Genomic DNA, 56983 nt, shown 5'->3' with positions numbered 1-56983 from the left:
CTCCTGCGACAGCTCGGTGTGGGCCTCGCCGTCCTCGGGCGCGTGCCGCTCGGCCTCGCCGCGCAGCCGTCCGAGCTGCTCGCTCGCGGTCGACATCCGGGTCTCCAGGAGCTGCACCAGTTCTTCGGCGCGGGCGGCCGCGGCCTGCCGGGACGGGCCGTCGGAGCCGTCGGGCGCCTGAAGGAGCTGTGCGGCGCGGGTGCGCACCTTGTTGCTGAGCCGGTCCAGCTCGGCGAGGGCCGCGCTCTCGTCGCCCTCGGCCCGCGCCTGCTCGGCGCGGAGGTCGGCGCCGACGCCGACCTTCTCGTACAGCTGTGACGCGGCCCGGTAGGCCTCGCGCAGGGCGGGCAGCGAGGGCCTGGCCGCGTCCGGCTGGTCCTCCGGTACGTCGTCGGGGGCGCCGGCGATCTCGGCGCGCTCGGCGCGCAGGGCGCGGGCCGTGCGGCGGGCGTCGTCGGCGGCGCGCTGGGTGGCGCGGCGGTCCTCGTCGGCGGCGCGGGCGCGCTCCAGGCAGACCTGGGCGCGGGCCTCCGACTCGGTGGCCTCGTCGGCGAGTTCGCGCAGCTTGACCTGCCAGCCGGCCCGTTCACGCAGTCGGAAGGCGAGTCCGGCGAGCGCGTCGGCGGCGCGTCGGGCGCGCTGGGCGGCGTCCTGACGTTCGTCCCGGACGAGCGCCGCCTCGGCAGCGGCCTCGTCGGCCTCGGCCCGCACGGTGCGTGCCTCGGCGAGCTCGGCCTCGGCCTCCTCGGCGAACGCACGGGCGTCCCGGGCCGCCGCGGCCAGCTCGACGAGCCGACCGGCGGGGCAGCCGGTGCGCCAGGACGCGAGCCGCGCGGCGAGCTCCCGGTCCTTGCCGAGCCGGGCCGCGAGGGTGCGGATCTCCTCGTCCCGCTCGGTCGCGCGGGTGCGCAGGGCCTGTCGTTCCTCGTCGGCGGCGTGCTCGTCGTGCATGGCCGGGTTCGGGGGGACGAGGAACACGCCGCTGTCGCCCGTGTCGGGGGCCGGGGTGGGGGCGAGCAGCGCGGCGGCCGTACCGACGGCGACGGTGGAGCGCGGCAGCAGCGCCGCTTCGCTGAGCACCTCACGGGCCCGGGCGTGGGTGTCGGGGTCGGTGATGATCACGCCGTCGACGAGCTCGGGCCGGGCGGCCAGTACGCGCGCGTGGTCGACGGGGTCGACGGCCTGGGCGAGGTAGCGCCAGCCGGGCAGCGCGGGGATGCCGTGCTCGCCGAGGTATTCGACGGTGGCGAGCACGTCCGGGCCGGGCGGCAGCAGTCCGCCGTCACCGAGGGCGCCGAGGATCCGGGCGTCGTCGGCCGCCGCGGTCCGCAGCTCGAAGAGCTGGCGCTCGGCGGAGGCGACGCCGCCGTCGAGCAGCTCGCGCAGTTCGTCGGCGTACTGGTCCAACTCCTCGGGGGTGAGGGTGCCTTCGGTGGCGGCCCAGGTGTCGCCGTCCTTGCCGTGACCGCCGGCGGCGGCCTGCCGCGCCGGGCGGGGGCCTCCCCGTCCGTCCTTGTCGGCTCCCCGGCCGGAGGCGTCCGCCGCGGTCCGGGGCACCGGCACCCCGGCGCGCCCCGTGCCACCGGCACCCGTCCCACCGGCACCCGGCAGGCCGAGCAGTTCCGTGAGCCGTTCCTCCCCGGCCAGCGCCTCCGCCGTACGCCGCTCACCGTCGTACGCACGCTCGGCCGCCGTCGCCGCGTCCGCCGCGCGGGCGGCCGTGAGCTCGGCGCGGGACTCGGCGGACGCCGCTTCCCGGGCGTGCTCCGAAGCCCGCCGCGAAGCCTCCCGGGCGGTGTCCCAGACCGCGACGGCCGTCTTCTCGGCGTCGCTGGCGGCGAGGGCGGCGCGGGCCGGGTCGGCGTCGGGGGCGCTGTCGTCGAGCCAGCCCGCGCGCACCGCCTCGGCCGTCTCCTGCTCGACCTCGCTCAGGCGCTGGCGCAGATGTCCGATCTCGCTGCGGGCGCGCTGTGCGGCGGTGGCCGCGGCGGTCGAGTCGGCGTGCGCGGTCTCGCCGACCTCCTGGAGTCCTGCGGACCGCTCCTCCTCCTCGTTGGCGAGTGCCTCGGCGCCTTCGGCGGCGCGGTGCAACGCCCGTACGAGGTCGACGGCGGCCTTGGCGCGGGCGGCGAGCGCGGGGGCGGCGTCCCGCTCGGCCTCCAGGATCGCGGCGGCCACGCGCGCGGAGCGGTCGGCGGCGGCGCGGTGCCGCAGCACGAGCTCGGCGGCCTGCCAGGAGGAGTGCAGGGTGCGCGCGTCGGCCAGCTCGCGCTTCTGGGCGGCCGCGGACTTCTCGGCCCCGGCGAGCGCCAGCGAGGCGTGCCGGTAGGCGATTTCGGCGGCGATGAGGGAGCCGCGCTCACGGGCGCCCTCGGCGTGGGTGACGGCGTACGCGGCGGCGGTCACGCGCTGTGCGAGCTCACCGGCGCGGACGCGCTCCCGTACGGCCCGGGCGGACAGCCGCCGGGCCAGCGTGCGGGTGCGGCGCTCGGCGCCCGCGTGGATGTCACGCGCGCGGGCCCGTGCCTCGGCGGCCTCGACGATCCGGCCGAGCAGATCCACCGAGCCGGCGGTGAAGTCCCGTTCGGCGATCAGCTCGGCGCGCCGCCCGAGTTTGTTGCCGAAGCCGCCGACCAGGTCGGCGAGCCCGTCGGTGTCCCGGGTGTCGGTGACGGCGCGCAGCAGCAGGTCGGTGAAGTCGGAGTCCTTCTTGACGGCGAAGAGACCGGCGGCCTCGCCCTCGTCGGCGTTCATCTCCCGCTGGTAGCGGAAGAGTTCGGGGTCGAGGCCGAGATCCGTCAGATGCTCGTTCCAGCGGTCGTGGATCTCCTCCCAGTGCACTTCGAGGTGCGGATAGGCCTTGCCGGCCTCGGTGAGGGCGTCCCGGAAGCCCTTCATGGTGCGCCGCCGCCCCTGGGCGCCGGACGCGCCCTCGACGGGCGCCCGGACGGCGGTCGCCTCGGCGACGGGCAGGTTGTCCAGGCTCAGCCCGGGGCCGGGCCGGAAGGAGTACCAGGCTTCGGCGAACTTCCGCGGGTCGTTGGAGACCTGCCGCCCCCGCCACTCGCTCGCCTTGCCGACCACGACGCACTCACCGGTCAGCGTGTGCTGCCACTCCAGCGCGACATGACCGCAGTCGTCGGCGAGCAGGAACTTGCGCAGCACTCCGGAGCTGGCGCCGCCCAGGGTGTTGCGGTGGCCCGGCAGCATCACCGAGAAGATCAGCTTGAGCAGCACCGACTTGCCGCCGCCGTTCTCCAGGAAGAGCACGCCCGCGGGCGCGGGCCGGCGCGGCGGCCCGACGGGCTCCTCCTCGAAGAACTCCGCCTGGGTGGGCGCGGGATCGGGCACGGGCTCGCCGACACCCCGCAGGTCCAGCACGATGTCGGCATAGCGCGCACCGGCAGGCCCGATGGAGTAGAGGCGGACCCGGGACAGCTCGTACATGGCGGCGGACTCTCGTAGTAAGTCTTCGGATACGTGCGGAAGGTCGGGAAGGTCAGGACTGGACTGGACTGGAGAGGAAGGTCGGGACAGGTCGGGCGAGGTCAGGAGTGGAACGGCAGCCCGGCGTCGGCCACCAGTTCCAGGTCGTCGGTGTGCTCGGCGGGCAGCAGCGTCGGGGTGCCGTCGGTCACCGGGACGACGCCCAGTTCGAGGAGCTCGGCCATCGCGGCGCTGCCCGCCATGTCACGCACCTGGAGCTGATAGCGGGCCGTCGTCCGGTACGTCCCTCCGGAGTCGTCCCCGGTCCGCTGCAGGAATCCGGAGTCGGTGAGGAACGCGACGGCCTTGCCGATGATGCCGGTGGTCGAACCGGCCAGTCTTCGCGCGTCCTTGGTGGCGCCGGTGGAGCTGCGTCGCGCCCAGATCCGCCAGGCCGCCTCCAGGCCGGGCGCCTCGGTCGCCGGATCGGTGTTCTCGCCCTGCTCCTCGGCGCGCTCCTCCAGACGACGACAGGCCTGTCGTACGAACGCGTCGACGCCGTTGACCGAGACGCGCCCGATGTATCCGTCGTCCGCGAGGTCCTCCGGGCGCGGGAAGGCCATCGCGGCGACGGCGAGGTGGGCGAGGCCGTGCAGAAAGCGGTCCACGGAGTCGGCCGAGGTGCGACGCGCGTAGTCGCCCATCCGCACGGCGAACACCGAGTCCTCGGCCGCGGTCACCGCCATCCCCGCGCGCGGGGACACCTCCAGGACGACCAGTCCGAGCCCGGCGGCCACAGCGTCGGCGAGCCGTGCGAACGGCGGGTCCTCCCGGTACCGGCGCAGCAGCTCCGCGTACTCCTGGTCCCGCGCCGGCTGCAGTTTGGGCTGCAGCCCGAAGGCGACGAGCCGCGCCGCGTCGGCGGCGTCGGCGGGCGTGACAGGTGCGTTCGCCGGCGCGGCGACGGCATCCGGCTCACTCCACTCGACGTGCTGCTCGGTCACGACTGGGGCTCCTTGTGCAGAGTTACGAGGCCGGGGGCGCCCCTGAACGGGGCGCGGGGCTGTGACATGTGCGGCTCCGCCGCGCGGGCGCGACCAGCCACGGCGGATCCGCAGGTCGCCGACAACCCGCAGCTCCCCGACGCTTCCAACGACATCACTTCCGATCCGCCGCCATCCCCGCCGCGTCCAGCAGGGCCATCCCCACGATGAGATCGGCCCCGCCGAACTCCGGGTCGTCCAGCTCCACCCCGTCGTCCACGGCGAACAGCAGCTTCTCCTCCCCCTGCCGATAGGCGGTACCGACCGGCGGGCTGGCCGCGTGAACGGCCAACAGGGCGACGAGGTAGGGCAGTTCGGGGTCCCGGCGGCGCGCTTCGGCAAGCAGCCCGGACAGCCGTCGCGGCGCGTCCGCCGGCAGATCCAGCAGTTCCATCGCGGAAGCGAGCTGCTCCTCGCTGAACCGGCTGTCGTCCGGAGTGGCGATGAGGTCGGGCTCGGGCATCTCCGCACCGAGGTGCTCCCGCTCCATGGGCGGCGTCAGCAGAAGGTCGACAAGGTCCCCCACCCGGACGGAGACCGGTGTCCGCAGCCCCGTCCCGCGGGCGAAGAACGCGTCCGTCACGCGCCGCGCCCGCGCGACGGGCAGCGGCAGCACGGGGGCGACGAGGTGTCCGTAGAGGTCGATCCCCGAGGTCGTCATGGGCGTGGCGAAGGCCTGCCGGTCCTGCTCGGCGCGGAAGAGGGGACCCGCTTCCAGGAGGCGTGACTGCAGTTGTGTATGCCGTCGGATGCAGTCCTTGACGATGTCGACGAGCTCGGCGGCGCGGCGCTTCTGTTCGGGGTCCTCGGACTCGTCGCGGGCCTTGCGGATGTTGGTGAGGATCGCGTTCTCGTGGCGATAGCGGTCGGCGACGTGGTCGAGCGCCTCGGCGATCATGTCGGGCACGGTCTGGAGCCAGTCGACGGCGCGCACATTGCGGCGGGTCGCGTCGAGCGCCCGGCGGAGCGTCTCGGAGTACTGGACGGTCCGGTAGCGGGCCTGCTCGGCGGCGAGCTGCGCGTCGGCGAGCCGGCCGCGGCTGATCAGCACCTCCAGCTTGACCTCGGCGGCGATCTGCGCGCTGGTGACGTCGGTGTCGAGGGCGCCGACGAGGACGTTGACCGCTTCGTCCGTCGTGCGGAGGTAGACGCTCCCGCCGTACCCGGGCACCTCCTCGATCAGCTTGAAGTCGTAGTCGCGGCGCACATAGGAGCCGTCGGGTGCGAAGGTGCCGTACACGGCCCGGAAACCTCGGTCGACACTGCCGACGTTGATCAGGTTCTCCAGGACCCATCTGGCCACGCGCTCGTGCTCGGCGACGGGTCGCTGCGGGGCCTGGGCGGCGATGCGCGGGATGAGCCGGGCCACTATCTGGTCGTGGTCGGCGCCCGTGTCGAAGTCCATGTTCAGTGTGACGAGGTCGATGGCGGCGAGGGCGACCTCGGCCATCCCGTAGACCGTGTACTCACCCGCGAGATTCGCCTTGCGCACATCGAGGTCGTGCAGCGGCGCGGTGCAGGCGAGCGCGCGCAGCCGCCGCGCCAGGCCCTCGTCGGCGGCCGGGCCCGAAGCGGGGCGCGGCCCCGCGCTGAGCTGGGGCGGAACGCTGTCCGTCGATGCAGGCGAAGTCACGGTGCACAGACTAGGTCCTCGGTCTGACAACGGTCGAAACGACGCAGAAGCGACCGCGGTCACACCGGCCCTCACCTGCGCCGCGAGCCGCGCCCACAGCCCGCGGGGGCCACGCGTACGACAGCGCCGGGGCCCCACCGGAGCCGCGAGGCCGACCGCCGCCGCGGCCCGCGAGAGGCACGCAGGGGCCGTACGTCGCGCCGGTCCCCGCCCGCTCAGTCGGTCCCCTGCGCCCCGTCGGCGACCCGTCGCCCGTACGCCTCCACGACCCCGGTGAGGGAGTCGTCGAGATAGACCGCCAGCAGGTGCTCGGCCTCGTCGCGCTCGCCCGCCCGGAGCGTCTGGAGGATCTCGTGATTGCGCGCGAGGTACGGCTCGTGCAGCCGCTGTGGATCGGCCACCACGTGGAAGGCGAGGCGCAGTTCGGCGAAGACGCTGCGCATCAGCTCGTCGGTGCGGGCGCTCCCGGCGAGCGCCACCAGCTCCCGGTGGAAGTGGATGTTGGCCGTACCCACTCCTTTCCAGTCACCTTCGCCCGCCGCCCGCTGCCCGTCGGCGACGGCCCGGGCGAGGTCGTCCACGGCGTACGGGGGCTCGCCGAGGCCGCGGACCACCGCGCACTCGACGAGGGTGCGGGTGCGGTAGATGTCCTCGACGTCCTCGATGGTCAGCACCCTTACGAAGACCCCGCGGTTGAGCTCGTGCACCAGGAGCCGTTCGTGCGTGAGCAGCCGGAACGCCTCGCGCAGCGTGTTGCGGGAGACGCCGAGCGCCCCGCCGATGCTGTCCTCGGACAGTCGGGTCCCGGGCGGGAAGTACCCCTCGGCGATACGGCTCCTGAGGATGTCCGAGACTCGCTCGGCGGTGCTGGTGCGGCCCAGCAGGGCGCGATCGTCGGCCAGTCCCGTCAGTTCTGCCATGCCCGGAATTCAATCGCAGAAATAAGAACGAAACAACACGGGTATTGAGGGATCGTTCAACGATCCTCTACCTTGTCGGTCAGGCGCCCACCGCTCCACCGCTCGACCGCACAGCCGCCACAGAACAAGGCATGGCACGGCACGGCACGGCACGGCACGGCACGACCGCACGGCACGGCTCAGTCCTCAAGCACCCTCCGTCCCTCACTGCGAGGTGCCCATGAGCACGACCCCCGGCACGACGCCCGGTACGCCCCCTCCCACCCAGGCCCTGACCGCCGGCATCCGGCCCGGCTCGGCCGAACCCACCGTCCAGGAAGGCCCGTTCACCTGGCTGCAGGCGCTCGGTCCGCGCGGCCGCCGGGCCTTCGCCGGCGCGTTCGGCGGCTATGCCCTGGACTCGTACGACTACTTCACGCTGCCGCTGAGCATGGTCGCGCTGGCGGCGTACTTCGGCCTGGACAGCGGCCAGACCGGGCTGTTCACCACAGTCACGCTGGTCGTCTCGGCGGTCGGCGGTGCGATCGCCGGAGTGGTCGCGGACCGGGTCGGACGCGTCAAGGCGCTGATGATCACCGTGGCCACCTACGCGGTGTTCACGGTGGCCTGCGGTTTCGCGCCCAACTACGAGACGCTGTTGGTCTTCCGCGCCCTTCAGGGCCTCGGTTTCGGCGGGGAGTGGGCGGTCGGCGCCATCCTCGTCGCGGAGTACGCGAGCGCCAGGCACCGGGGGCGCACGCTCGGCGCGATCCAGAGTTCCTGGGCCATCGGCTGGGGACTGGCGGTGATCGTCTACACACTGGTCTTCCAGTTCCTCGGCGACGACCTGGCCTGGCGTGTGATGTTCTGGACCGGCGCGCTGCCCGCGCTGCTCGTCGTCTGGGTACGCCGCCGGGTGCAGGACGCCCCGGAAGCCGCCGCGGTGCGCGAGAAAAGCGCCGGGAGAGGCTCGTTCACAGCGATCTTCAAGCCCGCCTCGGCCGACGGCCCCGGCCTGCTGCGCACCACGTTCTTCGCGGTCCTGCTCTCCACCGGTGTCCAGGGCGGCTACTACACGCTGGCGACCTGGGTGCCCACCTACCTGAAGACGGAGCGCGGCCTGTCCGTCGTCGGCACCGGCGGTTACCTCACGTTCCTGATCTCCGGAGCCTTCATCGGCTACCTCACCGGCGGCTATCTCACCGACAGGCTGGGCCGCAAACGGAACATCCTGCTCTTCGCGATCCTCTCGGCGGCCTGCATCCTCACCTACGCCAACATCCCGAGCGGCGCCGACACGCTTCTCCTGGTGCTCGGTTTCCCGCTCGGCTTCTGCATGTCGGCGATCTTCAGCGGCTTCGGCTCGTTCCTCAGCGAGCTGTACCCGTCGGCGGTGCGCGGCACGGGGCAGGGCTTCACGTACAACACGGGGCGGGCCGTGGGTGCCGCCTTCCCGACCACCGTCGGCTTCCTGGCCGACAGCTGGGGTGTGGGCGGCGCCCTGGTCTTCGGTGCGATCGGCTACGCCCTCGCCGCCCTGGCCCTGATCGGGCTCCCCGAGACCCGTGGGAAGGAACTCCTGTGAACCACACCGTCCAGGACCAGCCGTTGAGCCTCCTCCCGGACCAGCCGCCGCATCTCGCCCAGGACCGTCAGTTCCTCACCCAGGACCGCCCGTTGAACCCGCTCGGCGAGCACGCGCACGCGTGGACCCCCAAGAAGGCGCGCGCCCGGTTCCGTTCGGGCGTGTCGGGTCCGACGGCCGGCCTCGCCGCGGGGCACACCCAGGCCAACCTGATCTCGGTGCCCGCCGACTGGGCCTACGAGATGCTGCTGTTCTGCCAGCGCAATCCGCAGCCCTGCCCGGTCCTCGACGTCACCGACGCCGGCTCCTGGACCACCCCGCTCGCCGAGGGCGCGGACCTGCGCACCGATCTGCCGCGCTACCGGGTGTGGGAGCACGGCGAGCTGGTCGACGAGCCCACGGACGTGGTCGACCGCTGGCGCGACGACCTGGTGTCCTTCCTCATCGGCTGCAGCTTCACCTTCGAGTGGGCCCTGACCGAGGCGGGCGTCCCGATGCGCCACATCGAGCAGGGCCGCAATGTCTCCATGTACGTGACCGGACGCCCCTGCCGTCCGGCCGGGCGGCTGCACGGCCCCATGGTCGTGTCGATGCGCCCGATCCCGCCCGAGCACCTGGCCACGGCGATCAGGGAGAGCAGCCTCATGCCCGCCGTGCACGGCAGCCCGGTGCACTGCGGGGAACCCTCGGGCCTGGGGATCGGGAATCTCGCGCGCCCCGACTTCGGCGACGCCGTGGTGGCCGAGCCGGACGACATCCCGGTGTTCTGGGCCTGCGGGGTGACACCGCAGGCGGCCGTCATGGCGTCCCGCCCGCCCTTCGCGATCACCCACGCACCGGGCCAGATGTTCCTCACCGACGCCCGGGACGAGCAGTACCGCGTGGTGTGAGGCGGCCCGGAACCGCCTTCAGCGGCCTTGAACAGCACCAAGCGGCTTGCACGGCGCCAAGTGGCTTGCACAGCACCAAGCGGCTCGCGCAGCACCAAGTGGCTTTGCCCAGCGCCAGAAGGAGAGACTGCACGTCATGACCCCCATCGACCTCAACGCCGACCTCGGCGAGGGCTTCGGCCGCTGGCGGCTGACCGACGACGAACAGCTGCTGTCCGTCGTCACCAGCGCCAATGTGGCCTGCGGCTTCCACGCCGGGGACGCGACCACCATGCGGCGGGTGTGCGAGCTGGCCGCCGAGCGGGGTGTACGGATCGGCGCCCAGGTCTCCTACCGCGACCTGGCGGGTTTCGGGCGGCGCGCGATGGACGTGCCGCCCGACGAACTGGCGGCCGAAGTGGCCTACCAGATCGGCGCCCTGGAGGTCTTCGCGCGCGCGGCGGGCGCCTGTGTGTCGTACGTGAAGCCGCACGGCGCGCTCTACAACCGCGTCGTGCACGACGAGGAGCAGGCGGCGGCGGTCGTCGAGGGCGTGCTGCTGGCGGACGCCGCCCTGCCCGTCCTCGGTCTGCCGTCGTCCCGTCTCCTGAAGCTCGCGGAGCAGGCCGGACTGCCCACCGCCACCGAGGCGTTCGCGGACCGCGCCTACACCGACCAGGGCACCCTGGTGCCCCGCACCCAGGCGGGCGCGGTGATCACGGACGCCGAGGCGGTGGTCGAACGCTCGCTCGGCCTGGCCCACTTCGGAGTGGTCACGTCGCACTCCGGGGAGCGCGTCCCGGTCCGCGCCCGGTCCCTGTGCCTGCACGGGGACACCCCGGGCGCGGTGGACCTGGCCCGTCGGGTCCGCGCCCGTCTGGAGTCCTCGGGCGTCCGCGTGGAAGCGTTCGTATGAGGGCGCTTCCGGCCGCCGACGGCATGACGGCGTCTCCTGTCGGCGCCACCATGAGAGTGCTGCCCGTCGGCGACCGCGCCCTGCTCGTCGAGGTCTCCTCGGGAGAGGCGGCCCAGGCCCTGCACGCCGAACTGCTGCGCCGCCGCGCGGAGGGCTCCCTGTCCGTCCGGGAGATCGTCCCCGCGGCCCGCACGGTGCTCCTGGACGGCCTGGACGAACCCGGGCGACTGGCGGCACAACTCCCCACCTGGGAAGTCCCGCCGCCCGCCGCGCGAACGGAGGGGGCGATCGAGATCCCCGTACGGTACGACGGTCCCGACCTGACGGACGTCGCGGCGCTGTGGGGGGTGCCGGAGCACGAGGTGCCGAAGATCCACTCGGCGGCCGAATTCCGTGTCGCCTTCTGCGGGTTCGCGCCCGGCTTCGGCTACCTCACAGGGCTGCCGTCCCGCTACGACGTTCCGCGCCGGGCGACTCCGCGGACGGCTGTTCCGGAGGGTTCCGTGGCGCTCGCGGGCCCGTACACGGGCGTGTACCCGCGCTCGTCACCGGGCGGCTGGCAGCTGATCGGCACGACCGACGCGGTGCTGTGGGACCACGCGCGCGTGCCCGCCGCGCTGCTCGCCCCGGGGACGCGGGTCCGGTTCGTACCGGCGGGGTGCTCATGACCGACCGGGCCCTCGCCGTCGTCCGGGCCGGGGCTCTGACCACCGTGCAGGACCGTGGCCGCCCCGGCCACGCCCATCTCGGCGTTCCCCGCTCCGGCGCGCTGGACGCGCCCGCGGCGGCGCTGGCCAACCGCCTCGTCGGCAACCCCGTGGCGGCAGCCGTCCTGGAGACGACCCTCAACGGCTGTGGCCTGCGTCCGCGTTCGGTGATCACGGTGGCCGTCACGGGCGCGCCCTGCCCGGTCACGGTGGACGGCCGTCCGGCGCCCTGGGGAGCGCCCGTACGTGTCCCGGCCGGAGCCTTGCTGGACGTCGGCCCCGCGCACGCCGGAGTGCGCAGCTATGTGGCGGTGTCCGGCGGAGTGGCCGTGGACCCGGTCCTGGGCAGCCGCTCCACCGACCTCCTCTCGGGCCTGGGCCCGCCGCCCCTCGCGGACGGCACGGTGCTGCCCCTGGGGTGCCCCGACGGCGTCCACGCGCGCGTGGACGTGGTTCCGCACCCGGGGCCGCCCTCGGAGCTGGTCCTGCGCGTGACACCGGGCCCGCGCGACGACTGGTTCACGGACTCGGCCCTGCGCACCCTGGCGGCGAGCACCTACCGGGTGTCCTCCGCGAGCAACCGCATAGGGCTGCGTACGGAAGGGCCCTCACTGGAGAGGGCCGTTTCCGGCGAACTCCCCAGTGAGGGCATGGTGCTGGGCGCCGTTCAGGTGCCGCCCGACGGCAGACCGGTCGTCTTCCTCGCCGACCATCCGACCACCGGGGGGTACCCGGTGATCGCGGTGGCCCGCGCGGCCGACCTTCCCGCGGCCGCTCAGGCGGTCCCGGGCACGCCGGTCCGGTTCATGGTCGTACGCCGTCGTTGAACGAGCCCACTCCCCCGGGCGCCGTCATGCCGCGTCCGGCTGTTCCACCGCCGAGAGCGCGGCCAGCGCGGACGCCACGGCGTGCGAGGCACTGAGGTCGAGCCGGGCGCTGGTGCCGCGTGCCCGGTGGCGTACCTCGGCCGCGGCCAGGGTGAGCAGCTGCGGCAGCAGGTCGGTGCACCGCCGGGCCACCCACCCCGTGCCCGCGGTGGCCAGCCACCACAGGCCGGCCGACCGCGTGGGCGCGGGGAACTCGGGCTCGGCCGAGGGCGCCGCCCCGGTGGCGATGCCCTCCTGGGCGAGCAGCGCGTGGAAGCGCAGGGCGAGTTGCCGGTGCCCCCGCTCCCCCGGGTGCAGACGGTCCGCGCTCCACATCGCCCGGTCCGTCAGCCAGGCGCCCTCCGCCGCGTGCAGATGCACGGCTTCGTAGCGCTCGGACAGGGCGTGCACGACCGTGTTGACGGCCCGTTGCCGCCGGGCCAGCGGCCGGGCCAGCGCGCCCGGCAGCCCGAGCATCGCGCCGGGGTCCGGCAGACAGGCGGTCAGCAGGACGGCGTCCTGGCCGCGGAACGCCGCGTACACCTGGTCGAGCCGAGCGGCCACGGCATGGATGTCGAAGGTGCACCGCAGGGTGTCGTTCACCCCGATCACCACGGACACCACGTCCGGGCGCAGGGCCAGGGCCTCCGGTGTCTGCCGTTCCAGGACATCGCGGGTCTGGGCGCCGCTCACCGCCAGGTTGGTGAACTCCACGAACCCGTCGAGGCCGTCGGAGGGACCGTCGGACAGCCCCTTGGACAGCCCCCTGAACACCCCGTCGGACAGCCCGTCCGCGAGCAGCGCGGCCCAGCCCCGCCAGGCCTCGCCGACCGGGTCGCCCACGCCCTCGGTGAGCGAGTCCCCGAGGGCCACGAACCGGAGGGGTCTCATCCGACGCCCTCCTGGAGGCGGGGCCGGGTCTCGACCACCGCGTCGTGCGCGGCGAGGAAGGCCTCCACGGCGGTGTCCCAGCCGAAACACTCCGCACGCGCGCGTGCCGCTTCCCTGCGTGCGGTCTCGGGGCGCCCCAGGAGCAGCCGCACCGCGTCCGCGAAGGAGTCCCCGCTGTCCGCGGCCGTGGCCCCGGCGGCCCCGACCACTTCCGGAAGGGCCGAAATCGCGCTGGCCACCACGGGCGTGCCGCAGGCCATCGCCTCCAGGGCGGCCAGCCCGAACGTCTCCGCGGGCCCCGGTGCCAGGCACACGTCGGCGGAGGCCTGCAGCGCGCCGAGCAGGCCGCGGTCGGCGACATGCCCGAGGAAGGTCACCGGCAGCCTCCGTTCCCGGGCCCGCTGTTCGAGGCGGGCCCGCAGCGGCCCGTCCCCGGCGACGACGAGCACGGCCCGCACGCCACGCCGCAGGAGCGCCTCCAGGGCGTCCAGCGCCGTACCGGGCCGCTTCTCGACGGACAGCCGGGAGCACATCACGAGCAGCACCTGGTCCCCGCGCGCGTACCGGTCGCGTACCCCGGAATCGCGCAGCCCGGGGTGCCGGCCGACCAGATCGACGCCCAGCGGTGCCCGTACGACATTGCGGGCCCCGATGCGCACGAACTCCCGCTCCGCGAACTCCGTGGTGCACACGACCCGTGCGTAGGTGTGTGCCGTGCGGATGTTGAGGGCGTCGGAGGCCCTGCGGGCCATTCCCTCGGGCAGCCCCCAGGTCCGCAGCACACCGTCGGCGGTCTCGTGGGAGACCATGACCGCGGGCACCCGGGCCCGCCGTGCCCACACCCCGGTCCAGCGCAGGGTGGTCCGGTCGGAGACCTCCAGCCGGTCGGGCGCGAGGGACTCCAGGACGCGGGCCACGCGCCGCTTGTCCGTCAGGACCCGGTAGCCGCCGGTCCCGGGCAGCAGCGGCCCGGGCAGCGTGATCACCCGGCCCTGCTCGGTCTCGCGGTCGCTCGCGCGCTCGCCGGGGACGATGAGCACCGGCTCGTGCCCGGCGCTCCGGTAGCCGGCGCCGAGCTCCCGCAGCGCGGTGCGCAGGCCACCGGAGGCGGGGGCCACGAAGTTGGCAAGCCGTACGATGCGCAGGCTCATGCCGCCACCACCGTCCGCGCGGAGAGCACGTCGGCGTAGTGGTCGATGAGCTGGTCGCCGACGGCCGCCCAGGTGCGGCCCTCGACGGTGGCCCGCGCGGCGGCCCCGTAGGAGGCCCGCAGCGCCGGATCGGCCGCCAGCGTCCACACCGCGTCGCGTACGGCGGCTCCGTCGCGCGGCGGCACCAGCAGCCCCGTACGGCCGTGTGCCACCAGGTCCAGCGGTCCGCCCGCGGCGGGCGCCACGACCGGCACACCGCTGGCCATGGCCTCCTGCACGGTCTGACAGAAGGTCTCGAAGGGGCCGGTGTGCGCGAAGATGTCCAAGGAAGCGAAGATCCGGGCGAGTTCGTCGCCGGTGCGACGGCCGAGGAAGACGGCGCCGGGAAGCGCCTCGCGCAGGGTCGTCTCGCTGGGCCCGTCGCCCACGATCACGACCCGTACGCCGTCCAGGCCGCAGGCTCCGGCGAGCAGTTCGACCTGCTTCTCGGGGGCGAGCCGGCCGACGTAGCCGACGATCAGCTCGCCGTTCGGCGCCAGTTCGCGCCGGAGGGCCTCGTCCCGGTGTTCGGGGCGGAAACGGACGGTGTCCACGCCACGCGGCCACAGCCGCACCCGGGGCACACCGTGTGCCTCCAGGTCCTGCAGGGCCGCACTGGACGGGGCCAGCGTCCGGTCTGCGGCGGCGTGGACGGAACGTATGCGCCGCCAGGCCGTGCCTTCGCCGGCACCCACGTACGTACGGGCATATCCGGCGAGGTCGGTCTGGTAGACGGCGACGGCGGGGACGCCGAGCCGGGCGGCGGCCGCCATGCCGCGGACGCCGAGGATGAAGGGACTGGCCAGGTGGACGATGTCGGCGCGGTGTTCGGTGATCGCCGCGGCGACACGTCGGCTGGGGAGGGCGACGCGGACCTGGGGGTAGCCGGGGAGCGGTAGGGAGGGGACACGGACGACAGGGCACGGCGCGAGGGCGTCGGGCCCGTGCCCGGCGGCGGTTGCCGGGGCGACGACGAGGGGAGCGTGACCGCGATCGACGAGGTGCCGGGCGGTCTGGAGCGCGCAGTGGGCCACGCCGTTCACATCGGGGGGAAAGGATTCGGTCACGATGACGACACGCATACCCGTGTTGTCGCCGCGCTGGACGTGGCCGCGTCAACGTGGATCTTTCCTGCCGGGAAACGCCCCATGAGCGTTGTACTGCACGCTTTTCCAGGTCAGCCCGCGGCCATGCCTTACTGACCCCCGAGTCACTTCATGTTCATACAGCGGGTGCGTCGGGCCCTATGCGGCTGCGTACGGCTGTCTGGACCTCCGCCTCCTCGGCCGGATCCGCCGCCAGCCGGCGCAGCTGATCGACGACCCGCGCGTCACCGGTTTCGGCGTGCCGTGCGGCCACCTCACGGGTCGACTCCTCGCAGTCCCACAGGCACTCGACGGCGAAGCCGGCGGGGAAGGAGGGGTCGGTGGCGGCGAGGGCCCGGGCGGCTCGACCGCGCAAATGGGACGAGGCGGTTTCGCGGTAGACATGACGCAGCACGGGGGCGGCGCAGACGATGCCGAGCCGCCCGGCTCCGTCGACGAGGGTCCACAGCGTGGGCGCGTCGGGGCCCTCGCCGCGTACGGCTTCGCGCAGCGCGCCCAGGACCAGTTCGCTGTCCTTGGTGCCGCCCCGGCAGGCGAGCATCCGTCCCGCGGCGGCGCCGAGGGCGTCGGGCCGGTGCGCCCAGCCACGCGCCCGGTCGACGGCGGCGACACTGCGCATCCGTTCGAAGGCGTCGACGGCGGCGTCCATGACCGCCGTGGTGCCGTCGGTCACCGCCGCCTCGATCAGGCCGAGGGCGTCGGGATCATTGCTGTCGGCGAGATAGCGCAAGGCGGTACAGCGGGCTCCGTCACCGCCGCCCCGGGCCGCCTCGACGATCTCCGGCCGGTCCTCGGGGCCCGCGACGGCCGTGAGACAGCGCGCGGCCGGCACATGGAGTGCGGCTCCCCGGTCGAGGCCCTGCTGGGCCCACTCGAACACGGCCCGCACGCTCCATCCCGGACGGGGTCCGGTGGGGCGCAGTTGCCGCTGCCATCGGTCGAAGGAGCCCTGTTCCTGGGCGGCACGCACGCGCGTGCCGATGGACGGGCGGGGATCGTCGGCCCACAGCCGCCAGGGCCGGGGTTCGAAGGCGTCCCGTACGTGGGCGGCGAGGGCGGCCTCGCCCTCCGGGTCTGCCGGGAAACGGGCGAGCACGGGTGCGGCGAGGGCGCGCAGGCCCGCGTCGTCGTCGCGCAGGGCCAGCTCGTCCAGCGCCCAGGCCCAGTTGGTGCCCGAGGCGGCATAGCCGCGCAGCAGTTCCAGGGCGTCCCGCCGGCCGTACGAGGCGAGGTGGCCGAGGACCGCGAGGGCGAGCCCCGTGCGTGACTCGCAGTCGTCGAGGACGTCCTCGGCGTCGAAGAGGTGCCGCTCGATCTCGTCGAGCTCGCCGCTCAGATCGAGGTAGAGACGGGCGTAGTACAGAGAGCGGTTCTCCACCTGCCAGTCGTGGCGGGGGTCCCTCAGCACACAGTGGTTCAGTGCCGCGAGCGCTTCGGCGCGCGGTGCGGTGAGCGCGTGCAGCGTGCCGTCGCCGCGGCCCCTCTGGAGCAGGCCGAGCAGCGTACCGCTGGGCGCTATGACCGGATCGAACATGGGAAACAGCCTCACATCAAGCGTCGACGCAACCGGGATCCTGCATTACCTGGCCGCGTGACAACACGTCGGAGCGCCCGCCGTTTCTTGCTTGCTGTAGACCATCTTCCTCTGCCTCTCGTCGGTGGCCCATGCGGGCCGCATCACGGCCCGCGCGGTGCGGCAACACCTGCCCAGCCATCGCGTCCGTGAATCACGACGTCATGATGACTCGGCAGTTCTTCTTGCCGCGACCGTATTTCCGGCGGCCCCGTACCGCCTCCCCCGTTTTTCGTGTTCTGGCTGGTCAGCGTGTTCGGATCAGTGTGCGCCAAACAATTCGAGCAGTTCCGTCTTGCCGAACATACGCGCGGTGTCCACGGCCGAGGGAGTGCCCGCGGCCGGGTCGGCGCCGCCGTCCAGGAGCGCTCGGATGACCGCCTCCTCGCCCTTGAAGACGGCCCCGGCGAGCGGGGTCTGGCCTCGGTCGTTGATGCGGTCGGCCTCGGCGCCGCGCTCCAGCAGGGCGCGTACCGCCTCGGCGTGACCGTGGTACGCGGCGAGCATCACGAGCGAGTCGCCGCGGTCGTTGGTGAGGTTGGCCGGAACGCCCGCGTCGACGTATGCCACGAGCGCCTCGGTCTCGCCTCGGCGCGCCAGATCGAAGATCTTGGTCGCCAGCTCCACGACTTCGGGGTCGGGGGCTTCACTCATCGGCCGGACCACCTCTCACAAGAACAAGGACGACGACAACGACGTCACGGGGGACTGCGGGAGCGTACGACAGCCGGTGGGCCGTCATGCGCAGGCCCGAACGACGGCTGGATGCGCGGCCGTACGGGTGAATCGTCAGCGTACTGGCTCCGGCGGCACATGACCGGCGCCCGCCGAGGCAAAGATCACCCCGGGCCGCACAAGAGGCAACAGGAGGCGACAGACCTGCTCAGGCGGCCCGGCCGGCTCCACCGATCGAGTGAAATCCACCAAATTTCACCCACTTGCACCTTTTATCGTATGGATACATCCTGTGATCCTGGAACAACTCATGGTGACCGTCCCCACGAACCAGGAGAACTCAAATGATTCTGTCCATGTCAGGTGTGGTCCTGCTCGGCGTCGTCGTCTTTCTCTTCTTCCGCAAGGACGGCCTCAAGGCGTCGCACTGCCTGGTGTCGACCTTGTTCGGCTTCTACCTGGCCAGCACGGCCATCGCCCCGAGCATCAAGGCAGGCGGCGAGAGCCTGGCGAGCCTCCTCGGCGGCATCAAGTTCTGACCCCGCCCCTCCCGTCCGTACGCACCTTCAGGAGACAGCAGTGGCCCGGCGCCCTCTCCCCCGCATCCTCAGCACCGGCACCGCGCAGATCGCCCGAGGCCGGGAGCTGGCCCGGACGGCGGCCGACAGCGCCACCGACGTTCTCCACCCACTGATCACGGTCACCCGTGGACTGCGTCGGCTGGCAGGTGCCGGATGGCGCAAGTGGGCCGACACCCCCAAGGACGGGCGCGGGCCGCTGCTGTTCCTTGTGGCCTCGGTGATCCTGGTCGTGGCACTGGTGCCGTACGGACCGCTGCTCGCCGCCATCACCCTGATGGCGGCGGCAGGGTGGACGGGCCGTGGCCACGCCTCGTCGGAGCCCGCCGGCCCCGACGAGGCGCAGATCCAGCGCCTCCAGTCGCTCTACGAGGCCCTCGTCCCCTACTTCTCGGCGGCCGAGGACCCGGAACCCCTCTACGCCCACGGGGGCGACTGGGCGAAGGCCTTCCCCACCCATGACTTCGACGGCGACGGACGCGTGTCCCGGCTCCTCGTCCGCTACCCGGCGTACTTCAAGGACGGTGAGGCGGAGTCCCGCGCCCGGATCGAACAGCTTCTGCACGCCAAGTCGGGCCGCGGCCGCGAGTACCACTTCGACTGGCACGAGGAGGCCAACGAACTCACCGTCACCGTCCTCCCGCCGCTGCCCACCGACATCGCCGCCCAGCGCTTCGTCACCGCCCCCGGCGAGACGGTCCTCGGCTTCACCGACCCCGCCGACGTCCAGCGCACCCTCCCCCTCACCCACGGTGAGGAGCAGCGTGACGTTCCCCCGGTCGTCTGGCGCACCGGCATCCGCTCGACGGAACCGCATCTGCTGGTCGCGGGCGGGCCGGGCAGCGGTACCACCACCCTGCTGCGCTCCATCGCCCTCCAGGCCCTTCAGTACGGCGATGTCGTCATCGTCGAGGGCGGCGGCACCGGCGAGTACGCGTGTCTGACCGGCCGGGAGGGTGTCCTCGCCGTCGAATCCGGCCTGGGCGGGGCGCTCGCGAGTCTGGAGTGGGCCACGCACGAGACGGAGCGGCGGCTGATCGCGGCGAACCGTGCGCGGCAGGCGGGGCATCCCGCCCCCGACGACACCAAGAACCCGCTGTGGATCCTGCTCGACCGGCCCAGCGCGCTCGGCCACTTCGCCGCCGCCGACGGCCGCAACGATCCCCAGTCCCTCCTTCAGGTCCCGCTCCGCCACGGGCGCGCGGCGGGCGTCACGGTCGTCATCGCCGAGCAGTTCGACGACCTGGACGCGCTGAGCGATGCCGTACGCCAGCACACCCGCGCGCGCGTGGTCCTGGGGCCCGCGTCCTCCGCCCAGCTCGAAGCCGTGCTGGGGGCGCCGCCGCACACCACTCCGACCCGGGATGTGCCGCCGGGCCGCGGGTACGCCCGGCTGGGCGCCGGTCCCGTGCTGCGGCTTCAGGTTCCGGCCACGCCGGATCCCTACGACGACGCGACGAGCGAGGCCCATCGGCGGGCGGTGCTCGCCCTGCTGCCGGAGCGGACCACTCCGGCCGACGCGGCACCACTGCCGGCGGAGGCAGCCGTGGCAGAGGGCTGAGCCCGGAATCGCGGGCCGGGGCACGGCTTTCAGGGGCGCGGCCCCCGGGAGGCTGAGGCTAAGCCACGAACGTACGGGGAGCCTCGCTTCCCGTACTCGCCCCCGTTTCCACCAGCCGCGCCGCCGCGGCCAACCGCGCCACCGCCTCGTCAGCCACCGCACCCCCCACCGTGAACGGCAACCGCACATACCCCTCGAAGGCCCCGTCCACCCCGAACCGCGGCCCGGACGGCACCCGCACCCCCACCCGCTCCCCCGCCTCCGCGAGCCGCGACCCGGACAGCCCACCGGTCCGCACCCACAGCGTCAGCCCGCCCCGCGGAACGGAGAACTCCCAGTCGGGCAGCTCACGGCGGAGGGCGGCGACGAGTGCCTCCCTGTTCTCCCGGGCCTGCTCGCGCCGGATCTCCACGGCCTGCTCCCAACCCCCGGTGCTGAACAGCCAGTTCACGGCCAGCTGCTCCAGCACGGGGGTACCGAGGTCGGCGTACGCGCGCGCGGCGACAAGGCTGCGGATCACCTCGGGGGCCGCACGCACCCACCCGATCCGCATCCCCGCCCAGAACGCCTTGCTGGCCGAGCCGACGGTGATGACCGTGGAGCCCGCGGGGTCGAAGCCGCACATGGGACGCGGCATCTCCAGCCCCTCCTCCAGATACAGCTGGATCATCGTCTCGTCGACCACCAGGACGGTCCCCGCCGACCGCGCCGCGTCCACCAGGCGACGCCGCTGGTCCTCGTCCGCGAGGGCCCCCGTCGGGTTGTGGAAGTCGGCGACGACATAGGCGAGCCGGGGCGCGGCGTCCCGCAGCACCTGGCGCCAGCGGTCCATGTCCCACCCGGCGAGCCCTTCGGCCATGGCGACGGGGACGAGCCGGGCGCCGGCCTCGCGCATCAGCTGGAGGATGTTGGCGTAGGAGGGCGACTCGACGGCGATGCGTTCGCCGCGCCCGGCGAAGAGATGACAGATCGCGTCGATCGCGCCCATCGCGCCCGTCGTCACCATGATCTGCTCGGGCATGGTCGGGATGCCGCGTGCGGTGTACCCCTCGGCGATCATCGCGCGCAGCGCGGGCAGCCCCGCCGGATAGTCCCCGTGCGTGTGCGCGTACGGCGGCAGTTCCTCCAGGGCGCCCTGCACGGCCCGGGTGAGCCAGGGCTCCGGCGCGGGGAGCGACGCACAGCCCAGGTCGATCACGGAGCCGAGGGCCTCCGGCGGCAGCGGTTCCAGACCGCGCGCGGGCAGCGGGTTCCCGGCGGGGACGGCGGTCCAGCTGCCCGCTCCCCTGCGGGACTCCAGGAACCCTTCGCCGCGCAGCGCCTCGTAGGCCGCGGCGACCGTCGTACGGCTGACGGACAGGGACAGTGCGAGCTCCCGCTCGGCGGGCAGCCGCGCGGCGACCGGAACCCGGCCTTCGAGCACGAGCAGCCGGATGCCGTCGGCGAGCGCGCGATAGGCGGGCGGGCGGCGGGTGCCGGGCCCCGCGGGGCGCTCCTGCTGGGAGTTGAGCAGCCGGGCGAGCTGCGCGGCACCTACCGCCGAAGTCCACTGCGTCATGATTCCCAGTCCACCTTCCTCGGATTGGCCTTGGATGGCGCCTCCTACCAAGCCACAGAATGACACGAGACAGTCCACTGGCACCACCACGGATCACCATCACAGGGGGAACCTCTTGTCCACGCGCGCAGACTCCACGGCCTCCACGGGTACGGAGGCCGCGCGGCGGCTCCCGCGTCGCCTCGTCCAGCTGTACGTCGGCCTCGCCCTGTACGGCGCGAGTTCGGCCCTGCTGGTGGAGTCGGGCCTCGGTCTGGAGCCCTGGAACGTGCTGCACCAGGGGCTCGCCGAGCTGACCGGCCTGACGATCGGCGAGGTCTCGATCGTCGTGGGCGCGGCGGTGCTGCTCCTGTGGATCCCGCTGCGCCAGCGCCCGGGCCTGGGCACGGTCTCGAACGTGTTCGTGGTCGGCATCGCGATGGACGGCACCCTCGCCCTGGCACCGGACGCACACACCCTGGCGGTACGGATTCCGCTGCTGCTCGCGGGCATCGTGCTGAACGGCGTGGCGACGGGCCTGTACATCTCGGCCGCCTTCGGCCCGGGTCCCCGCGACGGTCTGATGACGGGGCTGCACCGGCGCACGGGACGCTCGATCCGGCTGGTGCGCACGGTCCTGGAGGTGGCGGTCGTCGCGACCGGGTTCGCGCTCGGCGGCACGGTCGGCATCGGCACGGTGCTGTACGCCGTCGCGATCGGACCGCTCGCCCAGCTCTTCCTGCGCATGTTCGCCGTCCGCCCGGCACCGGGCGGCAGCACCGTCGTTGCCGTCGGTCAACCGGAGCGCGCGATACTTCCAGGGTGAGCCCGCGCATACGTCACCCGTACCTCGACCACCCCGGCCCGATCGCCTTCGCCCACCGGGGCGGTGCGGCGGACGGTCTGGAGAACACCGTCGCCCAGTTCCGACGCGCGGTGGAGGCGGGTTACCGCTACATCGAGACGGATGTGCACGCGACGTCGGACGGCAGGCTCGTCGCCTTCCACGACGCGACCCTGGACCGGGTGACGGACGGCGCGGGCCGGATCGCGGACCTCCCCTGGAACGACGTGCGCCACGCGCGCGTGGCGGGCAAGGAACCCGTCCCCCTCTTCGAGGAGCTTCTCGAAACCTTCCCCGACGTGCGCTGGAACGTCGACGTCAAGGCCGAACCCGCACTGCACCCGCTGCTGAACCTCATCGGCCGCACCGACGCCTGGGACCGTGTCTGCGTCGGCTCGTTCTCCGAAGCGCGGGTCTTCCGCGCCCAGCGCCTGGCCGGACCTCGCCTGGCCACCTCGTACGGCACCAAGGGTGTCGTGGGGCTGCGGCTGCGCTCGTACGGCATCCCGGCCGCGCTGCGCGACTCGGCGGTCGCCGCCCAGGTGCCCGAGTCCCAGTCGGGGGTTCCGGTGGTCGACCGGCGCTTCGTCCGCGCCGCCCACGCGCGCGGCCTGCAGGTCCACGTCTGGACGGTCAACGAACCCGATCGGATGCACCGGCTCCTGGACCTGGGAGTCGATGGCATCATGACCGATCACATCGACACGCTGCGCAGGGTCCTGGAGGACCGGGGCACCTGGGTCTGAGCCCTCTCGCGCGGTCCGTTCAGCGGAAAGCGAGGGGCACGGGTGGGCACCGAGACCGTGCGGGCACAGACAGTCGACGGGGCCGCCGAGCGGCGGCGCGAGCAGCGCGGCTGGTACTTCTACGACTGGGCCTGCTCGGTCTACTCGACGAGCGTGCTGACCGTGTTCCTGGGCCCCTATCTGACGTCCGTCGCCAAGCACGCGGCGGACGCGGACGGTTTCGTGCACCCGCTGGGGATCCCGGTCCGTGCCGGCTCCTTCTTCGCGTACGCGGTCTCGGCCTCGGTCATCCTGTCGATCTTCGTGATGCCGATGGCGGGCGCGGCCGCCGACCGCACCGGCCGCAAGAAGCCACTGCTCGCGCTCTGCGCCTATCTGGGCGCCGCGGCCACCACGGGCATGTTCTTCCTGGACGGCGACCGCTATCTGCTCGGCGGTCTGCTGCTGATCGTCGCCAACGCCTCGGTGGCCGTGTCGATGGTCCTCTACAACTCCTACCTGCCGCAGATCGCCCCGCCCGAGGAACGCGACGCGGTCTCCTCCCGCGGCTGGGCCTTCGGCTACGCGGCGGGCTCACTGATGCTGGTCGTGAACCTGATCCTGTACACGGCCCACGACACCTTCGGAGTCTCCGAGTCGACGGCCGTCCGCATCTGTCTCGCCTCAGCGGGCATCTGGTGGGGCGCTTTCACCCTCGTACCGCTCAAGCGGCTGCGGGACCGCCCCACGGCGTCCGCGGGCCGGGCGTCCGGGCACGGATGGCGGCAGCTGGCGGCCACCGTTCGAGACATGCGGGGCACACCACTCACGCTGGCCTTCCTGTTCGCCTATCTCGTCTACAACGACGGCATCCAGACGGTCATCTCGCAGGCGTCCGTGTACGGGTCGGAGGAACTCGGCCTCAGCCAGTCGACCCTGATCGTCGCCGTGCTGCTCGTCCAGGTGCTCGCGGTCGGGGGCGCCCTGGGCATGGGACGGCTGGCGCGGACGTACGGCGCGAAGCGCACGATCCTCGGCTCGCTCGTCGCCTGGACCCTGACACTCGGCGCCGGATACTTCCTGCCCGCGGGCGCGCCCTTCTGGTTCTTCGCGCTGGCCGCGGGGATCGGCCTCGTCCTGGGCGGCAGCCAGGCACTCTCGCGCTCCCTGTTCTCCCATCTCGTACCGAGCGGGAAGGAGGCCGAGTACTTCTCCGCGTACGAGATGAGCGATCGGGGGATGAGCTGGCTCGGCCCCCTTCTGTTCGGTTTGACCTATCAGCTGACGGGAAGTTATCGGGACGCGATCATCTCGCTCGTCGCCTTCTTCGTCATCGGATTCGCGCTGCTCGCGCGGGTTCCGGTGCGACAGGCGGTGTACGACGCGGGTAATCCAGTACCGGACAGGATTTAGCACCTGAGACCAAAGGACGGTAGTGTACGCGTTTGGCCTGCCAGGCGTACCGTTACTGCGCGTCAAAGATACTGAAGCGTTGGGTGACATCTGCTGCCAGATGTGACAAACCGGGCGCCGGTGGGTACAACAAGGGGCGGCTACGACGGCGACGCATGACCCGGAACGGGAATCTTCACCGCCGACCGGACGTTGACCGGATGACGACGACAGCGACACCTGTCCTGTGGGCGACAAGCCCGGGAGGCACGATTCATGAGTGAGCGAGCTCTTCGCGGCACGCGCCTCGTGGTGACCAGCTACGAGACGGACCGCGGCATCGACCTGGCCCCGCGCCAGGCCGTGGAGTACGCATGCGAGAAGGGGCACCGGTTTGAGATGCCCTTCTCGGTCGAGGCGGAGATCCCGCCGGAGTGGGAGTGCAAGGTCTGCGGGGCCCAGGCACTCCTGGTGGACGGCGACGGCCCTGAGGAAAAGAAGGCCAAGCCCGCGCGTACGCATTGGGACATGCTGATGGAGCGGCGCACCCGAGAGGAACTCGAAGAGGTCCTTGAGGAGCGCCTGGCCGTTCTGCGCTCCGGCGCGATGAACATCGCGGTGCATCCGCGGGACAGCCGCAAGTCCGCGTAACCCCTCCGGGGGTTGGGTGGCATACCACGCACGCAGCCGCGGACGCCGTACCTGATGGGTACGGGGTCCGCGGCTCTGTGCATTGGGCGCGGCGTCGCCCGCGCCCAACGAAGGGGCGCGGGCCCACAGGCCGGCGTCAGCGATTCAGCGGGGGGCGCGGGCCCTGGTCCGTGGCCGGGCCCTGGGGGCCCTCTTCCCTGATGACCTCGCCCGGGACGACCTTGCCGTCGGGGCGGTGGATGCGGGCCTGCTGGAAGGCGTCTCCGACGGAGCCCGGCGCGGCCTCGCGGATCTTGCGTTCGATGGTGCGCTCGGCGTACCGGCTCAGGGCCTTCTGGACCGGCGGGATCAGCAGGAGCAGGCCCACGACGTCGGAGATGAGGCCCGGGATCATCAGAAGGAGGCCGCCGAGCATCATCAGCCCGTTGCCGTTGCCGCCCCCGGTGGTGGGGGCCACCCCGCTCTGCTGCTGTTGCAGCGTCTCGGTGAGGTTGCGGAAGGCACGGCGGCCGGCCCGCTTGATGACCACGGAACCGAGGACGAAACCGGCGACCAGCAGCAGGAAGACGGTGAAGCCGCTCGCGGCACTCGCGACCATGGTCAGCAGCCAGATCTCCAGCACCAGCCAGGCGGCGATGCCGAGCGGCAGGAAGGTGCGCAGCCGGGATCGCCGCGGCCGGGCGGGGTATGTGGGAGTCGGTGCGCCAGTCGTCATGCATCCAGTGTGCCTGGGCACAGCTCAGTACGGGATAAGCGGATGATCAACCCTAGCTGTGGATCTGTGGATCGAGACCCTGAGGATTCACGACCCCAAGAAGACCCCGAGAAACCCCGACAAGGCCCCGGGAAGAGGAATCCCGGTCACCAGGAAGAGGAGTCCCGGCCCTAGGGAGTGGGCCTACGGCCGGTGATCCGTCCGACCCGCTCCCCCACGCCCCATGTGGTGACCCGCCACAGGGCCTCCACCAGGATGTCGCGGCTCATCTTGGAGTCACCGAGTTCCCGCTCGACGAAGGTGATGGGCACCTCGACGACATGGAAGCCCGCCTTGACGGCACGTCGGGCCAGGTCCACCTGAAAGCAGTACCCCTGGGAGGCGACTTCACCGAGTCCGAGGCCTTCGAGGGTCTCGCGGCGGAAGGCGCGGAAGCCTCCGGTGACGTCCCGGATCGGTACGTCGAGCATCAGCCGGGAGTACATGCTGCCGCCGCGCGAGATGAACTCGCGGGACTTGGGCCAGTTCACGACCCGCCCGCCCGGCACCCAGCGCGACCCCAGCACGAGGTCGGCGCCCTTGAGGGCGGTCAGCAGCCGGGGCAGTTCCTCCGGCTGGTGCGAACCGTCGGCGTCCATCTCGACCAGGACGCCGTAGCCGTGCTCCATGCCCCAGCGGAAGCCCGCCAGATACGCGGCGCCCAGGCCCTCCTTGCCCTTGCGGTGCAGCACCTGCACATGCTCGTCCTCGGCCGCCAGCTCGTCGGCGAGCTTGCCGGTGCCGTCGGGGCTGTTGTCGTCCGCCACGAGAACGTGTGCATCAGGCACCGAGGCTCGGACCCGGCCGACGATCCTCTTGATGTTCTCCGCCTCGTTGTAGGTCGGGATGATCACCAAGGCCGTGCCGAGCGGGCCGAACCGCCTCCCCTGGGCTGCTGCCGCGAGGGTCCCGTCGCCGTCGTTCACTACTGCCCCTTCATGTCCGTACGCAGAGGTCCACCATAGTGGCCGCAGCCTGCACCGACGCGTCAGCGCGTCAGTACGGGGGTGTCTATTCGACAAGAGCCGGGTAAGAGGGGACCCGCCGTGCCGGTCACCGCGCTGCGGATCGGGGCCCGGCGCCCTTCGGGCCGACCTGGGACCCGCTGGCTGCGGGTCGACCGAAAGCCGTTGTCTACTGGACGTCCGGGCCCCACCCGGGTCACACCCTTCCGACAGGCATGAACGTTCCCTCGCCGCGGCACGAGCGCTGAGCCTGGCTCCCAGCGGTGGTGCGCCGGTGCGGCACACCACCCCTGACCCAGCGGCGCTCCGGCGACTGCTGAACGTTCCCCGGTCGGACGTCCGGTGGTGGACCCGGCCGAACCTATCGGCCCCCGGCGGCCAGCTGTCAACACCCGTCTGAGCTGCCCGTTTTTCCTCCCTCACCAGGTCAGCGCGGAGGATGCGCAGGTCGCGCGACGGGGCGGCGGCGGACGGCCGCCGCCCCGTCGCCCCAGGAGATCACTCGCCCGGCCGTACAAAGACCGTGCGCCCGCCGACGACGGTGCGCAGGCACACCGGCAGGTCACCGCCGGGGCTCAGATCCGGCAGTCCCGGGGTGCCGGAACGGGGGTCGGTGGACCAGCGGGCGACCCGGTCGTCGGGGGCCTGCACGACCAGTTCCTCGGTGCGCCACACGGCGTAGTCGGCGGGCGCTCCCGGCACCAGGACGCCCGCGTCGTCCCGTCCGACCGCCCGCCATCCGCCGCGCGTATGCGCCGTGAACGCGGCGCGCACGGACACCCGGTGCTCCGGCGTGCGGTGGAAGGCGGCGGCGCGCACGGTGCCCCACGGGTCGAGGGGGGTGACGGGGCTGTCGGAGCCGAAGGCGAGCGGGACGCCGGTGCGCAGCAGGGCCGCAAAGGGGTTGAGGGTACGGGCCCGCTCGGCGCCCAGGCGCTGGGCGTACATGCCGTCCTCGCCGCCCCACAGCGCGTCGAAGGCGGGCTGCACGGAGGCGGTGAGGCCCAGTTCCGCGAAGCCGGCGACGGTCTCCGGGGTGAGCATCTCGGCGTGCTCGACGCGGTGCCGGGCGGCGCGCACACGGGCGAGGCCGACCTTCTCGGCGGCGGCGCGCACGCCTTCGACCACGGCGGCCACGGCGGCGTCCCCGATGGCGTGGAAGCCCGCCTGGAGGCCCGCCTCGGTACAGGCCACCACATGGTCGGCCACCGCGGCGGCGTCCAGGTAGGCGGTGCCGGTGTGGTCGGCGTCGGTGTACGGCCGGTGCAGGCAGGCGGTGTACGAGCCGAGGGAGCCGTCGACGAACAGGTCGCCGGCGGCGCCGATCGCGCCCAGCTCACGGGCCTTGTGGACATCCTGCTCGGCCCAGTAGCCGACGACCCGGGGGCCCGCTTCCTCGGCGGCGAGCCGCAGCAGGCCGGTGAGGTCGTCCTCGGAGGAGATCTCCGGTCCCGCGCACTCGTGCACGGAGCCGATGCCGAGCGAGGCGGCGTGGGCGAGCGCGGCGCGCTGGGCCCCGGTGCGCTGGGCCGGGGTGACGGCGCCGAGCGCGGCGGCGCGTACGGCGTGGTGGGCGTCCCGGGTGAGTGGGCCGTCCCGGTGGCCGACGCGCTCGGTGATGCCCGGCACCAGGTCGAGCAGGGCCGTGGTGACGACGGCCGAGTGCACATCGATACGGGAGAGGTAGAGCGGGCGGTGGCCGGTCGCCTCGTCGAGTTCGGCGCGCGTCGGGGGTCGGCCGCCGGGCCAGCGGGCCGCGTCCCAGCCGTGGCCGAGCAGTACCCGGTCGGTGGGGCGGGCGGCGGCGAAGTCGCGTACGAGGGCGAGGGCCGCGTCCAGGGAGGGCGCGTCGGACAGGTCGAGGCCGGTGAGCGCAAGCCCGGTGGCGGTGGTGTGCACATGGGCGTCGGTGAAGGCGGGGGTGACCAGCGCGCCTTCCAGGTCCACGACCTCGGCGACCCCGTCGGCGAAGGCGTCGGCGGCGCCCTCCGAGCCGACCCAGGCGATCTGTCCGCGTTCGACGACCATCGCGGTGGCGAAGGGATCGGCGGGGCTGTGGACTTCTCCACCGCGCAGCAGCACGGTGTCCGACGTGGCGGTGCTCTCACTCATGGGGAACAGTCTCGCGCCTGGCGGCGACCGGCCGTCGCCCGGGTGGGTCAGATGCGGGGCGGCCGCGCCTCGTACGGCGTCGACAGCACCACCGTCGTACGGGTCGACACGCCCGCGAGGGTGCGCATGCGGGCGAGAAGCTCCTCCAGTTCGTGCGGGGTGGAGACCCGCACTTTGAGGATGTAGTTCTCGTCGCCCGCGACGCTGTGGCAGGCCTCGATCTCCGGCACGCCCGCGAGGCGTTCGGCGATGTCGTCCGGGGCGCTCGGGTCGAACGGCTTCACCGAGATGAAGGCGGTCATGGGCAGCCCGACGGCCTCCGGGTCCACGACCGCGGCATAACCGCGGATGACGCCACGCTGTTCGAGCCGGCGCACCCGTTGATGCACGGCGGACGTGGACAGGCCCGTGGCCTTGCCCAAGTCGGTGTAACTCATCCGCCCGTCTGCGACGAGCAGCTGCACGATCTGTCGGTCCAGCTCCTCCATGGCGCAAGAACCTACAGGGCCCTTGATCTCCTCGGATACCTCAGCGGCGCAGGTCATAACCGGTTTGTGATGTGGATGAGAGCGGGCTGTGAGGCGCCCGGGCCCAATCCGGGATACAAAGCGGGGGACGAATCCACCGCGCCCGGCATCTGCGGTCGGCATGTGACGAATGCCACAGTGCCGCACCAGGGTGCGTGATGTTCTCGTGATTACCGCAGAGACGGGACGGGAAGTGCTTGCTGTGGTCGAGGTCGCAGTGCCTTGTCGGCCCACCCGAGGGGGAGAATCCCATGCAGAGTCTTAAGCGCCCTGGTCGTACCGCGTCCAAGCGGCCCCAGCTCGTTGTCGAGCCCGAGCCGGAGGGCGTCGAACCGGACGCCGTCGACGGTGAAGAGCTCGACGCCTACGACACGTTCGAGATGTTCCGGGTGATCTGCCCGGACTGTGACCAGCCCATCGCGCTCCTCGCGGACGAGGAGATCCTGCCCGAGCACGCGCTGTGCGCCTCGCCGTGGAACCCGTTCGGGCTCACGGTCTGCGCCGGTACGGGCCGTACCGCGGCCGAAGCCCGTCCCGCGGACGAGTCGACGGAGCCTCAGGAGCAGGACACCGCCCTTCTGTTGACGCTCCCTCAGGGGCTGGACTGGCGGACGCAGCCTTTCTCGCACGTCGGCGGCCCGGGCTCGCGCCCGATGCGGGTCCCCGAGATGCGCCGCCAGGCCGCCTGACCGGCCCTCGCGCTCAGCGACCGGCGCCCGGTCCCTCCCAGTAGCTGCCCTGCACCATGGCTCGCAGACTGCCGTGGTGCAGGATCAGTATGTCCGGATCCCGTGGGACGGCGATCTCGCCGAAGTACACCTGGCGGTAGGCGACACGCAGCATGACGATCGCGTGCCGCAGCGCCGCGTACAGGGTGTGGAATTCCATGTCCCGCGGTGTGTGGCCGGTGAGTTCGGCGTAACGACGCTCGACGCGGTCGCGGCGCAGGAAGTCGGGCAGCCCGCGCTGACCGAAGCCGACGGTGAGGTCCTGGAAGAAGCGGTGCAGATAGATCGTCCAGCCGAGGTCGACCTCGCGCGGGGCCAGGGCCGCCATCTCCCAGTCGAGGACGGCCGCGGGTTCGAAACCGTCGTAGACGACGTTCCCGATGCGCGCGTCGCCCCAGTTGAGCACCGTCTCTCCCTCGTCACGTGGCCACAGCCCGTCGAGCCGGTCGAAGGCGCTTTCGATGAGAGGCGAGCGTGACAATCCGTCAATCACCCATTCGTAGTAGCCGCGTTGGGCCGCCACGTGCTGACGCAACGGGCTGCCTTCGCCCCGCAGGGCCAAGAAGTCCGCTTCCGGCAGCGGGACTTGGTCGTGCAGCCGGGCGAGGAGTCCTATCGACGCGGCCTCCAGGTGCTCGCGTTCCCGGCCGCTCGCCGCGTGCAGCCAATTCCCTTCGTACGTATAGGGCATGACGTCCGGTGGCACCCGCCCGTCGACCCGTTCCATGACGAAGAAGGGCGCGCCGAGCGGGCCCGGGTCCTCCTCCAGCCACAGCACCCGCGGTACGGGGAGATCGGTGTGCTCGGCGACCAGTTTCATCGTGCGGTACTGGCGGGGCAGGTCGTAGACGGGGAAGACGGTGTACGCCGCCGGGTCCGCCGCCAGCCTCAACGCGCAGGCGGTCAGCGGTGGTTCGGGGTGCCCGATGTCGAAGAGCAGGGTCTCGCTGGACATGCCGTTGGACGCGGGGACGGTCACCTCGACCGCCTCGGCGCCGGGGAGTCGTGCGGCGAGCCAGGCGGTCAGCCGGCGGGTCAGTTCCTCCGGGTCGCGGGTGGTCGTGCGCGGGCGGGGTGCCGTGGCCATCTCACTCCCCCTTTCAGGGCGCGACCGAGTCGAATCCGGTGAAGCCGCTCGGGTCGTGGCGGCCGAACGAGCCGTGCTCGAAGATCCCGTGGCCGACCTGGCCGTCCAGCGTGCAGCGGGCGGCATGGTCGATCACCCCGTACGCGGCGCGGGGATGCGCGGCCGGGTCCGAGAGGTCGAAGAGGCGCCGGTCGGTCCAGCCGGGTCCGCGCCAGGTGCCGTGCTGCCAGTCGTCGGCGGGCGGATAGCCGGCGCCGACGGCGAGCGGCGAGGAGGTGAGCACCTCCACGTCCAGTTCCATCGGGGTGCGATCGGCGGGACGGGTGAGGTGGATGACGGCGGACGTGGGGTGCCGAGTGCCGGAGCGGTAGGTGATGTCGGTCCGCGGCCAGCCGAGCTGGAGGTCACGCTCCCCGTTGCGTACGAGCGTCGCGTCGTTCAGCGTCCGGTGGCCGTCGGCGTCCTCCTGGACGGCGACCATCAGGAACCGGTCCTCGAAGCGGACCGGGCACCACAGCCAGTGGAAGCCCTCCGTCGGGTGCTCGTCCGCGAGCCGGCCGCCCTCCTCCCCCGGGATCGGACGCACGCCCCAGCTGCGGTCGCGGGTGCCGGTCCAGCGGCCGCGATCCAGGCGTATCTCCTCGCCGCCGACACGGATCCGGCCCTCGCAGTGCCCCGCCTGCACGAAGCGCTTGCCCTCCAGCGTGAGCCGGCCGCCGCGCCGCTGGAGGTGGTGCGGTTCCCACAGCGCCGGGAACTGCGCCGTCCAGGTGATCTCGTACGACAGTCCGTCGGGGTCGGCGGGATCGGCCGCGCAGCTCAGCACGAACTTCTTCAGGGGACGCTCGACGAGGATGCGGAGCGGGCCGACGGACAGGTCCGTCCGATCGTCCCCGAGCGCGTCCGACGCGCGCACCGCGTGCAGGCGGTCGCCGAGCCGCAGAGTGGCGTACGCGTCGATCACCCCGACGTTCGGATAGACGCCGAGCCCCAGGATCAACAGCGCCCGGCCCTGGTGGTCGAAGACATGGAAGATGCAGCGGTCGTACGCGTTCCGGTCCCCGGTCGCGACATGCTTCATGGACAGGGGCACCTGGTGGACGGGGTACTCGTCGAGGGCAACGGGACGGTCGTCGGGCACGGCAAGCCTCCCTGGGCGCACGGCGGTTGACGTCCCCGGAGGGGTGCGGCCCCCGGCGGCGCCAGATGACGGTACGTCAGATGACGGCCCTGGGCCAGATACCGCGGCCCGGGCCCGCCCCCCGTTCGGGCCCGTCGCGAACCCACGCTCGATTTCGGGGGCCGGTGACCTGCCCGCCTGTTCACGCGTTGCCCTGGTATGACCCCCACATATTCAGCGACCGAGCAGCGCCGGGTCTTTGTCCCGGCGTCGGCAGAATCGGTTCGGCAGACACCACCGCCGCCCCCACCGGCGGTCCAGGATCCCCCCATCTACCGCGCCCTGATCCGCACCTGGGCCGATCGCGGGCGCACGCTGCCGGGGCGCCACGACCCGGAGTGGGTCCGGCTGGCGGCGCCCTCCTTGCTGCACGGCTACGGGCAGTTCAGTGTGACTCCGGACCCGCGAGGTGACGGGCGATGACCATCCGCTGGATCTGATTGGTGCCCTCGACGATCTGCAGCACCTTGGCCTCACGCATATAGCGCTCGACGGGGAAGTCCACGGTGTAGCCGTATCCGCCGAGCACCTGGACGGCGTCCGTGGTGACCCTCATCGCGGTGTCGGTGCACAGGAGCTTGGCCATGGCCGCCTGCTTGGAGAACGGCCGGCCCGCGTCGCGCAGCCGTGCCGCGGCCAGATAGAGCGCCCGGCCCGCCTCGATCTGCGTCGCCATGTCCGCGAGCATGAAGCGCAGTCCCTGGAAGTCGGAGATCGGCCGGCCGAACTGCTCGCGCCCGGTGGCGTACGCGACGGCCTCGTCCAGGGCTGCCTGGGCCACGCCGATCGCACAGGCCGCGATGCCGAGCCGCCCGGAGTCGAGCGCCGCGAGGGCGATCGCGAAGCCCTGGCCCTCGTCGCCGATGCGCCGGGCGTCGGACACCCGCACACCGTCGAAGTGGACCTGCGCGGTGGGCGAGCCCTTCATGCCCATCTTCTTCTCGGGCACGGCGGCGCTCAGCCCCTCGGCGTCGCCAGGCACCAGGAAGGCGGTGATGCCGCGCGGCCCCTCGCCGCCGCTGCGCGCGAGCACGGTGTAGAAGTCGGCGACCCCGCCGTGTGTGATCCAGGCCTTGGTACCGGTGATCGCCCACTCTCCCGCGCCCGGGCCGGAGGCACCCCCCGCGTCCCGTACGGCCTTGGTGCGCAGCGAGGCGGCGTCCGAGCCGGAGGACGGCTCGGAGAGGCAGTACGCGCCGAGGAGGCCGCCGCCGAGCATCGCGGGCAGATGCTCGGCCCGCTGCTCCTTGGTGCCGTAGGTCGCGAGGGCATGGCAGGAGAGGGAGTGCACGCTGACGCCGAGACCGACGGTGAGGCGGGCCGCGGCGAGTTCTTCCAGGACCTGGAGGTGGACCTCGTACGGCTGGTCGCCGCCGCCGTACTCGGAGTCGTACGGCAGTCCGAGCAGCCCGGATTCCGAGAGCAGTCCGAAGATCTCGCGCGGGAAGTGTCCGGCGTCCTCCTCCTCGGCCGCCTTCGGGGCGATCTCGCGCTGCGCGATGTCGCGGACGAGCGAGATCAGATCCCGGGCCTCGTCCGTGGGCAGTTGACGGTCCACCGGCTGCGGGGCGCGGTCGGGCATGGCGACGCTCTCCTCCCTGTCGGGCGTATCGGCGGACGCGCGCCTGGGGTGGGGCCGCGCCGCCGGGTCTCACTCGGCCCAGCCGATGCTGCCGCTCCGGGGTGGAGAACGGCCTGATCAGCGACTGTGGCGCTGTGAGTATGCCCGTTCGAACGCATCGCGTCACCAGGTGACGATCACTTACCGGAAGAAAGGGAATCCGCCCCACCGCATCAGATTGGTCCGAACCATTGACGCACTGGTCTAGTCCTCCTATCGTTCCCCCAGCACGTCATCGCGTTCATGCCAAACAGCGCGCGTTCCCCTCTCCCCCACGAGGAGACACCGATGCTCGTCCCGCACCGCCCCCGCATACCCGTCCGGGCTCTTCTGTCCGCCGCCTGCTGTGCCATCCTCGGCGCGGGGCTGCTGGCCGGCGCCGGAACCGCGACGGCCGAGGAGTCCGGCACGGCCAAGGCCGCCGGCACCACCGAGGCCGCCGGCACCGCCAGGGCCGCGGCCGGATCCAAGGTCGTCGGCTACTTCACCGAATGGGGCGTCTACGACCGGAACTACCACGTCAAGAACGTCGAGACGTCCGGCTCGGCCGCCAAGCTCACCCACATCAACTACGCCTTCGGCAATGTCACCGGCGGCAAGTGCGCCATGGGCGATGCCTACGCGGCGACCGACAAGGCCTACACCGCCGACCAGTCGGTGGACGGCGTCGCCGACACCTGGGACCAGCCCCTGCGCGGCAACTTCAACCAGCTGCGCAAGCTGAAGAAGAAGCACCCGAACCTCAAGGTGCTCTGGTCCTTCGGTGGTTGGACCTGGTCGAGCGGTTTCGGCGAGGCCGCCAAGAACCCGGCCGCGTTCGCGCAGTCCTGCTACGACCTGGTCGAGAACTCCAAGTGGGCGGACGTCTTCGACGGCATCGACATCGACTGGGAGTACCCGAACGCCTGCGGCAACACCTGTGACACCAGCGGCCGGGCGGCCTTCAAGAACGTGCTGGCGGCGCTGCGGGCGAAGTTCGGCTCCGGCAACCTGGTCACCGCGGCGATCACGGCCGACGCCACCGCGGGCGGCAAGATCGACGCGGCGGACTACGCGGGCGCGGCGCAGTACGTCGACTGGTACAACCCGATGACGTACGACTTCTTCGGTGCCTGGGACGCGGCCGGCCCCACGGCTCCGCACTCGCCGCTGAACTCGTACACCGGTATCCCGAAGGCGGACTACCACACCTCCGCCACGATCGCGAAGCTCAAGGGCCTCGGCATCCCGGCCTCGAAGCTGCTGCTGGGCATCGGCTTCTACGGGCGCGGCTGGACCGGCGTCACCCAGGCGGCCCCCGGCGGCACGGCCACCGGTCCCGCGGCGGGAACGTACGAGCAGGGCATCGACGACTACAAGGTGCTCAAGTCGAAGTGCCCGGCGACGGGCACGGTCGGTGGCACCGCGTACGCCAAGTGCGGGACCAACTGGTGGAGTTACGACACCCCGTCGACCATCGCGGGAAAGATGACGTACAAGAACCAGCAGGGCCTGGGCGGCACCTTCTTCTGGGAGCTCAGCGGCGACACCTCGAACGGGGAGTTGATCAAGGCCATCAACTAGCCGATGCAGCAGGCGAGTCGGGGCAGGAGGCGGTTGCCCCCGCCCCGACTCAGGCGTCCCGGCGGGCGGACTGCGGGGCCCGATAGGAGGAGTCGAGCTCCTCGACCGCGCGCAGCGCGCCGCCCAGCATCTTCACCAGCAGCTCGCACATGGTCTCGCGCGTCAGGGCCGGACGGCCGATCCAGTCGAGGGTCGCGCCCTCGACGCTGCAGAGCCAGCCGAGCAGCGCCATGCGCGGCAGCGGCGCGATCTTGCGCCTGCCGTACGCCCCTTCGGCGATGGTCTCGACGATGACCTCGCGCACGCCGTCGCGGATGGCCTGCACCTCGGTGTCGAAGCCGACCCCGCCGGTGATGATCGTGCGGTACGCGGCCTGGTTGTGCTCGGCGTAGCGCAGATAGCTGTCGATGGTGCGGTGCACCCGCTCGACCGGGGGCAGTTCGAGGCTGCCGGCGGCCCGGGAGACCAGGTCCGCGACCGAGTCCTCGACGATCGCCAGGTAGTAGCCGCGCTTGGACTTGAAGTAGTAGTAGATCAGCCCTTTGGCGACATGCGCCTGCCGTGCGATGTCGTCCATCGACAGCGCGTCGTACGACGTGTCGGCGAACAACTTGCGTCCGATGGCGATGAGTTCGGCGCGGCGCGCCAGTGAGCGATCGGTGCCGCGCGCCCGGGGGCGGTCGACGGCGCGTTGTTGACTATGATTCAATTCCGGCCCTAGTCTCCGACTGCCAGCGGGACGTTGGCAGTATGGCAGACCGATACCACCTGCTCGTTCGACTCCGATCGACTGGCAGGTCCGGCTTCCGGAAGGCCGTTCTCCGGAAGATCGGCTACAGCGGGCCGAGCGCCGGGTTCACAGCAGGCCGAGCTGGGTCACGAGCATCGCGAGGACCACGACGAGGGCCCAGCCCGCGACATGTTCGAGGATCTTGGGGCCGTCGTCCTTGGGGCCACCGGTGCGGGCGCGGAGTCGGGTGTCGGTGGCGGGGGTCGCGGTCATGGCTTCTCGCTGACGTAGAGGTGCGGTCGGATTCCCCCGCCTCCCATCGGCTCCCCACCGACCCCACCACCTTGCCACCGGAACGGGTTTCAGCGGTAGAGACCTTGGTCACGCCGGCCACCCCGACGGGACACTTCGGACACGCCGGACACTTCGATCACCTTCGAATCGCCCGGTTTTCCGCAACGGTGCTCCAGGAGTGTGTGTCTCCTCACACGACAGTGGACAGCCAACCGAAAGGTCCCCGATGAGCACGTTCCGGACGCCTCGCCGCAGAGCCCGCCTCACTCAGGCGGCCGCGATCACGGTGGCAGCCGCCTTCACGGGTCCGGTCTCGCAAGCCGCCACTTCCCCCTCCTCCTCCGCCGCCTCCGCCGCCGCTTCCCCGGGAGCCGCCGGCCTCGGCGACCCGGTCTTCCCGCTCGACGGCAACGGCGGCTACCAGGTGAACCGCTACCTCCTCGACTTCGACTGGCAGGCGCCCAGGACGCCCTTCGAGGCCGCCACGACCGTCAAGGCGACCGCCACCCAGGCGCTGTCCCGCTTCGACCTGGACTTCGCGGGCAACACCCTGCACACGGTGACCGTGGACGGGACGACCGCCAAGGCGGTACGCGGCGATGGGGGCACCTCCCGCTCGGGCGAAGCCGAGAGTGGGGGAGAACTGGTGATCACCCCGGCGAAGCCGCTCGCCAAGGGCAAGTCCTTCACGGTCAAGGTCACCTACACCGCCGACCCGACGCAGACAAGGCACCGCGACGACGCCATCGAGGACTACGGCTGGATCCCCACGCCGGACGGTACGGTGCTGTACCCGCAGCCCAACGGCGCCAAGATGATCTTCCCGTCGAACGACCACCCGAGTCAGCGCGCCCCGATCACCTTCCGCATCACCACCCCGCCGGGCCTCACGGCCGTCGCGGGCGGCGAGCTCACCGGCCGCACCGAGCAGGCCGACGGGCGCGTGAAGTGGACGTACGACTCCGAGCAGCCGCTCGCGACCCAGCTGGCCCAGCTGGCGATCGGCAGGTTCACCTTCGTCGACAGCACCGGACCGCACGGGCTGCCGATCCGCGATGTGGTCCCGGACGGCCTGGTCGCCTCCACCGAGCAGTACCGCAAGCTCACCTCCGAGCACATCGCGTGGCTGGAGGAGCGGCTCGGCCCCTACCCCTTCAACCGGTACGGCCTCCTCGTCGGCGACACCGACCTGGGTGTGGCCCTGGAGACGCAGACACTCTCCCTCATCCCGAAGGCCGACCTGCTCGGCGACCAGGTCGGCGCCGAGCGGAACCTGGTGCACGAGCTCACCCACCAGTGGACCGGCGACAGCGTCGGCATCAGGACCTGGTCCGATCTGTGGCTCAGCGAGGGCCACGCGCGCTTCTACGAGCGGCTGTACTCGGAGGCGCACGGCGGCGACAGCTTCGAGGCCACGATGAAGACGGCGTACGCCAACCACGACCAGTGGCGCCACGACTACGGCGCCCCGGCCGAACCGACCGAACCGAACCTCTTCAAGCGGATGCGCTACGACGGCTCGGCGCTGGTCCTGTACGCGCTGCGCGAGAAGGTCGGCCAGGAGACGTTCGGGAGGATCGAGCGGGCCTGGCTCACCCGGTACCGCGGGAAGATCGCCAGTACGCAGGACTACGTCGATCTGGCGTCCGAGGTCGCGGGCCAGGACCTCGACGGCTTCCTGCACCCGTGGCTGTACGGCGCGAAGACCCCGCCGATGCCCCATCACCCGGACTGGGTGGTCAACCCGGTCCAGGGCTGAACGCGCGGGGGCGGCCCCTGATCACCGCACGAGGGGCCGCCCCCCGCTCACCGGATGCCCACCGCCGCGAGCGCCTTGCTCTGCCGCTCCGACGGATGCGCCGGGAAGTACAGGTAGCAGACCCCGCCCGTACCGGAGGCGACGTTCCCGGAGGCGTTGTACCTCTTGGTACGGAGCCAGATGTTCTCCCACTCGCGCCGCTTGTAGACCCGGCGCACGGCCTCGTCGCTCGGCGCGGCGGGGTCATTGGCGATCACATCGCCGTCCGCGGTGAACCCGATGACGGTCATGAGGTGGCCCGAGGTCCCGTAACCCGCCCCGGTCAGCTCGGACTTCAGGAACGACTGGGAGGTCATGGCCGGGATGCCGGCGGCGATCAGCGTCTCCAGGTCGGTGAGCGAACCGAGGCGGGTGACCACCCCCTGGAGGTCCTTGTACGTGGCCGCGTACGCCGCGTTGAAGGGCCAGTTGCCGCAGCCGCCGTACTGGTGGTCGTAGGTGAAACGGGCCGCGTGGCAGACCTGCGGGTCGGCGAAGTCCGGGTTGACCCAGGCCAGTTGCCCGGCCGTGGGCCCGCGGCCCCAGTGCTCGATGATCATCTGCGAGGAGGTGGGGCTGCACCAGGCCTCGCCGCCGTTGTCGTACTCGGGGTACTGGCCCGCGTGGATCTCCTGCGAGTAGCGCGGGACCGTCAGCTCCTGGGCGAGGCCGGGCGTGGAGGCCGGGACCGTGAAGCGGTCGGGGACGTCGGAGCCCATCGCGCCGAGCCGCCACACGGTGGGCGTGATCTTCGCGCCCGGGGTGCGGTACAGGGTCAGCCGCAGTCGGTACGAGACCAGGCGCAGACCCGAGGCCGCGTCGTCGATGGCGAAGGTGTCGGTCCAGATACTGCTCCTGCCGTCCTTCTGGTCGTCGACGGAGGTCCGCTTGATGTCCGCGTCGCCGGCCGCCCAGCGGCCCATCACGTACCAGGGGGTGTCCGTGCCGTCGGAGTACGTGCCCTTCAGCTCCACCTGGATCCAGGTGCCCGCCGGGGTGTCCGCGTTCCAGGAGGCGATGGCCTCGGTGGCGGGCACGGCGAGCCGGCGGACCGGGGAGGTCCAGGTCGCGTACTCCCAGGTGGCGGTCTTCCCGGTGTGCGGATCGGTGTAGTCGGCGCTGCCGGCCGGGGCGGCGATCACCAGACCGGGACGGAGGCCCGCGACGGCTCGCGTGCCCTTGGCGGTGCCGGTCCGCCAGTCGGAGTACGAGGTCCAGGCCCGGTTGTCCACGAGGACCGGCGTCGCCGCCGAGGACGCCTGCGCCGTCCTGGCCGGGGCTGCCGCCGCGGGGCCCACGGCCGCGGTCACCGCGCCACCGGTGGCCGCGGCGGCGACCGCGGCGGCCAGGACGGTTCTGCGGGACGGCTCTGAAGCTCTGGTCATGGGTGGGGGACCCCCAGTTCGTCCGGAAGCGGCGGTTCCCAACTATGGACGGCCGGAGGCGACTTCTGCCAGCACCCCGGCCTGTGCCACGCCCACAAATATTGGTCGGGACCACTGGCATGACCTGCGGCGCCGTGGCTCCGGCGGGGGCCCGCCGACCGCCACTACAGTGATCCCGTACATGGGTCCGTGCGCCCGCACCCCACCGCACCCCGGGAACCGTCATGCACGATCTCGCCCCGCGCCTGCGCGGGCTGCCGCCCTCCTGCGGACCCGTCCGCCTCATCGGCGTCGACGGGCACGCGGGCTCCGGGAAGACCACCTTCGCCGGACGGCTGGCCGCGGCCCTGGGCGACGCGCCCGTACTGCACCTCGACGACATCGCGACGCACGAGGAACTCTTCTCCTGGACCGGACGACTGCTGCGCCAGGTGGTGGAACCGCTGAGCCGGGGCGAAACGGCGCGCTATGCCCCGTACGACTGGACGGCCCGCGCCTTCGGTCCGGTGCGCGAACTGTCACCCGCTCCGGTGATCCTGCTGGAGGGCGTCGGTGCGGGCCGCCGGGCGCTGCGCCCGTATCTCGCGCGACTGCTGTGGATGGAGTTGCCGCGCGACGAGGCCTGGACGCGCGGGCAACGGCGGGACGGCGCGGCACAGAGCGCGTTCTGGGCCGGGTGGGTCGCCGCGGAGCGTCGGCATTTCGTCGAGGATCCCTCAAGACCCTTCGCCGATCTTCTGGTGCGGCAGTGTTCCGAGGGGTACGAGGTGTTTTCGGGGCCCGCTGGGACCCCTGGACCAGACCAGCTCATCACGCACCGTGACGGACCATCCGCAGTGTGCTGAACTTGTGAAGACCCTTGCGGGAGAAGTTCCCTCAGTGCCTCAACTCGGCTTGACCGGGGGGCCGTACAGGACTTACGTTCTGAATGTGCGGTCTTTCGAAGCCGCTCTCAGACGCGAAGCCCCCGGTTGTTCCCCCGTGATCGGGGGCTTCGTTCTGCCCACACCCTTTCTTTTCGGGCGCCGCGTGCCGCGATCCGCTCACCCTCGGTCACCGGGTGAAGTGCGCCCCATCCGCTCCCACCTCGTGGAACGGTGTGTGCGGCACCCTTCGGCCCGCCCATGAACCGCAGGTACGATGCCTCTCGGTGCGACCTTCGGACGGCTGCTCAGCGCACCGAGGCAACTCCCGTCCGCGGCACAGCGGTTCGACCAAGGCTGCCGACGGGCACCGGCCCGTTCGGAGAACCATCGGGGGCACGGTTTGTGGGGGACGTGATGGACTTCGGCACGCGGGGCCCCGAGGCCCCGGCCGACCTCGCCTGGATGCGAGGTGTGGACGCCTACACGATGGGCGCCTATCCACAGGCGGAGGAGGAATTCCGCACCGCGGTCCGTATGGACCCGGGCATGGCGGACGGCTGGCTCGGACTGCACGCGCTACGGGTGGACACGACAACAGCGCTGCTGCGGATGTTCCGGCACCGGGACCGCTTCGGGGAACAGCGCTCGCGGCACCGCCGCACGCTCAACTCCTGGTACTGGCTGGGCTGGTGGGTGCAGCCGGTGCTGGAGAGCCCGCGCGATCTGCTGCTCGCGCACGCCTCGCACTGGCTGGACGGCCGTCATGTGCCGGAGCTGGACCGGGCGCTCGCGGGACTGCCGCCGGTCGACGCCGATCACCAGGTGCGGTTCCTGCACGCCTGCCGGGCCTATCTGGTCAAGGACTGGGAGCAGTTGGTCCGCCATACGGATCCGCTGATCGACGATCCCATGCTGGGCATAGAGGCGGGCCTCTTCGGCGGCATGGCCCGGGTCCGCCTGGAGATGTTCGGCCAGGCGGAGCCCCTCCTCTCCTCCGCCCTGATGCGCTGCCGCAGCGAGCAGCCGCAGCGCAAGGAGCTGCGGTACTGGCTGGCGCGGGCGCACGAGGGCACCGGGCGGTCGGCCGCCGCACTGCCGCTGTACCGGGCGGTGCACCGGGTGGACCCCGCGTTCATGGACACCTCGGCCCGACTGGCCGCGATCTCCGAGGGCGACGGCTACGACGATGCCGCCGCGGACCTCGCGGCGATCACCCTGGCCGGGGTCGGGCAGGACGTGATGGACGGCCCCGACGGCATCGATCCCCTGTTCGGAACCGAGGGCCGTGATCTCAAACTCTCGGAGCCCGATCCACTGCCGCCGGGCGCGCTGCCGCCGGAGACCGACGTGGTGCGCGAGAAGGCCGTGGTGCCGGTGCAGCCGCTGCCCGCCGGGCCCACCGACCCGGCCTTACTCGAAGAGGCACTGACCGAACTGGAGCGCATGGTCGGGCTGGAGCCCGTGAAGCGCCAGGTCAAGGCGTTGTCGGCACAGTTGAACATGGCGCGGCTGCGGGCCGGGCAGGGTCTGCCGGTCCAGCCCCCGAAGCGGCACTTCGTCTTCTCCGGGCCCTCGGGCACCGGGAAGACGACCGTGGCCCGCATTCTCGGCCGGGTCTTCTACGCGCTGGGGCTGCTCGGCGGGGACCATCTGGTGGAGGCGCAGCGGGCGGATCTGGTCGGCGAATACCTGGGCCAGACCGCGGTGAAGGCCAACGAACTGATCGATTCGGCGATCGGTGGAGTCCTCTTCGTGGACGAGGCGTACGCGTTGTCCAACTCGGGGTACGGCAAGGGCGACGCCTACGGCGACGAGGCGCTCCAGGTGCTGCTGAAGCGGGCCGAGGACAACCGCGACCACCTGGTCGTCATCCTCGCCGGCTATCCGGAGGGCATGGACCGCCTGCTGGCCGCGAACCCCGGGCTCTCCTCCCGCTTCACCACCCGCGTCGACTTCCCCTCCTACCGTCCCCTCGAACTCACCTCCATCGGCGAGGTGCTCGCCGCCGAGAACGGTGACATCTGGGACGAGGAGGCGCTGGACGAGCTGCGCTCCATCGCCGGTCATGTGGTCGACCAGGGGTGGATCGACGAACTCGGAAACGGACGGTTTCTGCGTACGCTGTACGAGAAGAGCTGCGCGTATCGGGATCTGCGGCTCTCCGGGTATCCGAATACGCCGAATCGGGACGACTTGTCGACGCTGCGGTTGCCGGATCTCATGCAGGCGTACGGGGAGGTGTTGTCGGGGCGGGGGCCGCAGGACCCTTCGGCGACGTAACGACTTCTCCGCCCCCAGACCCCCCGGGGTCGTCTGTCGGCTGCGGGTGGGTGGGGGCTGGTCGCGCAGTTCCCGGCGCCCCCACCCCCCACTCCCCACCCACCCCCTACTCCCCACCCACCCCGGTCCGCACCACCCAGCCCGTCCGGCGATTGAGGACGAGGCCGTTCAGGCCGAACGGGGGTCTGGGGGCGGAGCCCCCAGGGACGGGTAGGGACGGCGGAGGCTAGGTCGCCAGGGCCTCCTCCGGGGTCTGGCTGGCCCTGGGGTCCGTGAGCGGCGCGGCCACGGCGGCAACGCCCCGGTGGGCCGGGTCACGCACCTCACCGACCAGGAGCTCCAGGACGTCCTCCAGCGCGACCAGGCCCAGAACCCTGCCGGACGCGTCCGCGACCTGGGCGAGGTGCGTCGCGGCACGACGCATCACCGTCAGGGCGTCGTCCAGCGGGAGCTCGGAGCGCAGGGTGGTCATGTGCCGCCAGAGGTGCTGCGGAACCGCCCGTTCGGACTCCTCCAGATCGAGTACGTCCTTCACGTGCAGATAGCCCATGAAGGCACCGTTCTCGGCGACCACCGGGAACCGGGAGTACCCGGTACGGGCGGTGAGCGCGACGACCTGCCCGGGGGTGACCGAGGGGCCGACGGTGACCAGGGAGCCGTGGTCCAGGAGGACGTCCGTGACCGGGCGGGAGCCCAGCTCCAGGGCGTCTTCGAGGCGCTCCTGCTCCTCCGGGTCCAGCAGGCCCGCCTGTCCCGAGTCCTCGACCAGGCGGTTGAGCTGCTCGCTGGTGAAGACCGCCTCGACCTCGTCCTTGGGTTCGACCCGGAAGAGCTTCAGGATGAGGCGGGCGCAGGCGCCCAGGGCGACCGTGACCGGGCGGCACAGCCGCGCGAACGCGACCAGGCCCGGGCTCAGCCACAGCGCCGTCCGCTCGGGCGCGGCCATCGCCAGATTCTTCGGCACCATCTCGCCGATGACGAGGTGGAAGAAGACGACGAGGCCGAGCGCGATGACGTATCCGAGGGGGTGGATCACCCCTTCGGGGAGGTGGACCGCCTCGAAGACGGGCTCCAGCAGGTGCGCCACCGTCGGCTCGGCCACCGCACCGAGCGTCAACGAGCAGATGGTGATCCCGAACTGCGCCGCCGCCATCATCTGCGGCAGCCGCTCCAGTCCGTACAGGACCTGTCGGGCCCGCGCGGACTCCAGCGGTTCGATCTGGCTGCGCCGCACGGAGACGAGCGCGAACTCGGCACCGACGAAGAAGCCGTTGGCGAGCACCAGCAACACGGCGAAAAGGAGTTGGAGCACGCTCATCGGACGGCCTCCGGCGCGGGAGTCGCGTCGGCGGTCCTGATCAGCCGGACCCGCTCGGCCCGGTAGTGCCCGACCTGGCGCACGGACAGCCGCCAGCCCGGGAGCTCCGCCTTGTCCCCGGGGGCCGGGATACGGCCGAGGAGATCGGCGACGAGGCCCGCCACGGTCTCGTACGGGCCCTCGGGCACGTCGAGGCCTATGCGCTGCAGGACGTCGACCCGGCAGCTGCCGTCGGCGTCCCAGGCGGGCCGGCCGTCCTCGGACGGCACGACGGCGAGTTCGGGCAGGTCCTGCCCGTCGTGCTCGTCGCGCACCTCGCCGACGAGTTCCTCGACGATGTCCTCCAGGGTGACCACGCCCGCCGTGCCGCCGTACTCGTCGACGACCACGGCGATGGGCTGCTCGTTGCGCAGCTGCTCCAGGAGGGGCCGCACGGGCAGGGTCTCCGGGACGAGCAGCGGGGCCTGGGCGATCCGGCCGACGGGCGTGCGCAGCCGGTCGCGCGCGGGGATCGCGAGGGCGTCCTTGAGGTGCGCCATGCCGACGATCTCGTCGATCCGATCCCGGTAGACGGGGAAGCGGGAGAGGCCGGTGGCGCGGGTGAGGTTGACGACGTCCTCGGCCGTGGCGGAGGACTGGAGGGCGCTGACCCGTACCCGCGGTGTCATGACGTGCTGCGCGGTCAGGTCGGCGAGCGAGATGGTCCGTACGAAGAGGTCCGCGGTGTCCTGCTCCAGCGCGCCGGCCTGGGCCGAGTGCCGGGCCAGGGAGACGAGTTCGCCGGGGGTGCGGGCGGAGGCCAGCTCCTCGGCGGGCTCGACGCCCAGGGCCCGTACCAGCCGGTTGGCGACCGTGTTGAGCGCGGCGATCACCGGCCGGAACAGACGGGAGAAGACGTGCTGGGGACCCGCGACGAAGCGGGCGACCTGCAGCGGCTTGGAGACCGCCCAGTTCTTGGGCACGAGTTCGCCGATCACCATCTGCACGGCCGCGGCGAGCAGCATGCCGACGACCACCGCGACGCCGGAGACGGCGCCCTCGGGCACTCCGAGGGCGGTGAAGGGTCCGTGCAGCAGTTCGGCGAGCGCGGGTTCGGCAAGCATGCCGACGACCAGCGAGGTGATGGTGATGCCGAGCTGGGTGCCGGAGAGCTGGAAGGACAGTTCCTTGAGCGATTCGACGACCGTACCGGCCCGTCGGTCGCCTTCGGCCGCGGCCTTCTCGGCGTCGGGCCGCTCGACCGTGACGAGGCCGAATTCGGCCGCCACGAAGAAACCGTTGGCCAGAATCAGCAGAAACGCCGCCCCAAGGAGCAGCAGGGGGATGGTCATGATGCCGCCGCCTCGATATGTCGGGAGGGGGCGGCGCAGGTACTACAGGACGATCCGTCCATCGCTGGAGGGAGTCACTCCTCGGGTAGCAGGGGGCCTCTGAGTCACCGGGTGGCACATCAGCGGCGGAGGCGCAACGAAAACGCCTCCGCCAACAGATTAATCAAGACATGGGCCCGGACGGCAGGGTGGAAGGCCTGGAGTCAGCCGTGATGTTGCTCGGGATCGCCGACGGAGCGGGCCTCGGCGAGCGAGCGCAGGGCGCGGGCGTCCTCGATCGCGCGCTGCTTGGCGATGCCCGGCTGGATGCCGAGCGCGGGCAGGCTGGTGCCGTCGCTGAGGTCGAGGAACACCCAGGGGTCACCGGGGCGCAGGTTGACCTGGACGATCTCCGCCCAGTCCAGGTGCCGCCTGCTGGTGATATTGACGACAGTGACCCCGGTCTCGTCGGCGACGACCTTGGGCCGGGAGAGCATCAGGAGCACGCCGAAGAGCAGCGCGCCGGTGAAGACGAAGCTGAGCCGCTCCCCCGGGCTGAGCTGTTCGAGGAGCGTCGCGACGGTCGTGATGACCGCGAAGATCGCGACGCCCGCGGTGAGCAGCACGGCCCGGGTGCGGGAGGGCCGGAAGGTGACGGGGAGCGTGGGAAGGTCGGGCATGGCGTCGGTGGAGGTCCTCAGAGGCGGCAGGCGTGGATGGCCGTGGTCAGGATGGCCCGCGCGCCGAGCGCGTACAGGTCGTCCATGATCCGCTGGGCCTCCTTGGCGGGCACCATGGCGCGGACGGCGACCCAGCCCTCGTTGTGCAGCGGCGAGATGGTCGGCGACTCCAGGCCGGGCGTGAGGGCGACGGCCTGCTCCAGGTGCTCGGCGCGGCAGTCGTAGTCCATCATCACGTACGTCCGGGCGACCAGGACGCCCTGGAGTCGGCGCAGGAACTGCTGCACCTTGGGCTCCGCGTCCTCGGAGGCGTCGGCGTCGACCCGGCGGATGACGACGGCCTCGGACTTCATGATCGGCTCGCCGAAGACCTCCAGGCCCGCGTTGCGCAGCGAGGTGCCGGTCTCGACGACGTCCGCAATGACCTCGGCGACACCGAGTTCGATGGCGGTCTCGACGGCGCCGTCGAGGTGGACGACGGAGGCGTCGATGCCGTTCTCCGCGAGGTGCCCCGCGACGATGCCCTCGTACGAGGTGGCGACGGTCAGGCCGCCGAGGTCCTCGACGCCCTTGGCGGTGCCGGGCTTGGTGGCGAAGCGGAAGGTGGAGCGGGCGAAGCCGAGCGGGAGGATCTCCTCCGCCTTGGCCCCGGAGTCGATGAGCAGGTCGCGGCCGGTGATGCCGATGTCGAGACGGCCGGAGGAGACGTAGATCGCGATGTCGCGGGGGCGGAGGTAGAAGAACTCGACCTCGTTGCCCGGGTCGACGATCCGCAGTTCCTTGGACTCCCGGCGCTGCCGGTAGCCGGCCTCATGCAGCATCTCCGCCGCAGGTCCTGACAGGGAACCCTTGTTGGGGACGGCGATGCGCAGCATGAGGTCGGCTTCCTTTGTTCGTGCGTACGGTTCGTGCGTACGGGCTCGTACGTACGGGTTCGTGCGTGCTGTTCGCTCGTACGTGCGGGACGGTGGGGCTACGGCTCAGAGGTGGGCGTACACGTCGTCGAGGGAGATCCCGCGCGCCACCATCATCACCTGGACGTGGTAGAGGAGCTGCGAGATCTCCTCGGCGGCGGCGTCCTTGCCCTCGTACTCGGCCGCCATCCAGACCTCGGCGGCCTCTTCGACGACCTTCTTGCCGATGGCATGGACGCCCTTGCCGACCAGTTCGGCGGTGCGCGAAGTGGTGGGGTCGCCCGTGGCGGCCTTCTGCTGGAGCTCGGTGAAGAGCTCCTCGAACGTCTTCTTGGACATGATGCCGCCCACCCTACGCGCTACCGCCCCTGCCTCAGTGCCAGGGTTCGGATACTGAGCGCAGTGTGGCCGCGGTCGCCACGGCGGCGGTCACCGCCTCGTGTCCCTTGTCCTCGTTCGAGCCCTCGATGCCCGCGCGGTCGAGGGCCTGCTCCTCGGTGTCGCAGGTCAGTACGCCGAAGCCGATGGGGACACCGGTGTCGATGGAGACCTGGGTGAGTCCCTGGGTGACGCCCTGGCACACGTACTCGAAGTGCGGGGTGCCGCCGCGGATGACGACGCCGAGCGCGACGATCGCGTCGTAGCCGCGTCCCGCGAGGACCTTGGCGACGACCGGGAGCTCGAAGCTGCCCGGGACCCTGAGCAGGGTCGGCTCGTCGATCCCCAGCTCGTGCAGGGCGCGCAGCGCGCCGTCGACGAGGCCGTCCATCACCTTTTCGTGCCACTGTGCCGCGATCACCGCGACGCGCAGGTCGCCGCAGTTGCGTACGGACAGTTCAGGTGCACCCTTGCCGCTCACGTCTCTCCTCAGTGCTTTCTTGCTTGTTACTGGTTACCGCAGGCGGACACGGTGGCCGTGTCCAGCCAGGGCAGGTCGTGTCCCATCCGGTCCCGCTTGGTGCGCAGGTAGCGGAGGTTGTGCTCGCCCGCCTGGACGGGCATCGGCTCGCGCCGGGTGACCTCAAGGCCGTGCCGGACGAGCGCGTCGGTCTTGTCGGGGTTGTTGGTCATCAGGCGCAGGCTGTGGACGCCGAGGTCCTCCAGGATCTGCGCGCTCGCGCCGTAGTCCCGGGCGTCGGCGGGCAGGCCGAGTTCCAGGTTGGCGTCGAGGGTGTCGCGGCCGCGCTCCTGGAGCTCGTACGCGCGCAGCTTGGACAGCAGGCCGATGCCGCGTCCCTCGTGACCGCGCAGATAGACCACGATGCCCCGGCCCTCGGTCTGGATGCGCTCCATGGAGGTCTGGAGCTGGGGGCCGCAGTCGCAGCGCAGCGAGTGGAAGATGTCGCCGGTCAGGCATTCGGAGTGGACGCGGACGAGGACGTCCTCGCCGTCGCCGATCTCGCCGTGCACCAGCGCGACGTGCTCGACGCCGTCGACGGTCGAGCGGTAGCCGTACGCCGTGAACTCGCCGAAGGCGGTGGGCAGTTGGGTCTTGGCCTCGCGGCGGACGGTGGGTTCGGTGGTACGGCGGTAGGCGATCAGGTCCTCGATGGAGATGATCGTCAGGCCGTGCTTGCGGGCGAAGGGGATGAGCTCGGGCAGGCGGAGCATGCGTCCGTCCTCCCCGGCGATCTCGACGATCGCGCCGGCCGGGCGCAGCCCCGCGAGCCGGGCGAGGTCGACGGCGGCCTCGGTGTGGCCGTTGCGGACGAGGACGCCGCCGGGCCTGGCGCGCAGCGGGAAGACGTGGCCGGGGCGCACGAAGTCGCCCGCCCCCGCCTCGCCGCCGGCCAGCAGCCGCAGCGTGGTGGCCCGGTCGGCCGCCGAGATGCCGGTGCTCACACCGTGCGCGGCGGAGGCGTCCACCGACACGGTGAACGCGGTCTTCATCGACTCGGTGTTGTCCTCGACCATCTGCGGGAGCCGGAGGCGGTCGAGTTCGTCGCCCTCCATGGGCGCGCAGATCAGCCCGCGGCACTCGCTCATCATGAAGGCGATGATCTCGGGGGTCGCCTTCTCGGCGGCGATGACGAGGTCGCCCTCGTTCTCCCGGTCCTCGTCGTCGACGACCACGATCGGACGGCCCGCCGCGATGTCGGAGATGGCCCTCTCGACCGGGTCGAGCGCGAAGTCCGAAGCGTCTTGATCGTGTCCGGTGCTGTACCAGACGGGTGCCATGGTCATGCGGGGACTCCTTCCAGGACGGGCTGCCCGGCCTTGCGGGAGCGCAGCCACCAGTCGCGCATGCCCGACAGGACGAGCGCGCCGTAGACGACGTAGACAAAACCGGAGAAGGCGTAGCCGTTGGCGAAGTTGAGGGGGACGCCCACCGCGTCGACCAGCAGCCAGGCGAACCAGAACTCGACCATGCCGCGGGCCTGCGCGTACATGGCGACGATCGTTCCGACGAAGATGTACGCGTCCGGCCAGGGGTCCCAGGACAGGGTCGGGTACGCGTGGAACAGAGCGCCGACCGCGAGGGTCCCGACGGCCGCGGCGCCCACCATGTACGCACGCTCGCGCCAGGTGGCGAACCGTACGGTGACGGAGCCGTCGCCGCCCTCCGCCCTGCCGCGGTTCCACTGCCACCAGCCCCACAGGGCGACGACGATGACCACGACCTGCTTGCCGGCGCTGCCGGTGAGGTGGCCCACGAAGGCGCTGAAGAGGATGACGCCGGACAGGAGCTGCACGGGCCAGCTCCATAGGGAGCGCAGCCAGCCCAGCGCGAGGGCGATCAGACCGATCGTGTTGCCGATCATGTCCGACCACATGATGTGCTGTCCGAAGAGCGTGAACGCCTCGGAGTTCAGCCAGTTCACTGCGCGCTCCCCCGGGTGTCGGGCAGCGCGACCGGCTGCTCGCCACGGGAGCCGAGCAGCCGCTCGACGTACTTGGCGATGACGTCGACCTCTAGGTTGACCGGGTCGCCGGGCTGCTTGCGGCCGAGCGTGGTCAGGTCGAGGGTGGTGGGGATGAGGCTGACGGTGAAGAAGTCGGGGCCCGCGTCGACCACCGTCAGGCTGATGCCGTCGACGGTGATGGAACCCTTCTCGACCACATAGCGGGAGAGGTCCGCGGGGAGCGAGATCTTGACGATCTCCCAGTTCTCGGACGGCTTGCGCTCGATGACCGTGCCCGTGCCGTCGACATGGCCCTGGACGATGTGCCCGCCGAGGCGCTCGCCCACGGCCATCGGGCGTTCCAGGTTGACGCGGGAGCCGACGGACAGGGCACCGAGGCTGGAGCGGTCCAGGGTCTCGGCCATGACATCGGCGGTGAATTCGTCGCCCTCGTGTTCGACGACCGTGAGACAGACACCGTTCACGGCGATGGAGTCACCGTGCTGTGCGCCCTGCGTGACGACGGGGCCGCGCAGACGGAAACGTGAGGCGTCGTCGAGCATCTCGACGGCGGTGACCTCACCCAGCTCTTCGACGATTCCGGTGAACACTTCCCGGGTCCTCCTGCCTCATGGGGCACGGACTCCGGGGCCTGTCGATGACGACAGAATGAGCGGACTGCGACACCGGGAGCGACAGCCGCATGGGACATGCCCCGAAGGACACGTCGAAACAAACGGCAGCGCGCACGAATGCCCGCCCGCCGCGCACTGCCTCCCATCCGGACTTTAACCGTCGGTCCAGGAATTCCACCTGGTCAACCGGCCGCTGGAAGCGACCGGGTCGCGGACTATAACCGCCGGTTCGGACTTTCACCGACCCCGGAGTGCGCTGCTTCTGGTACAGCATCAGTGTGCCACGCCTGATCCACGTCCACGCAAGGGATCGCCTGTGGATTGCCTCACAGGTCGTCCGGACGGACTTCCATGGACATTCGACGGGCTTCTACGGGCTTTTGCGGGCCTCCACGAGCCTCTACGGGCCGCTACGGAGATACGCGACTGGCCAACTCCCTTGAGATCTCTCACACTTGGCGGTGATCCACATATTGATCGACACCCGTTGACGCTCTGGTCTAGTCCTCTTAAAGTCGGCGATCAATGGTTTGTTGAAGCCGAAGTGACCTACTCGCCCCCCTGAGCGACCCGGCGGCGGTGACGGTGGCCCTTGCCCCGCCGCCGGGTCTCACTTCTCAGAGGTCGGCTCTTCGCCGGCGGGCCGTCCGGCGTTTCAGGACCGGGGGCGGGGTGCGAACAGGTCGTTCTGGGCGCCGTCACGGGCCGTCAGGAGCGCGCCGCGCAGCACCGCGCCCCCGCCCAGCTCACTCGCCCGCACCTCCACCGGCAGCGGCGACATCCGCACAAGCCGCCGCGCGACCCTCGCGGCGAGCACCTCCCCGCCCGCCTGCCCCACCTCCCCGCCGAGCACCACGCACCCGGGGTCGAGCACGGCCACGACGGACGCCGCGCCGATGGCGAGGCGGTCGGCGAGGGCCGAGAGAAAGCGGTCGGCACCGGAGGCCGACCCGGTCGCCACCGCCGCACGCACCAGCGCCGCCGCCCGCGGCTCGCCGGGCGACTCCGGCGCCACCAGCCCGTGACCCGCCGCGAGTTCCGTGATCGCGGCGGACCCGGCCAGGGAGTGGAAGCCCCCCTCACAGTCCGTCGCGGAGGGCAGCGTCGACGTACCCGGCACCGGCAGGAAGCCGATCTCACCCGTGCCGCCGGAGGCACCGCGGCGGAGTCGGCCGTCCAGGACGACGGCCGCGCCGGTGCCGTGGCCGAGCCAGAGCAGGACGAACGTGTCACGGTCGCGGGCGGCGCCCTCGCGCTGTTCGACGAGGGCGGCGAGGTTCGTCTCGTTCTCGACGATGACGCGGGCGGGCAGCCGTTCCTGGAGGGCGGCGACCAGCCGGCGGTGCCACTCGGGCAGGCCGGAGGAGTCACGGAGTTCGCCGGTGGCGGGATCGATGAGGCCGGGGGCCCCGATGCCGACCGTGTGCAGGCGCTCCGCTCCCGCCTCCTTGGCCGCGCGTTCCACCAGCGTGACCGCCTGCTCGACGGCGGGGCCGGTGCCGGTGTCGTCGGCGATGGGCACGGAGGCCCGCGCCAACTCCGTACCGAGGAGGTCGGAGACGACGACCGAGACGCCCTCGGTGCGGACGTCCAGGGCGGCGAGATGGGCGCGGTCGGCGACGATCCCGTAGAGGCGGGCGTTCGGGCCTCGGCGCTGCTCCCCGGACTCCCCCACCACCCTGATCAGCCCGGCCGCCGTGAGGCGTTCGACCAGGTCGGCGACGGTGGGCCGGGACAGTCCCGTGAGCTGCTTCAACTGCCCGGCCGTCAAAGGGCCTTCCTGCTGGAGCAGGCGCAGGGCGAGGCGGTCGTTGATGGCCCGGGCGGTGCTCGGTGATGCGGGCATGCCGGGATCCTCCCAGATCAGCGGGGTCCATCGGCGCGGGCCCCCGGATGTACGGCCCCGGCCGCGGGCGGCCGGTATCTCGCCTATCTATCAGGCAGGGTTCCTGATAGTTTACGCCCGCAGCGCGGGGGACAGCGGCCGGAGGGGCGGGAAAATGAGTGACGTGGTCCACGACCTGGGTGAGGCGAAGCGGGCGCGGTACGCCGTGGCCGCCGTCTTCGCGGTGCACGGCGCGGTGACGGGCTCGTTCGCGACCCGTGTCCCGTGGATCCAGGACCACGCCTCCGTGAGCACGGGCCAGCTCGGGCTGGCCCTCGCGTTCCCGGCGATCGGCGCCTCCGTCGCGATGCCGCTGGCGGGCCGGATCAGCCACCGCTTCGGTGCCCGCACCGCGCTGCGCGGACTGATGTCCCTGTGGACGCTGTCGCTGATCCTCCCGTCGCTCGCGCCGAACCTGTACACGCTGTGCCCGGCCCTCTTCGTCTACGGCGCGTCGGCGGGCATGGCGGACGTGGCGATGAACGCGCTCGGCGTCGAGATAGAGAACCGCCTCGGCAAGTCGATCATGTCGGGGCTGCACGGCATGTGGAGCGCGGGCGCCCTGGTCGGCTCGGCGGGGGGCACGCTCGCCGCGCACCTCGGCTCGGACGCGCGCCTGCACCATGCGCTGGCGGCCGTGGTACTCACCGCCCTGGGCCTCATCGCCTGCCGGTGGGTCCTGGACCTGCGGCCGACCGAGGACGAGGCCCCGCCGCCGCGCTTCGCACTGCCGCCCAAGTCCGCCCTGCTCATCGGCGCGGTCGGGTTCTGCGCGGTGTTCGCGGAGGGCGCGAGCCTGGACTGGTCGGCGGTCTATCTGAAGGACGAGCTGGGCACCTCGGCCGGTCTGGCGGCGGCGTCGACGACCGGCTTCATGCTGACCATGGCGCTGGCCCGGATCGTGGGCGACGCGGTGGTCAATCGGTTCGGCGCGGTGCGCACGGTGCGGGCCGGCGGCGGGCTTGCCGTGCTCGGCGGGCTGCTCGTCGTCGTCGCGAACCACCCTGCCGTGGCGATGGGCGGCTTCGCCCTGATGGGTCTCGGTATCGCGGTCGTCGTACCGCTCTGCTTCGCGGCGGCGGGCCACAGCGGACGCAACCCCAGCCAGGCCATCGCGGGTGTCGCCACCATCACGTACACCTCGGGCCTGGTGGCACCGAGCGCGATCGGCACGCTGGCCCAGGCGACGAGCCTGATGGTGTCGTTCGGGCTGGTCACCGTGCTGGCGTGCGGCCTCGCCGTGTTCGCGGGGGTGCTGCGCGCGGGCGAGCGCGACCGGCCGAAGCTCAGTCCCGCGAGCGCAGCAGTTCCCGACCCACGGCCCTGAAGCGGTCGCTCCACGGTGTCGGGCGCAGCGTGGCGGCGTCGAGCCGGACGAGGACCCGCGTGCCGTGCGCGTAGGTGAGGGCGCCATCGGCCGAGCAGAAGCGGAATCCGTACGTCAGTCCGGTGTTCCCCAGGCGCTCCAGCCAGAGGTGGACGGCGTACTCGCCGGGGCGGTTGATCGGGGCCTCGTAGCTGATCCGCAGTTCCTTGACGGCGTTGCAGAAGTCGCCCGCCGCCTCCCAGTCGCCCTCGTAGGCCAGGAAGCCCTGGTCGTTCCAGAGAGCCGTCCAGGCGCGTTCGACCATGACCGGGTAGCGGGCGTTGTGGAGCAGGCCGAGTGCGTCCAGGTCGTCGAAGTGGACGGTGACGGGGAGGAGCCGCCCGTAGGAGAGGGCGGGTGCGGCGGGGGCTTCGGCGGTCACGGGCGGGGCTCCTGAGGGTGCCGGTGGGGACGGTGGGACACCCCCATCCTAAGCGGTCGCTCAGGAGCCCCTGATCAGGGAGTTCGTACGCGCTCGGTCAGCCGGCGATCGAGTCCAGCTGTTCGGCGGTGGGTCGCAGTGCCCACAGGTCACCGCCGGGCGGTGCCTCCAGCTCGGGCACCGCGGCCCGCGCCGCCCGGTCCCCCGCGTCGGCCGCCGCGTGCACGACGTCGCTCGCCGCGTAGCGGTGGAACTCCAGCTCCGGATAGGGCCACGGCGCGGCCCCCGTGGCCGCGGGCAGCAGATAGTCGACCGCCTTCGCCAGGGTCTGGCCGTCCGGCCCCGCGTACGACCACAGGTTCACGCCGACGTGCCGGCCGATGGCCGCGAGGCGGGTGTAGGCGACCAGGTCGAAGGTCGAGTAGTGCCAGCTGCGGGTGCGGGTGAGCTCCTGCGGCTGGCTGCCGTCGGCGGCCACCTGCGGGTCGATCCGCCTGTGCTCGGCCCCGAGGACGGTCCGGCGGGCGAGGCCCGTGTCGCCGGTCGCGTAGGCCAGGGCGGCGAGCTGCATGTCGTAGAAGGTGCCGTGGTTGTTCTGGGCGGCACCCTCCTCGCCGCCGAAGGCGCTGTTCTCCAGCCAGTCGCGGAAGTCGGTGTTCCAGGCGCGCATGGCGGTGCGGTCGCTCTTGGACCAGCCGGGGGCGCCCGTCTCCAGGATCGCGATCGCGTCCAGGACGCTGGTGTAGGACTGCGAGAAGTCGATGATGCCGATGGCCCGGCCGTCGTACTTGCACGGGATGAACTGCCCGTGGTCCAGGTTCGGGTTCATCCGGGTGGCCGGGGCGAGGAACCAGGTGCGCAGGACGGTGGCGGCCTTCTCGGCGTACTGCTTCCTGCCGGTGTAGTACCAGGCGAGCGCGAGGTCGTACGTCGAGTCGAAGACCTTCTCGACGTCCTGGCGGTCGGTGCCGGTGTCGACCTCCGGGTTGCGCTGGCCGTCGCGCTGGACGTAGGGGCAGCCCCAGGGGTTGTCGGCGGTCTTCGGCTGGGAGGGCCACCAGTACGGGGCCTGGCTCAGGTAGTCGTGGACGTCGCCGCCGGGTGCGGGCTTCGGCTTGTCGACGACCGTCCAGGGGCCCTGGGGCAGCCAGTTGTCGGCGCGGGCCGTCAAGTCCTTGAGTGTGCGCTTCAGTTGGGGATCCCCGCGGTCGAGGCGGAGCCGGGTCTGCTGGAGCCGGGTGCCGTCGAGGACGGCGGTCCGGGGGACCTTCGGCGCCGGGTGGGCCGAGGCGGAGGGAACGACGACCGCCGCGAAGGTGGCCACGACGGCGAGGAGGACAGCCAGACGGGGTCTTGCACTCATCGAGCCTCCGAACATGAATGTGAACGCAGTTCATGAGTAAGACCGTGCGAGCGTAGGACCGCCAGGTAGCCGTGACAATGGTCCGGACGAAGTTTCACGTAGGAAGAAAGCGAAACTCACCATGGACCTCGGCGTGCGCTGGAAACTGCACGGCGACGGGCGGACGCCCGCGCCCGGAGCGGTCGTCCGACCCGATGAACGCCTCTCGTGGCCGCGCACGATCGGACTCGGCGCCCAGCACGTGGTGGCGATGTTCGGGGCGTCCTTCGTGGCGCCCGTGCTCATGGGTCTGAACCCGAACCTCGCGATCATGATGTCCGGCTTCGCGACGGTCATCTTCCTGCTCGCCACCCGCGGCCGGGTGCCCAGCTACCTCGGCTGTTCGCTCTCCTTCGTGGGTGTCGCAGCGGTGATCCGGGCGCAGGGCGGCACCAGCGCCACGGTGACGGGCGCGGTGTTCGTCGTCGGCGTCGCGCTGTTCCTGGTGGGACTGGCCGTGCAGCGGTTCGGGGCGCGGATCATCCATGCCGCGATGCCACCGATCGTCACGGGCGCGGTCGTCATGCTGATCGGCTTCAACCTGGCACCGGTGACGGCGTCCACGTACTGGCCGCAGGACCAGTGGACGGCCCTGCTCACCATGCTGCTCACCGGTCTGGCAGTCGTCTGCCTGCGCGGTTTCTGGTCACGGATCGCGATCTTCCTGGGCCTGATCTTCGGGTACGGGATCTCCTGGGTCTTCGACCGGATCTTCGGAAAGATCCACTCGGTGGACGCGAGCGGCAAACTCACCGACCACTGGCGGCTGAACCTCTCCGGCGTCGGCAAGGCGGACTGGATCGGGCTGCCGTCCTTCCACGGCCCGTCCTTCCAGTGGTCGGCGATCCTCGTCGCGCTGCCGGTCGTGATCGCGCTGGTCGCCGAGAACGCGGGGCACGTCAAGGCCGTCGGCGAGATGACCGGCGATCCGCTGGACGACAAGCTGGGCACCGCGATCTCCGCGGACGGTGTCGCCTCGATGCTCTCCACGGCGGTCGGCGGTCCGCCCAACACCACGTACTCCGAGAACATCGGCGTGATGGCCGCCACCCGCGTCTACTCCACGGCCGCCTACTGGGCCGCCGCGGGCTTCGCCCTCCTCTTCGGCCTCTGCCCCAAGTTCGGCGCGATCGTGGCCGCGATCCCGGGCGGCGTGCTCGGCGGCATCACCGTCATCCTGTACGGCATGATCGGCCTGCTCGGCGCCCAGATCTGGCTGAACGCCCGGGTCGACCTGCGCAACCCGCTGAACCTGGTGCCGGCCGCCGCGGGCATCATCATCGGCGTCGGTGGCGTCACCCTGAAGTTCACGGACAACTTCTCGCTCAGCGGCATCGCGCTCGGCACGCTCGTCGTGATCACCGGGTACCACGCGCTGCGGGCGATGGCCCCGGCCCACCTCAAGACCCAGGAGCCACTGCTGGACTCCGGCACGTCCTCTTACGACGAGGCCGACGATCAGCGCGCCAGCTCATAGGCGTACTCCGCCGAGAAGGTTCCCGGCGTGCCCTTGCAGCCGTCCGACTCCCCCGGCAGCTTCACCCACAGATAGGCGTCGATCCGTGCCTCCCCGGTGTGCAGGGTCGGCGCCCGGCCGATCTTCCGGCCCGCCGGATCGCACCACTCCCCGTCGGCCGGGGCGCCGTTGCCGTTGCGGCTGGTGTCTATGACCGCGCCCAGGCTCGCGGGAC

Annotated in this window: 52 protein-coding genes and 1 riboswitch (2 of these 53 running past the window's edge); of the genes, 19 read left to right on the top strand and 33 right to left on the bottom strand. The window is 71.8% G+C overall.

What is annotated here, in order from left to right; translation table 11 throughout:
* The 4 genes from RV986_RS42745 to RV986_RS42730 all read right to left on the bottom strand — a co-directional run.
* Positions 1-3447, bottom strand: the 5' portion of a protein-coding gene (locus RV986_RS42745) for a hypothetical protein (protein ID WP_475922528.1). The gene continues 1287 nt to the left of window position 1, outside the view; the window shows 3447 of its 4734 coding nt (coding positions 1-3447); the start codon lies at positions 3445-3447; its stop codon lies off the left edge, out of view.
* A 101-nt stretch (positions 3448-3548) separates the two neighbouring features.
* The gene (locus RV986_RS42740; RefSeq protein ID WP_475922527.1) at positions 3549-4430 is read right to left on the bottom strand and encodes a hypothetical protein; all 882 of its coding nucleotides are present in this window, start codon (positions 4428-4430) and stop codon (positions 3549-3551) included.
* A 154-nt stretch (positions 4431-4584) separates the two neighbouring features.
* On the bottom strand, positions 4585-6102 hold the full coding sequence (locus RV986_RS42735) for a hypothetical protein (RefSeq protein WP_475922526.1): 1518 nt from the start codon (positions 6100-6102) through the stop codon (positions 4585-4587).
* Between the two features lie 215 nt (positions 6103-6317).
* Positions 6318-7022 carry a GntR family transcriptional regulator gene (locus RV986_RS42730; RefSeq protein WP_475922525.1) on the bottom strand — a complete coding sequence of 235 codons (705 nt, stop codon included), beginning with the start codon at positions 7020-7022 and terminating at the stop codon, positions 6318-6320.
* 220 nt (positions 7023-7242) lie between these two features.
* On the opposite strand from RV986_RS42730, the gene RV986_RS42725 reads away from it, so the two are divergent.
* The 5 genes from RV986_RS42725 to RV986_RS42705 all read left to right on the top strand — a co-directional run bounded on the left by RV986_RS42725 (position 7243) and on the right by RV986_RS42705 (position 11905).
* Positions 7243-8586 carry an MFS transporter gene (locus tag RV986_RS42725; protein ID WP_475922524.1) on the top strand — a complete coding sequence of 448 codons (1344 nt, stop codon included), beginning with the start codon at positions 7243-7245 and terminating at the stop codon, positions 8584-8586.
* A 23-nt stretch (positions 8587-8609) separates the two neighbouring features.
* Positions 8610-9476, top strand: a complete 867-nt coding sequence (locus RV986_RS42720) for a putative hydro-lyase (protein ID WP_475924640.1) — start codon at positions 8610-8612, stop codon at positions 9474-9476.
* Between the two features lie 136 nt (positions 9477-9612).
* Positions 9613-10371: a LamB/YcsF family protein gene (locus RV986_RS42715; protein WP_475922523.1), complete on the top strand. Its 759-nt coding sequence runs from the start codon at positions 9613-9615 to the stop codon at positions 10369-10371.
* A gap of 50 nt (positions 10372-10421) precedes the next feature.
* Complete coding sequence (locus RV986_RS42710; protein WP_475924639.1) at positions 10422-11039, top strand: 5-oxoprolinase subunit B family protein; 618 nt, start codon at positions 10422-10424, stop codon at positions 11037-11039.
* Positions 11036-11905, top strand: coding sequence for a 5-oxoprolinase subunit C family protein (locus RV986_RS42705; RefSeq protein WP_475922522.1), 870 nt, complete (start codon positions 11036-11038; stop codon positions 11903-11905). The genes RV986_RS42710 and RV986_RS42705 overlap by 4 nt, the downstream gene beginning before the upstream one ends.
* Before the next feature lie 24 nt (positions 11906-11929).
* Here RV986_RS42705 and RV986_RS42700 read toward each other — a convergent pair whose 3' ends face one another.
* The 5 genes from RV986_RS42700 to RV986_RS42680 all read right to left on the bottom strand — a co-directional run bounded on the left by RV986_RS42700 (position 11930) and on the right by RV986_RS42680 (position 17358).
* Complete coding sequence (locus RV986_RS42700) at positions 11930-12835, bottom strand: SGNH/GDSL hydrolase family protein (protein ID WP_475922521.1); 906 nt, start codon at positions 12833-12835, stop codon at positions 11930-11932.
* Positions 12832-13986: a glycosyltransferase gene (locus RV986_RS42695; RefSeq protein WP_475922520.1), complete on the bottom strand. Its 1155-nt coding sequence runs from the start codon at positions 13984-13986 to the stop codon at positions 12832-12834. Before RV986_RS42695 ends, RV986_RS42700 begins: the two co-directional genes overlap by 4 nt.
* Positions 13983-15107: a glycosyltransferase family 4 protein gene (locus RV986_RS42690; protein WP_475922519.1), complete on the bottom strand. Its 1125-nt coding sequence runs from the start codon at positions 15105-15107 to the stop codon at positions 13983-13985. The genes RV986_RS42695 and RV986_RS42690 overlap by 4 nt, the downstream gene beginning before the upstream one ends.
* 139 nt (positions 15108-15246) lie before the next feature.
* A complete protein-coding gene (locus RV986_RS42685) occupies positions 15247-16665 on the bottom strand; it encodes a HEAT repeat domain-containing protein (RefSeq protein ID WP_475922518.1) in 1419 nt (472 codons plus the stop codon).
* A gap of 300 nt (positions 16666-16965) precedes the next feature.
* Positions 16966-17358 (bottom strand): ankyrin repeat domain-containing protein, encoded by a 393-nt coding sequence (locus RV986_RS42680; RefSeq protein ID WP_329370514.1) that lies wholly within the window; start codon positions 17356-17358, stop codon positions 16966-16968.
* 365 nt (positions 17359-17723) lie between these two features.
* On the opposite strand from RV986_RS42680, the gene RV986_RS42675 reads away from it, so the two are divergent.
* Positions 17724-17918 carry a hypothetical protein gene (locus RV986_RS42675; protein ID WP_189188106.1) on the top strand — a complete coding sequence of 65 codons (195 nt, stop codon included), beginning with the start codon at positions 17724-17726 and terminating at the stop codon, positions 17916-17918.
* A 40-nt stretch (positions 17919-17958) separates the two neighbouring features.
* Positions 17959-19518 carry a P-loop NTPase family protein gene (locus RV986_RS42670; RefSeq protein ID WP_475922517.1) on the top strand — a complete coding sequence of 520 codons (1560 nt, stop codon included), beginning with the start codon at positions 17959-17961 and terminating at the stop codon, positions 19516-19518.
* 58 nt (positions 19519-19576) lie between these two features.
* On the opposite strand, the gene RV986_RS42665 is transcribed toward RV986_RS42670, so the two are convergent.
* Positions 19577-21076, bottom strand: coding sequence for an SCO1417 family PLP biosynthesis transcription factor (locus tag RV986_RS42665; protein ID WP_475922516.1), 1500 nt, complete (start codon positions 21074-21076; stop codon positions 19577-19579).
* Positions 21077-21191: 115 nt separating this feature from the next.
* Between RV986_RS42665 and yczE the strand changes: the two genes are divergently transcribed.
* The 4 genes from yczE (at position 21192) to RV986_RS42645 (ending at position 24667) form a co-directional block, all read left to right on the top strand.
* Positions 21192-21881, top strand: a complete 690-nt coding sequence (yczE, locus tag RV986_RS42660) for a membrane protein YczE (RefSeq protein WP_475922515.1) — start codon at positions 21192-21194, stop codon at positions 21879-21881.
* Complete coding sequence (locus RV986_RS42655; protein ID WP_475922514.1) at positions 21878-22645, top strand: glycerophosphodiester phosphodiesterase family protein; 768 nt, start codon at positions 21878-21880, stop codon at positions 22643-22645. The genes yczE and RV986_RS42655 overlap by 4 nt, the downstream gene beginning before the upstream one ends.
* Positions 22646-22687: 42 nt before the next feature.
* On the top strand, positions 22688-24037 hold the full coding sequence (locus tag RV986_RS42650) for an MFS transporter (protein WP_475922513.1): 1350 nt from the start codon (positions 22688-22690) through the stop codon (positions 24035-24037).
* 255 nt (positions 24038-24292) lie between these two features.
* Positions 24293-24667, top strand: a complete 375-nt coding sequence (locus tag RV986_RS42645) for an RNA polymerase-binding protein RbpA (protein WP_003977404.1) — start codon at positions 24293-24295, stop codon at positions 24665-24667.
* 136 nt (positions 24668-24803) lie between these two features.
* Here the strand turns inward: RV986_RS42645 and fxsA are convergent, their stop codons facing one another.
* The 4 genes from fxsA to RV986_RS42625 form a co-directional block, all read right to left on the bottom strand.
* Positions 24804-25382: an FxsA family membrane protein gene (gene fxsA / locus RV986_RS42640; protein ID WP_475922512.1), complete on the bottom strand. Its 579-nt coding sequence runs from the start codon at positions 25380-25382 to the stop codon at positions 24804-24806.
* Between the two features lie 170 nt (positions 25383-25552).
* Positions 25553-26347 (bottom strand): polyprenol monophosphomannose synthase, encoded by a 795-nt coding sequence (locus RV986_RS42635; protein WP_475922511.1) that lies wholly within the window; start codon positions 26345-26347, stop codon positions 25553-25555.
* Between the two features lie 537 nt (positions 26348-26884).
* Positions 26885-28498: an amidohydrolase gene (locus RV986_RS42630; protein WP_475922510.1), complete on the bottom strand. Its 1614-nt coding sequence runs from the start codon at positions 28496-28498 to the stop codon at positions 26885-26887.
* A 47-nt stretch (positions 28499-28545) separates the two neighbouring features.
* Complete coding sequence (locus RV986_RS42625) at positions 28546-28986, bottom strand: Lrp/AsnC family transcriptional regulator (RefSeq protein WP_475922509.1); 441 nt, start codon at positions 28984-28986, stop codon at positions 28546-28548.
* 290 nt (positions 28987-29276) lie between these two features.
* Between RV986_RS42625 and RV986_RS42620 the strand changes: the two genes are divergently transcribed.
* Positions 29277-29714, top strand: coding sequence for a hypothetical protein (locus RV986_RS42620; RefSeq protein ID WP_475922508.1), 438 nt, complete (start codon positions 29277-29279; stop codon positions 29712-29714).
* Positions 29715-29727: 13 nt separating this feature from the next.
* On the opposite strand, the gene RV986_RS42615 is transcribed toward RV986_RS42620, so the two are convergent.
* Complete coding sequence (locus RV986_RS42615) at positions 29728-30840, bottom strand: phosphotransferase family protein (protein WP_475922507.1); 1113 nt, start codon at positions 30838-30840, stop codon at positions 29728-29730.
* A gap of 13 nt (positions 30841-30853) precedes the next feature.
* Positions 30854-31981, bottom strand: a complete 1128-nt coding sequence (locus RV986_RS42610) for an Rv3169 family protein (protein ID WP_475922506.1) — start codon at positions 31979-31981, stop codon at positions 30854-30856.
* A 198-nt stretch (positions 31982-32179) separates the two neighbouring features.
* On the opposite strand from RV986_RS42610, the gene RV986_RS42605 reads away from it, so the two are divergent.
* Positions 32180-32443, top strand: a complete 264-nt coding sequence (locus tag RV986_RS42605) for a hypothetical protein (protein ID WP_475922505.1) — start codon at positions 32180-32182, stop codon at positions 32441-32443.
* On the opposite strand, the gene RV986_RS42600 is transcribed toward RV986_RS42605, so the two are convergent.
* Positions 32406-33602 carry an acyl-CoA dehydrogenase family protein gene (locus tag RV986_RS42600; protein WP_475922504.1) on the bottom strand — a complete coding sequence of 399 codons (1197 nt, stop codon included), beginning with the start codon at positions 33600-33602 and terminating at the stop codon, positions 32406-32408. The genes RV986_RS42605 and RV986_RS42600 overlap by 38 nt on opposite strands.
* A 327-nt stretch (positions 33603-33929) precedes the next feature.
* Between RV986_RS42600 and RV986_RS42595 the strand changes: the two genes are divergently transcribed.
* A complete protein-coding gene (locus RV986_RS42595; RefSeq protein ID WP_475922503.1) occupies positions 33930-35204 on the top strand; it encodes a glycoside hydrolase family 18 protein in 1275 nt (424 codons plus the stop codon).
* Positions 35205-35253: 49 nt separating this feature from the next.
* Here the strand turns inward: RV986_RS42595 and RV986_RS42590 are convergent, their stop codons facing one another.
* Together RV986_RS42590 and RV986_RS42585 are read right to left on the bottom strand one after the other, a co-directional pair.
* A complete protein-coding gene (locus tag RV986_RS42590; protein WP_475922502.1) occupies positions 35254-35913 on the bottom strand; it encodes a TetR/AcrR family transcriptional regulator in 660 nt (219 codons plus the stop codon).
* Between the two features lie 147 nt (positions 35914-36060).
* A complete protein-coding gene (locus tag RV986_RS42585) occupies positions 36061-36207 on the bottom strand; it encodes an SCO1431 family membrane protein (protein WP_475922501.1) in 147 nt (48 codons plus the stop codon).
* 247 nt (positions 36208-36454) lie between these two features.
* On the opposite strand from RV986_RS42585, the gene RV986_RS42580 reads away from it, so the two are divergent.
* Positions 36455-37987 carry a M1 family metallopeptidase gene (locus RV986_RS42580; RefSeq protein ID WP_475922500.1) on the top strand — a complete coding sequence of 511 codons (1533 nt, stop codon included), beginning with the start codon at positions 36455-36457 and terminating at the stop codon, positions 37985-37987.
* 47 nt (positions 37988-38034) lie between these two features.
* Here RV986_RS42580 and RV986_RS42575 read toward each other — a convergent pair whose 3' ends face one another.
* Positions 38035-39411, bottom strand: a complete 1377-nt coding sequence (locus tag RV986_RS42575) for a peptidase C39 family protein (protein ID WP_475922499.1) — start codon at positions 39409-39411, stop codon at positions 38035-38037.
* Positions 39412-39635: 224 nt separating this feature from the next.
* Between RV986_RS42575 and RV986_RS42570 the strand changes: the two genes are divergently transcribed.
* Together RV986_RS42570 and RV986_RS42565 are read left to right on the top strand one after the other, a co-directional pair.
* The gene (locus tag RV986_RS42570; protein ID WP_475922498.1) at positions 39636-40256 is read left to right on the top strand and encodes a uridine kinase family protein; all 621 of its coding nucleotides are present in this window, start codon (positions 39636-39638) and stop codon (positions 40254-40256) included.
* Positions 40257-40691: 435 nt separating this feature from the next.
* A complete protein-coding gene (locus RV986_RS42565) occupies positions 40692-42557 on the top strand; it encodes an AAA family ATPase (RefSeq protein WP_475922497.1) in 1866 nt (621 codons plus the stop codon).
* 226 nt (positions 42558-42783) lie between these two features.
* Here the strand turns inward: RV986_RS42565 and RV986_RS42560 are convergent, their stop codons facing one another.
* The 10 genes from RV986_RS42560 to RV986_RS42515 all read right to left on the bottom strand — a co-directional run bounded on the left by RV986_RS42560 (position 42784) and on the right by RV986_RS42515 (position 52103).
* On the bottom strand, positions 42784-43875 hold the full coding sequence (locus RV986_RS42560; RefSeq protein ID WP_475922496.1) for a hemolysin family protein: 1092 nt from the start codon (positions 43873-43875) through the stop codon (positions 42784-42786).
* A complete protein-coding gene (locus tag RV986_RS42555; RefSeq protein WP_475922495.1) occupies positions 43872-45206 on the bottom strand; it encodes a hemolysin family protein in 1335 nt (444 codons plus the stop codon). The genes RV986_RS42560 and RV986_RS42555 overlap by 4 nt, the downstream gene beginning before the upstream one ends.
* A gap of 203 nt (positions 45207-45409) precedes the next feature.
* Positions 45410-45865, bottom strand: coding sequence for a PH domain-containing protein (locus RV986_RS42550; protein WP_475922494.1), 456 nt, complete (start codon positions 45863-45865; stop codon positions 45410-45412).
* 17 nt (positions 45866-45882) lie between these two features.
* Positions 45883-46740 carry an ATP phosphoribosyltransferase gene (hisG, locus tag RV986_RS42545; protein ID WP_475922493.1) on the bottom strand — a complete coding sequence of 286 codons (858 nt, stop codon included), beginning with the start codon at positions 46738-46740 and terminating at the stop codon, positions 45883-45885.
* 105 nt (positions 46741-46845) lie between these two features.
* Positions 46846-47118, bottom strand: coding sequence for a phosphoribosyl-ATP diphosphatase (locus RV986_RS42540; protein WP_086764978.1), 273 nt, complete (start codon positions 47116-47118; stop codon positions 46846-46848).
* Between the two features lie 34 nt (positions 47119-47152).
* The gene (gene ribH / locus RV986_RS42535; RefSeq protein WP_095855828.1) at positions 47153-47638 is read right to left on the bottom strand and encodes a 6,7-dimethyl-8-ribityllumazine synthase; all 486 of its coding nucleotides are present in this window, start codon (positions 47636-47638) and stop codon (positions 47153-47155) included.
* 26 nt (positions 47639-47664) lie between these two features.
* The gene (locus RV986_RS42530; protein ID WP_475922492.1) at positions 47665-48963 is read right to left on the bottom strand and encodes a bifunctional 3,4-dihydroxy-2-butanone-4-phosphate synthase/GTP cyclohydrolase II; all 1299 of its coding nucleotides are present in this window, start codon (positions 48961-48963) and stop codon (positions 47665-47667) included.
* Complete coding sequence (locus RV986_RS42525) at positions 48960-49601, bottom strand: nicotinamide mononucleotide transporter family protein (RefSeq protein ID WP_475922491.1); 642 nt, start codon at positions 49599-49601, stop codon at positions 48960-48962. The genes RV986_RS42530 and RV986_RS42525 overlap by 4 nt, the downstream gene beginning before the upstream one ends.
* Entirely contained in the window at positions 49598-50233 is a 636-nt protein-coding gene (locus tag RV986_RS42520; protein ID WP_475922490.1) for a riboflavin synthase, read from the bottom strand. Before RV986_RS42520 ends, RV986_RS42525 begins: the two co-directional genes overlap by 4 nt.
* A 152-nt stretch (positions 50234-50385) precedes the next feature.
* Positions 50386-50516: riboswitch (FMN riboswitch) on the bottom strand.
* Positions 50517-50912: 396 nt separating this feature from the next.
* Positions 50913-52103, bottom strand: coding sequence for an ROK family transcriptional regulator (locus tag RV986_RS42515; protein WP_475922489.1), 1191 nt, complete (start codon positions 52101-52103; stop codon positions 50913-50915).
* Positions 52104-52257: 154 nt separating this feature from the next.
* Here RV986_RS42515 and RV986_RS42510 point away from each other — a divergent pair, with 154 nt between their 5' ends.
* On the top strand, positions 52258-53469 hold the full coding sequence (locus RV986_RS42510) for an MFS transporter (RefSeq protein WP_475922488.1): 1212 nt from the start codon (positions 52258-52260) through the stop codon (positions 53467-53469).
* Here RV986_RS42510 and RV986_RS42505 read toward each other — a convergent pair.
* Together RV986_RS42505 and RV986_RS42500 are read right to left on the bottom strand one after the other, a co-directional pair.
* Complete coding sequence (locus RV986_RS42505) at positions 53429-53890, bottom strand: acyl-CoA thioesterase (RefSeq protein ID WP_475922487.1); 462 nt, start codon at positions 53888-53890, stop codon at positions 53429-53431. The two genes, RV986_RS42510 and RV986_RS42505, sit on opposite strands and share 41 nt — an antisense overlap.
* A gap of 97 nt (positions 53891-53987) precedes the next feature.
* Positions 53988-55253, bottom strand: coding sequence for an alginate lyase family protein (locus tag RV986_RS42500; RefSeq protein ID WP_475922486.1), 1266 nt, complete (start codon positions 55251-55253; stop codon positions 53988-53990).
* Positions 55254-55374: 121 nt separating this feature from the next.
* Between RV986_RS42500 and RV986_RS42495 the strand changes: the two genes are divergently transcribed.
* Complete coding sequence (locus RV986_RS42495) at positions 55375-56769, top strand: uracil-xanthine permease family protein (RefSeq protein WP_388523113.1); 1395 nt, start codon at positions 55375-55377, stop codon at positions 56767-56769.
* Here RV986_RS42495 and RV986_RS42490 read toward each other — a convergent pair.
* Positions 56751-56983: the final stretch of a glycoside hydrolase family 6 protein gene (locus RV986_RS42490; protein ID WP_475924638.1), read on the bottom strand. 898 nt of this gene lie beyond the right edge of the window; 233 of the gene's 1131 nt are visible here — the last part of the coding sequence; its start codon lies beyond the right edge, outside the window — the gene reads right to left on this strand; the stop codon is at positions 56751-56753. The two genes, RV986_RS42495 and RV986_RS42490, sit on opposite strands and share 19 nt — an antisense overlap.

Source organism: Streptomyces sp. RLA012 (assembly GCF_056270325.1).
Note: the sequence above shows the minus strand (reverse complement) of the source record. Positions and strands in the feature narration are given on the sequence as shown.

Coding starts and splice junctions, on each gene's coding strand:
- RV986_RS42730 (WP_475922525.1), bottom strand. CDS start 7,022: ATGGCAGAACTGACGGGACTGGCCGACGATCGCGCCCTGCTGGGCCGC.
- RV986_RS42725 (WP_475922524.1), top strand. CDS start 7,243: ATGAGCACGACCCCCGGCACGACGCCCGGTACGCCCCCTCCCACCCAG.
- RV986_RS42715 (WP_475922523.1), top strand. CDS start 9,613: ATGACCCCCATCGACCTCAACGCCGACCTCGGCGAGGGCTTCGGCCGC.
- RV986_RS42710 (WP_475924639.1), top strand. CDS start 10,422: ATGAGAGTGCTGCCCGTCGGCGACCGCGCCCTGCTCGTCGAGGTCTCC.
- RV986_RS42705 (WP_475922522.1), top strand. CDS start 11,036: ATGACCGACCGGGCCCTCGCCGTCGTCCGGGCCGGGGCTCTGACCACC.
- RV986_RS42700 (WP_475922521.1), bottom strand. CDS start 12,835: ATGAGACCCCTCCGGTTCGTGGCCCTCGGGGACTCGCTCACCGAGGGC.
- RV986_RS42695 (WP_475922520.1), bottom strand. CDS start 13,986: ATGAGCCTGCGCATCGTACGGCTTGCCAACTTCGTGGCCCCCGCCTCC.
- RV986_RS42690 (WP_475922519.1), bottom strand. CDS start 15,107: ATGCGTGTCGTCATCGTGACCGAATCCTTTCCCCCCGATGTGAACGGC.
- RV986_RS42685 (WP_475922518.1), bottom strand. CDS start 16,665: ATGTTCGATCCGGTCATAGCGCCCAGCGGTACGCTGCTCGGCCTGCTC.
- RV986_RS42680 (WP_329370514.1), bottom strand. CDS start 17,358: ATGAGTGAAGCCCCCGACCCCGAAGTCGTGGAGCTGGCGACCAAGATC.
- RV986_RS42675 (WP_189188106.1), top strand. CDS start 17,724: ATGATTCTGTCCATGTCAGGTGTGGTCCTGCTCGGCGTCGTCGTCTTT.
- RV986_RS42665 (WP_475922516.1), bottom strand. CDS start 21,076: ATGACGCAGTGGACTTCGGCGGTAGGTGCCGCGCAGCTCGCCCGGCTG.
- RV986_RS42645 (WP_003977404.1), top strand. CDS start 24,293: ATGAGTGAGCGAGCTCTTCGCGGCACGCGCCTCGTGGTGACCAGCTAC.
- fxsA (WP_475922512.1), bottom strand. CDS start 25,382: ATGACGACTGGCGCACCGACTCCCACATACCCCGCCCGGCCGCGGCGA.
- RV986_RS42630 (WP_475922510.1), bottom strand. CDS start 28,498: ATGAGTGAGAGCACCGCCACGTCGGACACCGTGCTGCTGCGCGGTGGA.
- RV986_RS42625 (WP_475922509.1), bottom strand. CDS start 28,986: ATGGAGGAGCTGGACCGACAGATCGTGCAGCTGCTCGTCGCAGACGGG.
- RV986_RS42620 (WP_475922508.1), top strand. CDS start 29,277: ATGCAGAGTCTTAAGCGCCCTGGTCGTACCGCGTCCAAGCGGCCCCAG.
- RV986_RS42615 (WP_475922507.1), bottom strand. CDS start 30,840: ATGGCCACGGCACCCCGCCCGCGCACGACCACCCGCGACCCGGAGGAA.
- RV986_RS42605 (WP_475922505.1), top strand. CDS start 32,180: ATGACCCCCACATATTCAGCGACCGAGCAGCGCCGGGTCTTTGTCCCG.
- RV986_RS42600 (WP_475922504.1), bottom strand. CDS start 33,602: ATGCCCGACCGCGCCCCGCAGCCGGTGGACCGTCAACTGCCCACGGAC.
- RV986_RS42595 (WP_475922503.1), top strand. CDS start 33,930: ATGCTCGTCCCGCACCGCCCCCGCATACCCGTCCGGGCTCTTCTGTCC.
- RV986_RS42585 (WP_475922501.1), bottom strand. CDS start 36,207: ATGACCGCGACCCCCGCCACCGACACCCGACTCCGCGCCCGCACCGGT.
- RV986_RS42580 (WP_475922500.1), top strand. CDS start 36,455: ATGAGCACGTTCCGGACGCCTCGCCGCAGAGCCCGCCTCACTCAGGCG.
- RV986_RS42575 (WP_475922499.1), bottom strand. CDS start 39,411: ATGACCAGAGCTTCAGAGCCGTCCCGCAGAACCGTCCTGGCCGCCGCG.
- RV986_RS42570 (WP_475922498.1), top strand. CDS start 39,636: ATGCACGATCTCGCCCCGCGCCTGCGCGGGCTGCCGCCCTCCTGCGGA.
- RV986_RS42565 (WP_475922497.1), top strand. CDS start 40,692: ATGGACTTCGGCACGCGGGGCCCCGAGGCCCCGGCCGACCTCGCCTGG.
- RV986_RS42560 (WP_475922496.1), bottom strand. CDS start 43,875: ATGAGCGTGCTCCAACTCCTTTTCGCCGTGTTGCTGGTGCTCGCCAAC.
- RV986_RS42555 (WP_475922495.1), bottom strand. CDS start 45,206: ATGACCATCCCCCTGCTGCTCCTTGGGGCGGCGTTTCTGCTGATTCTG.
- RV986_RS42550 (WP_475922494.1), bottom strand. CDS start 45,865: ATGCCCGACCTTCCCACGCTCCCCGTCACCTTCCGGCCCTCCCGCACC.
- hisG (WP_475922493.1), bottom strand. CDS start 46,740: ATGCTGCGCATCGCCGTCCCCAACAAGGGTTCCCTGTCAGGACCTGCG.
- RV986_RS42540 (WP_086764978.1), bottom strand. CDS start 47,118: ATGTCCAAGAAGACGTTCGAGGAGCTCTTCACCGAGCTCCAGCAGAAG.
- RV986_RS42530 (WP_475922492.1), bottom strand. CDS start 48,963: ATGACCATGGCACCCGTCTGGTACAGCACCGGACACGATCAAGACGCT.
- RV986_RS42515 (WP_475922489.1), bottom strand. CDS start 52,103: ATGCCCGCATCACCGAGCACCGCCCGGGCCATCAACGACCGCCTCGCC.
- RV986_RS42510 (WP_475922488.1), top strand. CDS start 52,258: ATGAGTGACGTGGTCCACGACCTGGGTGAGGCGAAGCGGGCGCGGTAC.
- RV986_RS42500 (WP_475922486.1), bottom strand. CDS start 55,253: ATGAGTGCAAGACCCCGTCTGGCTGTCCTCCTCGCCGTCGTGGCCACC.
- RV986_RS42495 (WP_388523113.1), top strand. CDS start 55,375: ATGGACCTCGGCGTGCGCTGGAAACTGCACGGCGACGGGCGGACGCCC.